The following is a 52,272-nucleotide window of genomic DNA, read 5'->3' on the forward strand; positions in this document are numbered from 1 at the left end:
CTCGGTGTTCCATCGTGTCGTCGCTCGTGTTACGGGGTGGCCGGCTTGCCCCGGCCATACAGCCAGGTCGCGAACATGGCGTCCAGGTTCTTGCCGGAGATGTGCTTGCTCAGTGCGATGAACCCGGCCGAGTCGGCGTGGCCGTACCGGTGTTCGCTCGCCCAGGCCCGGAGGATGGCGAAGAAGTCCCGGTCGCCCACGGTCTGGCGCAGCTTCTCCAACACCATCGCACCGCGCGCGTAGGGCGGCTTGCCGAAGATGTGCCCGCCGTCGCCCGGGTCACCGGCCGGGAAGGACCACAGCGCGTCGGTCTCCGGCAGTGCGTAGTCGGTGGCGAACTTCTGCGCCGTGCTCGGGCCGCCGTGCTCGGCGTCCCACAGCCATTCGGCGTAGGTGGCGAAACCCTCGTTCAGCCAGATGTCCTGCCATTTCGTCAGCGTCACCGAGTCACCGAACCACTGGTGCGCCGTCTCATGCACCAGGGTGTCCAGCCGCGGTGCCCGGTCGTAGATCGGCCGGGTCTGGGTCTCCAGGGCGTAGCCGACGTCGGGCGCGTCCTGGACGATCGAGCCCGCGGCGTCGAACGGGTATCGACCGAAGAGCCTGCTCTCGAACTCGATCACGGCGGGCAGTTGGTCGAGTACCGGCTTGGCCGCCGCGGCCTGGCTCGGGGCGACCGCGTTGTACACGGGCAGCCCGCTCCGGGTGGTGTACTGCTCGGTCTGGAACCGGCCGATGCTCGCCGTCGCCAGGTAGGCGGCCATCGGCTGCGACTCGCGCCACGCGAACGTGGTCTTGCCACCGCGGCTGCGCCGGTCGCGCAACCGGCCGTTGGACACCGCGGTCCAGCCGTCGGGGACGGTGACCTCGACGTCGTAGGTGGACTTGTCGCTCGGGTGGCTGTTGCTGGGGAACCAGGTCATCGCGCCCTGGGGTTCACCGGCCACGAAGACCGAGTCGTCGGGTTGGATGATCCAGCCGTCGGGGGAGCCGTCCGGGTCGTACACATGCGCCGGTACACCCGAGTAGGAGACGACCACGTGGAACCTGCGGCCCTTGTCCAGCGCCCGGGACGGGGTGACGGTGAGTTCGTTGCCCGCGCGGCTGAAGGCGGCCCGTCGGCCGTCGATCCGCACACTGTCCACGGTCAGTCCGGACAGGTCGAGGTTGAACGAACTGAGCTTTTGGGTGGCGGTGACCGTGAGGTCGGCGGTGGCCACGAGGTTTTTGGTGGTGGGTGTGTAGTCCAGGTCGAGGCCGTAGTGGACGACGTGGATTCCACCGTTCCCGGAGTCCGGGAAGTACGGGTCGCCCGCCCCGGGAGCACCGGGCGTGGCAGCGCCCCCTTGCGTTCCGGCACCCACCAGGAGGGCGGCGAGCACGGGAGTCGCGACGAGGGCGAGGAGGGGACGGGCGATCTTCGATGCCAAGGTGATGGCCTCCTGTGTCGTGGCTGGGTGCCGCCTCGGCTGTACAACACCGCGGCGGCGGATCCGACGTGGCGCACGATCGACGCACCGCGACGCGCGTGGAACGGTATAAACCGCCCGGCGCGCCGCGGCGGCCATCACTCTACGGTCGAACTCGCGGGCGATAAACAGGTTGCGCGTGGTCATCCGGGTGACGAACGGGCGTCATCACGTCGGCGGACCGGCCCGGGATCACCCGAGGTCACCGCGGGCCCACCACCGACCACCCGGCGTGCGGACCGGCTCACGAAGCCGGGGGCCGTGGACACGCAGAGGCACCGGGAGGCCGGCATGCCGGGAGCCTGGGAGGCCGATACACGCGGGCCGCAAGGGGCCTACCACTTCCCGTCGTTGGTCACCAGGACCTGCGCGGCCGTGTGGTTCGCCCGTCGCGACACCTCCGCCGTCGGACGCGCGGCCGCCTCCAGCGCGGCGCGGTCGACCTTGCCCTCGGCATCGATCGGGATCCGGTCCAGCGGAACGAGTGTGGGCAGCATGTACTCCGGCAACTCCAGCCGCAGCCGCTCGCCCAGCGCCGCCACGTCCAGCGCGGGCACACCCAGGGCCGCGCCGCCGCTGCCCGCGCCGATCACGGCCGGGACCGGAGCCGGGGTGACACACGCGACGATCTCGGTGCCGTTGTCCGTGGGCCGGCCGAACACCACCGTGTCGGCCACCGTCGGCTGGCGCCGTACCACCGCCTCCACCTCGCCCAGTTCCACCCGCACGCCCTTGGCCTTGACCTGGTGGTCCCGGCGCCCGAGGAACTGGAACGACCCGCAGGGCAGTTGCCGCACCCGGTCGCCGGTGCGGTACAGCCGGCGCCCGCCGCGCGGGTCGAACGGGTCCGGTACGAACGCGGCGGCGGTGGCCGCGGGGGCGTTCAGGTAGCCGTGCGCCAACCCCTCGCCGCCCACGTACAGTTCGCCCTCCTCGCCGGCCGCGACCGGGAGCCCTCTCGGGTCGAGCGCGTACGCCGTGCCGTCGCCGAACGGCCTGCCGATGGGCACCACTCCGGCCCGGAGGTTGTCCGGCGTGATGTCGTGGGTGGTGCTGAACGTGGTGTTCTCGGTGGGCCCGTACCCGTTCACCACCCTGGCCGGCGGCCGGCCGCCCGCGAACAACTTCTCCAGGCGGCGCGGATCGTGCGGCTCGCCCCCGGCCAGCAACACCCGCAGTCGGCCCAGCGCGTCGGGCGCGACGTCGATCACCTGGTTGAGCAGCGTGGTGGTGAGCCACAACACGGTGATCCGCTGCTCGGCGAGGAAGGCCCGCAGGCGGGTCGGCGAGAGCACCACGTCGGCGTCCTCGATCACCAGCGTGGCGCCGCCGGAGAGCGCGCCCCAGATCTCGAAGGTCGACGCGTCGAACGCCGGGTTGCACAGCTGCGCGACCCGGTCCTCGACGCCGATCCGCAGATACTCGGCGTGCGGGACGAGTCGGCTGATCGCCCGGTGCGGCACCATCACCGCCTTGGGCGTACCGGTGGACCCGGACGTGGACATCACGTAGGCGATGTCGTCCCCGTGCACGCGCGGCGGCGTCGACGAGGGCGCCGTCCGGGCCCCGGATCGGCGCCGCTCGGCGAGCAGTTCCAGGCACAACACCGGTACCAGGTCGACCACGAGCGCCGCGGTGGTCTCGTCGGCGACCAGGGCCGCCTGGGCGGTGGCCCGGACGATGCCGCGGGTGCGGGCGGTCGGTTGCCGTACGTCCACCGGCAGGTAGGCGCATCCCGCGTGCAGCACGCCCAGGCACGCGATGACCAGGTCGGCGCCGCGACCGATCGGGACGGCCACCACCGCGCCCCGACGCAGCCCGGCGGCCCGCAGTCCGGCGGCCACCTCGGCGGCCTGCTCGTCCAACTCGCGGTAGGTCAGCTCGCGTTCACGGTGGCGCAGCGCGATCGCGTCCGGGCGCTCCCGCGCGTGTCGGCGTACGAGTTCGTGCACCGGCACATACTCCGCGTCCTCGACGATCGGGCTCGCCATGCGTCGGGCCTCGACGAACCCGGCGGCCGGGCCGAAGGTTTCTCCACGCGGGGCCTTTCCGGCCTCGACGTCGGACCCGAGCCCGATCGCGTCCACGGCCCGCGGCGGCACCGCCTCGATCCGGGCGGCCCGCTCCCCCATCGTGCGCCGCCGTGCGGTGCGCCTCGGCAACACCGCGGTCGAAAGCGGCAGTTCCACATCCGGGTCGGCGAAGGCCGCCTCGATCGCGGTCATCATCCGGGCATGCAGGTCGGCCGCCGCCTGCTCGCTGAACAGGCCGGTCCTGTACTCCAGTTCGGCGATCGTACGCTCGCCCCGTCGGGTCAGCGCCCACAGCAGTTCGTACTTCGTGGCGCCGGTGGGCATCGACGTGCGGCCGGCCCACGAGCGGCCCAGTCGCAGTCCCCGATCCGAGGTGTCCAGGTAGCTGAACCCGACCTGGGCGAGCGGGGCGCGCGACTGCTCGCCGGGCGCCGGCGGCAGCGCCGCGACGATGCGCCGGAAGGGTACGTGCCGCCGGGCCAGCGCCTCGGCGACCACCCGGCGGACCCGTCGGGCCAGGGCGCGGGCGGTCAGGCCCGGGGTCAGGGTCAGCCGCAACGGCAGGGTGTCCACGAACGTGCCGACCTCGTCCCGCTGTCGGGGCCCGCGGGTGGACACCGGTACGGCCACCACGAGGTCGCGCTCGCCGGTCACCGCCGCGAGGCCGACGAGGTAGCCGGCCACCCAGGTCATGAACGGGCTCAGCCGCTCGCCGGCGGCCACCGCCCGCAGCGCGGCGCTCGCCGCGGCCGGGACCACCATGCGGTGCACGCCGCCCGCGACGTCGAGCGTCCCGGGCCGGGGCAGGTCGTGCGGCAGCGCGATGGCGCGCGGGCACCCGGCCAGGGTCGCCCGCCAGGAGGCGAGCGCGGCGGCCGGGTCGGCGACGAGTGGGGCCGGGGGCGGTCCGAGCGGGTTCGCCCGTGCGACCGGGTCCGGCGCTCCCGCGTACCGGCGCTGCAACTCGCCTTCGAGCAGCGCCAGCGAGGCGGTGTCGCAGACGAGGTGGTGTGCGGTGAGCAGGAGTTCGGCGCCGACCTCGCCCCGGTCCACCACCAGGGCGCGCAGCAGGGGTGGGTGGGCGAGGTCGAACGGGGTCCGGATCTCGTCGTCCAGCAGGGTGCGTACCACCGTGTCGGGCACGCCCTGGGCATCCACCCAGCGTACCGGCACCGACACCCCGGACACCTCGAACGCCCGTCCCGGCGCGGCGAATCCGCGCTGCAGCGCGGTGTACCGTCCGGCCACCTCGTCCAGCGCGGCGATCAGCCGGGGCACGTTCGGCGAGCGGGCGAACCGGTAGTGGGCGTCGACGTGGTGGACCGGCGTTCCCGGGTGCCGCTGCTCGGCCACCCACAGGTGCTCCTCGGCCGGGGTGAGTTCGCGGAACTCGTCCTGCCCCGGGGCCACGTGCCCGTCGCCTAGCGCCGCGAGAAGCCCGCCGAACTCCGGGTGGTCGTAGAGGATGTCGAGCGCCAGATCCTCGGAGCCGGTCAGCTCCCGCAGCGCGATCGCGGTCTCCACGGCCGCGACCGAGTCGCCGCCCTCGGCGAAGAAGTCCGCGTCGTCTCGAATCGGAACCCCGGCCTCCGCATCCGCGTCGGCACCACATCCGAGCCCGCCTCGCCAGACCCCGGCGACCGCCGCCCGCCAACCGGCCGCGACACCACCGTCACGACCACCGGACCCGCCCGCGGCGGACCCGATCCGCCCGTCGGCCGCACCCGCCCCGTTCATCGTCCACGACCCCTCTCGTACCCCCGCAACGCCTTGGGGAATTCCCGCCCTTGCCCGGAGTCGCGGTCCATCGTGACGCCCTTCCCATCGGTGCGATACCTCGGCGGAAGCCCCGTGGCGATGTGTTCGTCGGCAAACGTTCGCACCGTAAGGACGCGAATACGAGGGCGTCAAGGATAGGAAACGGAGAATGCACCGATAGGAAAAGGAAAGGCGGCCCGCATATCGTGCGTGTCCAGGGGGGAGCGCCCATTCGCACCGTGACGCCGTATACGCGCGTGGCGACGTGATCGGCGAGGCGGGTGGGGCGAGCCCGGTCCGGGGAGACGTTCCCGGACGGATCGGGTCCGAGGCGGCGTCCTCGGATCCACGACACGTGCGGAAGTGGGAGCGTGTCCGGGGCCGAGACCGGCTCCGGACCCGAATGCACGTGTCGAACCGGGAGCGTTCCGGGGTCACCGCGCGTCCCGAGGGGAGGGCGGGACGCGGCGAGGGTGGGGGCCGGAAGCGCACCGGCAGGGGTGGACGGCCGGACCCGTGTCGTCGTCCGGACCGGAGTACGGCGGGGCCGGCCAGGCTCGCGCGTACGACCGGACGACGGCCGGGCCCGGCCGCCCGCTCGGAACCGGGCGTGTGCCGCGAACGTTCCGCCTGCTCCGTACAAGCCACCCGCTCGGACCGCGCCGCCTACTCCGCACGCACCGTCGCGGCACCGGATCCGCCCGACGGGCAACCCTCCGCGCGCAGCGCACGCACCTGCGGGATCACCGCCCGAACCCACGCGCCGGCATCGCCCACCGACCCGGACCCGGACCCGAACGCGCCCGATTCCAGGCCGGGTTCGAGCCGATCCCCGACCAGCGCCGACGCCGCCGACCCGGCCCGCGGCCGCGGCATGTTCGCCGCGAGCGCGCGTGCGGCCACCGCGAGCACGTCCGCCTGCCGCTCCTCGCCGCGCCCGTGCCCGGTATCGGCCGGGTCGAGCAACGTGCGGATCTCCAGGGCATGTTCCCCGGGGCCGACATCGGCCGCCGCCGAGCGCGGGTGGGCCCGTGGCGCACGCGTCGACGCGTCGGGCGCCGAGGCGGCCTCGACGAACTCGTCGCCGAACCCCACCACCGCGTGTCCGGCGTCCGGGTGGGTCCGGGCCTCGGACAGGGTGACCGTGCTCATCGCGAGTCCGCGCGCGTGCTCCAGGAACCCGGCGGCGGCGGCCTGTCGGATGGCCGCCAGGATCCACGGGCGTTCCTGTGCGTACCAGGCGAGCGGATCGGCCAGCAGCCGCTCGACCAGCTCGGCGGAGAACATCCGCTGCCGCCCGCCCGCGTGCGACCCGCTCGACCCTGCCCCGCGCTGTCGCCGCCGCGCCTCGCCGAGCAGGAACAGCAGTACGCCCAGGGTGCGTTCCAGCGCCGCGCGGCGGACCCCGGGCGGCTCGTCCGCGGCCAGCCGCTCCCGGGCGAAGGTGTACACCAGCTCGGGGAATCGGTAACGGGCCACCCCGGTACCGGCGTTCACCTCGACGTCGAGGAGATAGCACTCGGCCAATTCCTCCAGCGGGTCCTGCGCCCGCAGCGGGTCGGTGCCGAGCAGCGGCGCGCCGACCCAAGAGGCGAATCCGGGGGCCTGGAGCAGGGCGAGCAGCCGAAAGAGCCGCCGGGCCTCGGGAGTCAGGCTCTCGTAGGTGGGCGTGATGCTCCCCCGTACACTCACCTCGCCGTAGCACAGCTCGTCCAGTCGCCGGGAGCCGTTGCCGAGCCGGGTGACCAGATCCGACACGCTCCAGTGCGGCCGGGCCGCCAGCCGGGTGGCCACGATCCGCAGCGCCAGCGGCAGGTGCTCGCACGCGGCGCACAGGGCGGCCGCCGCGTCCGGCTCGGCGGTGATCCGGTGCCGGCCCGCGATCCGGGCGAGCAGTTCGACCGAGCCGTCCGGGTCGAAGGCGGGCACCTCCAGCCGATCGGCGGCGGGCAGGCCGGTGAAGCGGCGCCGGGAGGTGACCAGGACTCGGCACTCCGGAGTGCCGGGCAGCAGCGGCAGGACCTGGCTCTCCGCGGTCGCGTCGTCCAGGACCACCAGCACCCGGCGGCCGGCGAGCAGGTCGCGATAGGTCTCGGCGCGCTCCTCCAGGCCGTCCGGGACGGCCGATCCACTCAGGCCCAGCGCGCGCAGGAAGCGGCCGAGCACGTCGCGGGGGTCCACCGGGCCGTCCGCCGAGGTCAGGTGCGCGAAGAGTTGGCCGTCGGGGAAGTCCGGGGCCAGCCGGTGTGCGGCGTGCACGGCCAGGGTGGTCTTGCCCACGCCGCAGCGTCCGGTGACCACGGTGATCGGTACCGCCGTGCCGGGCCCGGTGGTCTCGCGCGGCCGGGTCAACTCCCGGGCGAGGTCCACACGTCCGGTGAAGTCGGCGAAGTCGGCGGGCAGCAGGCGCGGCACCCGGGTCGGCGCGATCACGACCGGTTCGATCATCGCCCGCGCGGTGGGTCGCACCGGATCCGGGTCGCCGCTCAGGATGGCCCGGTGCAGCCGGCGCAGGTCCTCGCCCGGCTCGATGCCCAGTTCCTCGATCAGGATCTCCCGGGCCCTGCGGTACTCCTCCAGCGCCTCGGCCTGCCGGCCGGCCCGATACAACGCGGTCATCAGCAGCACCCGCAGCCGCTCGCGCAGCGGATGCGCGGCGACCAGGGCGAGCAGTTCGCCGACGGGCCCGTGCGGCGCGCCGGTGGCCAACTCCAGTTCCAGGCACTCCTCGTGCACCACCAGGCGGCGTTCGTCCAGGTGCGCGACGCCGTGCCGGACCAGTCGGCTGTCGATCCCGGCCAGCGCCGGTCCGTGCCACAGGTCGAGCGCGGCCCGGAACTCGCGGACGGCGCGTTCCGGTTGCCGCCCGGCCGCGGCGCGACGGCCGGCGGCCACCCCGGACTCGAAGGCGTGCAGGTCGAGTTGCCCGTCGGCGACGCGTAGTCGATAGCCCGGTGATCGGGTGGTGATCAGTCCGGGCAGCGCGGCGGCCGGGAGCTGTCGGCGCAGCGAGGAGATGCAGATCTGGATCTGTCCTCGGCTCGTGGTCGGCGGCGCCTTGTCCCATACGCCGTCCACGAGCCGGTCGGTGGGCACGATGTGGTTGGCCTCCAGGAGGAGCAGGGCCAGCACGGTGCGCTGCCGGGTGCCCTTGATGTCCACCGGTGCGCCGCCGTGGACCGATTCGAGCGGGCCGAGAATCCGGAATTCCATGGAACCCTCCAGTCAAGCGCGGTGGTGTCGCGACGGTCTCGGGGTGTCTCGCGGAGAATCGAGCCGTCGGTCGGACGGATGTGTCTCCACGCGCGTAGCCCCCCGCGCGCGCTCCTCCCGCTGCCGCTCGGGTCGGCCCGGGTGTGACGACCCGCCCGCCGGGCGCCCGTGGTGGGCGGACGACGCGACGGGCGAGTCGCGGGTACCTGGAGACGACATTGACACAACGGAAATTCGTCGGTCAATGACTCCGTGGCACGATTCGCTCGCCGTCCGCAATCACGGAACCACCCATATCACTTGATAATCGGCACAGTCGGTCGGCTCGTATATCAGCGCCGGGAAATCCCGAGCCCCCGACGAAGCCTCGGGGCGGCCGGCGCATCCCGGCCCGGAGCGATGCCCTCGACCACCGCGCGCACCGTGTCCGGAATTGCACGGACCATGTCGTTCCCGACACTGGCAGCGCCCCCGACGGGCGCGAAGGATGTGTATGTGCTTCCCCCGACCGGGTGTTCCGGTCGGGTCCCGATTCCGGAAAGCGAAATCATGAACGCCATCGCCACGAATACGCCGACCGCCGACGCCGCTCTCCGGGAAAGTGCGGTCGCGGTTTATGGAGCCTATGGACACACCGCGCGTTTCGTGGTCGCCGAATTGCATCGCCGGGGACGGACGGTGATTCTCTCCGGTCGGAACGAGGAAAAGCTCCGGGAACTCGACGAGCGGTATCCGGGCTCGTTGATCCGGATCGCCGACGTCACCGATCCGGCCGCGCTGGACCGGGCGTTCGCCGGCGCCGCCGCCGTGATCAACTGTGCGGGACCGTTCTCGCAGACCACCCTCCCGGTGGCCGACGCGGCGATCCGCGCGGGGGCGCACTATCTCGACGTGGCCGCCGAACAGGCGGCCACCGCCGCGCTGTTCGACACCCGGGGCGAGCGGGCCCGGGCCGCCGGGCTGGTGTTGGCGCCGTCGTTCGCCTTCTACGGCGCGCTGGGCGACCTGTTGGCCACCGTGGCGATGGGCGAACGGTCGGCGGCGGACGAGATCACCATCGCCTTCGGTCTGGACAGCTGGTTGCCCACCGAGGGCAGCCGACTCACCGGCCGGACCAACGCGGGACGGCACCTCGTGTTCACCGGCGGCCGGCTGCACCCCTTCTCGTACTCGAAGGAGCGGTCCGAGTGGCGCTTCCCCGCGCCGATGGGCACCCTGGCGGTCACCGAGTTCGCCACCGCCGACCAGGTCACCATCCCCCGTCACCTGCGCACCCCGGAGGTGCGCGCGGTGATGAACCTGGCCCCGCTGCGCGACGTCGACGACGCGAGCACGCCCAACCCTTCCCCCTCCCCCGGCGACGCCCTCGGCCGCTCCGCGCAGACCTTCCTCGTCGAGGTGGTCGTGCGCACCGGCGAGCGGGAACATCGCGCGGTGGCCGGCGGCAACGACATCTACGCGGTCACCGCGCCCCTCGTGGTCGAGGCCGCCGAACGGCTCCTGACCGGACGGCACACCACGACCGGCGTCCTGGCCGCGGGTGAGGCCTTCGACGCGGCCGACTTCCTGCGCGCGCTCACCCCGGACCACCTGAGCCGCCTCGAACTCCCGGGCGAGGGCGCCGAACAACCCACCGAGGACGCCGAACGCCCCACCACGATCGCCGCCGCCCGCTGACCCGGGCCCGGGCACCGTCGCATCGGGCCCGGGCCGCCGGACGTTCTCCGGAGGTTCATCCACGGGCCGGCTTCGTCCTCACCGCGCGTCGTCTGCCGGCGATTGACTCGGCGTGTTCGCACGATTCGTGCTCCCGCGCGGCCCCGCCCGCGTCGGGACGACAGAGGAGATGGCGTTGCGACGTATCCTTCCCGCGCTCGGTGTGGCCGGTGTGCTGCTCGCGACCGTGATCGCGGTTCCCGCCGCCGCGGCCCAGGACGACACGTCCCGTGGTTCGTCGCGGCCGTCGGCCCACCCGATCGTGATCGGGCACCGGGGGGCGAGCGGCTACCGTCCCGAGCACACCCTGGAGAGTTACCGCCTCGCGATCCGGATGGGCGCCGACTACATCGAGCCCGACCTGGTGTCCACCAAGGACGGCGTGCTGGTCGCCCGGCACGAGAACGAGATCTCCGGCACGACCGACGTGGCCGCGCACCCGGAGTTCGCCGCGCGCAAGACCACCAAGACCATCGACGGCGCGCCCGTCACCGGGTGGTTCACCGAGGACCTGACGCTGGCCGAGCTCAAGACGCTGCGCGCGAAGGAGCGGCTGCCGCAGGTCCGGCCCACGAACACCACGTTCGACGGGAAGTTCGAGGTGCCGACCTTCCAGGAGGTGCTGGACCTGGCCCGCACCGAGGGCCGCCGGCTCGACCGCACGATCGGCGTGTACCCGGAGACCAAGCACCCGAGCTACTTCCAGTCGATAGGTCTGGCGCTGGAGGAGCCGTTGGTGCGGGTCCTCAAGCAGAACCGGCTCGCCGGGCGCAAGGACAAGGTGTTCATCCAGTCCTTCGAGACCGCCAACCTGCGCAAGCTCGACCGCATGACCGACAACAAGCTGATCCAGCTGCTGGACGCGAGTGGCCGCCCGTACGACCTGGTGGTGGCGAACGACCCGCGTACGTACCAGGATCTGGCCAAGCCGGAGAACCTGAAGTGGATCCACTCCTACGCCGACGGCATCGGGGTCAACAAGAACCTGATCGTGCCCCGCGACGCGGCGGGCAAGCTGCTCGCGCCGACCTCGGTGATCCGCGACGCGCACCGCAACCAACTGCTCGTGCACGCCTGGACGTTCCGCGCGGAGAACCAGTTCCTGCCGCTGGACTTCCGGCTCGGCGCCGACCCGAACGCACGCGGTGACATCACGTCCGAGTACGAACTCTTCTACGGCCTCGGCCTGGACGGCGTCTTCGCCGACCAGCCGGACACGGCCGTCGCGGCCCGCACCGGCCTCGGCCTCTGACGTCGGGCGTGCGATCGGCCCCGTACCGCCCGCGTCACGGCGGTACGGGGCCTGCGCCGTGTGCGGCGACCCGTCGGTGCCGCCGGCCCGGGGATCAGCCGAAGACCGTCCCGGAGTTGGCCGTGTTGACGCTGCGCCGGCGGGAGAACGCGCCCAGGTCGATGCGCTCGCCGGTGTGCGGGCCGACGAAGCACACCGGATCCGTGTCGTGGTCCGCCCCGTTGTCCACCGCCTCGATCAGGGCGGCCATCATTCGGCCCACCAGCGGGGCGTTCTTGAACTGGTTGCCGCTGGTGCCCATGGCCACGTAGTAGCCGTCCAGCTCGGTCCGGTCGTAGATCGGCGTCCAGTCGTCGGCGACGTCGTACACCCCGACCACCCCGCGCGCCCGATTCGGCACGGTCAACCCGCTCAGCCGCCGGGCCGCCCGCGTCACCTGGGCCTCGAACACGGCCCGCGTCGGGTTGGGGTTCGCCTCGTCCGGGTCGTCCAGCCATTGGAGCGGGTCGCACTCCGGCTCGGTCCCGCCGACCAGCAGCCCGCCGCCGACCTCGCCGCGCAGGTACACACCCAGGTCCAGGTCGGCCACAGCGACCCCGGCCGCGCCTTCCGGGTTGTAGCCGTCGGGTGCCCGGAGGTATCCGACCTCCTGCCGCAGCGGTCGCACCCCGATGGTGAAGTCGGCGCCCACACCCGCCAGTTCGTTGATCCGCCCGGACCAGGGCCCGGCCGCGTTGACGACCGTCGCACACGCGAGCCGGGACCCGTCGTCGAGCACCACCGTGCGCACCCGACCGGCCGTCGACTCGATCGCGGTCACCGTGCGCCGAAACCGGAACTCGGCGCCGTACCGCCGCGCCGCGGCGGCCAGGTTCTGCGTGGCCAGCTGCGGATCGCTCACGTACCCCGCGTCGGGGGTGAACACCGCCCCGAGCGTGCCGGTCGCCGGCGCCCAGAACCGCTCGTCGTCCAGGCGTCTGGGCGGCCAGTGGCGACCGGTGTCCAAACCCGGGATCCTGGCCGCCAGGGTCTTCGCGTCCCACTCCTCGTACGGCACCCCGACCGCGTCGAACAGCGGCAGGTAGGCCCCGCGCGGCGCGGCGTCCACATCCAGCAGGGCCAGCCCGCAACGCTCGAAGCGCACCGGGTCGGCGACCTCGCAGCCCAGGTGCTCGGGCCAGGCCCGCCAGCAGAACAGCGCCTCCCACGACGCGGCCACGCCGGCGTATGTGGAGAAGTTGAACCGCACGATCGCACTGGACGCGCCGGTCGAGCCCAGGCCCACACCGCCGGCCTTGTCCACCACCGTCACCCGCCGCCCCGCGCGGGCGAGTTCGAGGGCGATCGAGGAACCCATCACCCCCGCGCCGATCACCACGACGTCCGTACTCATCCGGGCTTCCTCCCTGAGATGCGGTGCGACACGTCACAGTCTCACCGGCCGGCCGCCCCGGTACAGCCGATCGTCGCGGTATGTCGCGCCGCACCCACGTTGCGTCCCGGGACCGGCAGGGCCCGCGACACACCATCACCCGTCGCAAGATATCTTGATGTCGAGCAATGTTGCGGACATGGAGCGGAGCATCCTGTGACTGACCCGACCATCATCTATACGCACACCGACGAGGCCCCGGCGCTGGCGACGTATTCGTTCCTGCCGGTGATCCAGGCGTACGCGGCGACGGCCGGGGTCAAGGTGGAGACCCGTGACATCTCCCTGGCCGGGCGCATCATCGCCCACTTCCCGGAGCGGCTGACCGCCGAGCAGCGCCTCGACGACGCGCTCGCCGAGCTGGGCGACCTGGCCAAGACGCCGGAAGCCAACATCATCAAGCTGCCCAACATCTCCGCCTCGATCCCGCAGCTCAAGGCCGCCATCGCCGAGCTGCGCGAGCAGGGCTTCGCGCTCCCGGACTACCCGGACGACCCGAAGACCGACGAGGACAAGGACGTCCGGGCCCGCTACGGCAAGGTCCTGGGCAGCGCGGTCAACCCGGTCCTGCGCGAGGGCAACTCGGACCGCCGCGCCCCCGCGTCCGTGAAGAGCTACGTCCGGGCGCACCCGCACCGCATGGGCGCCTGGACCGCCGAGTCGAAGACCGACGTCGCCACCATGGGCGCCGACGACTTCCGGTCCACCGAGAAGTCGGCCGTGATCGCCGAGCCGGGCACGCTGCGCATCGAGCTGGTGGGCGACGACGGCGGCACCACCGTGCTGCGCGAGTCGGTACCGGTGCTCGCGGGCGAGGTGGTGGACGCGTCGGTGATGCGCGCCGCGCCGCTGCGCGAGTTCCTGGCCGCCCAGGTCGCCAAGGCCAAGGCCGAGGACGTGCTGCTCTCGGTGCACCTGAAGGCCACCATGATGAAGGTCTCCGACCCGATCATCTTCGGCCACGCGGTCCGCGCCTTCTTCCCGCAGACGTTCGCCGAGCACGGCGCGGCTCTCGCGGCGGCCGGCCTGAGCCCCAACGACGGCCTCGGCGCCATCCTCAAGGGCCTGGACGCGCTGCCCGACGGCGCGAAGATCCGCGAGTCCTTCGACGCCGAGCTGGCCGCCGGTCCGGCACTGGCGATGGTCGACTCGGACCGCGGCATCACCAACCTGCACGTGCCCAGCGATGTGATCGTCGACGCCTCGATGCCGGCCATGATCCGCACCTCCGGGCACATGTGGGGCCCGGACGGCAAGGAGGCGGACACCCTCGCGGTGCTGCCGGACAGCAGCTACGCGGGCGTGTACCAGGTCGTCATCGACGACTGCAAGGCCAACGGCGCTTACGACCCGGCCACCATGGGCTCGGTGCCCAACGTCGGTCTGATGGCGCAAAAGGCCGAGGAGTACGGCAGCCACGACAAGACCTTCGAGGTCCCCGCCGCCGGCACGGTGCGCGTGGTCGACGGCGCCGGCACCGTGGTGCTGTCCCAGGTCGTGTCCGCGGGCGACATCTTCCGGATGTGCCAGACCAAGGACGCGCCGATCAAGGACTGGGTCAAGCTCGCCGTCTCGCGCGCCCGGGCCACCGGCGCCCCGGCCGTGTTCTGGCTGGACGAGGGCCGCGCGCACGACGCGAACCTGATCGCCAAGGTGAAGCGGTACCTGCCCGAGCACGACACCGAGGGCCTGCGGATCGAGATCCTGTCGCCGGTCGAGGCGACCGCGTTCTCCCTGGAGCGCATCCGTCGGGGCGAGGACACCATCTCGGTCACCGGCAACGTGCTGCGCGACTACCTGACCGACCTGTTCCCGATCCTGGAGCTGGGCACCAGCGCCAAGATGCTCTCGGTGGTCCCGCTGATGGACGGCGGCGGCCTGTTCGAGACCGGCGCGGGCGGCTCCGCGCCCAAGCACGTACAGCAGCTGGTCAAGGAGAACTACCTGCGCTGGGACAGCCTGGGCGAGTTCCTGGCCCTCGCGGTCAGCTTCGAGCACCTGGCCCAGTCGGTGGGCAACACCCGTGCCCAGGTGCTGGCGGACACCCTGGACCGGGCCACCGGTACGTTCCTCGACAACGACAAGTCGCCGAGCCGGCGCCTGGGTGGCATCGACAACCGCGGCAGCCACTTCTACCTGGCCCTGTACTGGGCGCAGGAGCTGGCCGCGCAGACCGAGGACGCGGCGCTGGCCGAGGCGTTCGCCGGGCTCGCGCACACGCTGCGCGAGCAGGAGCAGACGATCGTCGACGAGCTGATCGCGGTCCAGGGCAAGCCGGCCGACATCGGCGGCTACTACCGCCCCGACCCGGCCAAGGCGTCGGCGGTCATGCGCCCGTCGGCGACCTTCAACAGCGCGCTCGCCACGCTGGCCTGACCCGTTCGCACCCGCACCGCCCCGATCGGCCCCGCGCCGGTCGGGGCGGTGTCGGTTCGGCCCACCGTCACCGGGTGGCGAACGAGCGCGTCGAAGAGATACCCCCGGGTGTGAGCGTGGCGCGGTCCGGCCGGCCGCGCCCGGCCGCGTCGGCGCTATCGGGTCGGCAGTGGCCAGGCGTCCACGTCGCGGTAGTGGATCGGTCCGGGTCCGCGACCCTGGTTGCTCGCCACCAGGTGCAACGTGCGGGCGGGCCAGGGCCGTCCGGCGAAGTCGGCGAGTTCGGCGGCGGCCGCCGCGATGCCGTCGAGGTTGTCCCGGCGGGCCCGGGCCAGGGTCAGATGGGCCCGCAACGGCCGGTTCTCCAACGGGATTCCACAGTCCGCCACCACGCCCCGGACCGCGTCGGCCAGCGTGTGCAGCGCGTCCCGATCGCCGCGTACGTCGCTCCACAACACCCGTTCGTCGAACTGCCCGGCGCCGTGCAGCGCGAGGGTGAGCGGCTCGGCCGCGACGGCCACCTCCGCGAGCGGCGGCCGCAGCGCCTCGACCACGTCGACCGCGACCTCGCCGAGGAAGGCCAGCGTGATGTGCCAGTCCTCGATGCGATTCCAGCGCAGCCGAGGATGCGCGGCACGCACCGGCCGCAGGGCGCGCGCCAGTTCGTCCTTGGCGTCGTCGGGCGGGGCGAGGGCCACGAACAGGCGTACGGTCCGCGGCGCGGTGGGGGCTTCGTCGATCACAGGGGATGTCGTACCGCATCCTGCCGACCCACCGCGCGGCGGCCCACCGATCGCCCCACGATCCACCGCTCCCGCTCGGAGGAAATGCACCCCTCCCCGCGCAAGAGACCGCACCCGTCCCGGACATCGAAGCCCGTGTCCCGCCAGGTGGCGCCCCCGTCCCGAACGTGTTCCGGACGGGATCCGGGGCCGGCCGCCCGATCGCGGAGCCCACGCACACCGTCCGGTATATCGCTTTTCTGGGGCTCGCCGCTCCGTCGAACTGCCGGCACCATGGGTCGCGCATCAGCGACGGTGAGTACGTGCCGACGTAACCGACGGGGGTCTTGTGACAGGGCGTGACGACAGAGCTCCGCAGCCGGACACGGCTACCACGGCGGCCGAATACGTGGCCTTGTTGCGTGAGTTACGCGAGTGGTCGGCGTTGACCTATCGGCAGTTGGCGGCCAAGGCCGAAGCGTCCGGCCGGGTTTTGCCGGCCAGTACGGTCGCCGCCGCACTCGGCCGCACCACGCTGCCCCGGGCGGATCTGGTCGAGGCCCTCGTCGCTGCCTGCGGCCTCGGCCCGGAGGCCACCGCCCACTGGCTCAAGGTCCGCGACGACCTGGCGGCCGGCCGCATCGCCGAACGCCCGGACGACGCCGAGCCGCCGCCCCCCGCCGACCCGCCGATCGCCCCGAAGCCCGCCCGACGCCGTTGGCGTCTCTGGGCGATCGCCGCCGTCACGACGGGCGTCGTGACGGCCGGCGCCATAGTGGTCGCGATCCGCGCCGGCGACGACGACCACCACGGTCGTCTGCCCAACGGCCACTACCTGATCAAGCCCGGCCAGATCCGGGACGGCTCGTTGTGCCTGGGCGAGGGCCGCGAACGCAACGGCCGCACGGATCGCCCCATCGCCGCCCAGATGCCGTGCGCGAACCTGGTCCCGGACACCTACCTGACCTCGCTCAACCGGGACGTGTACCAGATCGAATGGCGCCACCCGGTCAAGGGCGTCGGCTGCCTGCGCGTGGACGAGTCCATGCTGACCCCCGGCGCGCTGCTCAGCCCCGGCCCGTGCACCCGCGCCGCCAACGAACGTTTCCTGATCGAGCCCGCCCAGCCCGCCGAGCCCGGCGTCTACCGCATCAGCCCCGTACACAGCGGCCTGTGTGTGGGCATCCTCGGCGGCCCGGCCGAAACCACGGTCAAGGCCGAGGCGGAGCAGGCCGCCTGCTCCGGTGCCGCCGACCAACGTTTCCGCCTGGAACGCGTACGCTGACCTGCCGTCAGCGCGGCGGGTCCGGGTGGTCGACGCCCTCGAACACCTCGACCCGCACGATCGGCTCCCGCCCGCCCCGCTGCGGAACGGTCCGCACCACGCCCCAGGGCCGGTCCGACAGGGTCACCTCGAACGAGTACGTGTTGGCGCAACCGGTGCAGTCGTACCGGTCCTGCCACACCTCCACGTCGACCCGGCTGCCCGGCACCCGGGCCACGTGCCGGAAGGTCGCATGGCAGCGCGTACACCGTTCCCCGGGCGCACACGTCCCCCCGCAGGGGCAGGGCACATCGAACGATTCGGCCGGCTCCCAGTAGCGGGTGCGCAACGCCGCCGCGGTCCGTGCGTCGGGAGCCTTGGCCGCACGCGGCACGGCCATCTGCCGCGCCGCCACGACATACGACTCCCCGGAGGCGGCCATCCGCCCCCGAATCACACCTTTACGCACCCGATTGGTGGTCATCCGGCCCTCCGCCACTCACCCACGTCCAAGGCGGCACCCGAACCACCACCCCCCACAATATCCGGCGCCGACCCTACGGCCGCACCGTGCGGGGCCCGACCACCTCGGCCCCGAGGGCCGCTACGCGCGCCCGAAGGCCCCGATCGGCGGTCACCACGAGGCGTCGACGCCCCGGCGCGGCCGCGACGACGTCGACCACCCGATCGTCCCCGCTCCCCTGCGCCCGCACGACCCGCACACCCTCCACCCCGACGACCCCACCGGCCGCCCCCTCGACGACCAACACCACCTCGACCGGCCCCGCACAAGCCCACTCCGGCACGGACGCCCCGGCCGGCACCCCCGTCGAGGCCACCTCCACCAACGCGTCGCGCAATCGCTCGGTGGCCCCCACCCGATCCCGCCACCACCCGTCCGGCACGGCCCCCACCACATTCGCCGAATCCACGACCACGAGCGGCACCAGGTTCTCCATCCCCCCATCCTCCCGCCGAACCAACCGCCCGAACCCCACCCCCGGGCCCATGGAACGGCACCCGACCGTCGCATCGACGACGATCGGGTGCCGGTTATGGGGACGACGCGACGCCCAGGGGAAGGGAGCCGGGGAGGAGCCCGGTGGGCGCCGCGAGCCGGGTCAGAACTTCGCGGAATAGGCCGCCAGGCCGTTGCGCCACAGGGCGTCGACGCGCGAGCGCTCCTGGGCGTTCGGGTTCGGGTTGGTGCAGGACGTGCCGGGGCCGCCACCGGACATCAGTTCGCTGCACGGCCCGGAGTAATGGTCCGGCAGACCCAACACGTGGCCGGTCTCGTGGGCGGTGACCCGGGTCGAGTTGTACTGCTGGTTCTGCCGGTAGTCGAGGAAGATGTAGCCCCGACCGTGGCCGTCGGTGCTCGCGTAGGAACCACGCGAGTCGTTGCCCTCGTAGTACCGGAAGTCGGGGTTGCTGCCCTCCTGGAGCCGGACGTTGGTGACCGAGCTGTTCCAGATCTGCGCGGAACGCGCTATCTGGGTGCGGAACGTGGGTGCACTGGACGAGCTGTAGGTGACGGTGACCACGGCGGCGCCCGGCGCGGCGGCGCGCTTGGCGGCCACGGACCGCATCACCGCGTCGAGGAACGCCTGGTTCTGCGCCTGATCCTCGTTGCCGGAGTAGTTGGCGGAGTGGCGGAGGGGGGCCGCCACATCGCTGGGGCCGGCCGACGCCGCGGGGGCGGCGATCACTCCGGCCGCGAGGCCGAGGCCGAGGATGGCGGTGATCACGGTCTTACGGGAGGTGCGGGGACGCGCAGGGGACATGGCGGTGCTCCTTGGGTGCCGAAGACCAGTTCGATGCGGAAACGAGTCTCATGGGCGCCCCGTCCGGCCCGGATGATGACAACCGGCGATAGCACGGTCGTATCACCGGCCGTTCGCGCACCGTTCCCGCACCGCCCCCGCGGCACCACCCGGCGTTCCCGCACCGTTACCGGCCGTCCACGCATCGTGTTACGGCGGATTCACCGCCCGCGACCGATCTCGCGTGCACACGTGTCTGGTACGACCTCGGTGGAGCGTCCTATCCTCCGCATCATGGAGCTCGAGGTGAGGCACCTCCGCGCACTGTGTGCCATCGGCGACACCGGCAGCCTGCACGCGGCGGCCAGGTTGCTCGGCATGACCCAACCCTCGTTGACCGCCCAGCTCAGACGCATCGAAAACGCTCTGGGCGCCCCGCTGTTCGTGCGCGACCGGACCGGCAGCCGACCCACCCCCCTCGGCCTCACGATGCTGCACCGGGCCCGACCCATCATGGCCGAGATGAGCGCGCTGGTCATCGACACCCAGGCCGAGGCGGTCCGCACCGCCGGGCCGAACCTGCGCATCGGCGGCACCGCGAACCGGGTGATCGCCGACTGGTTGCGCCGACTTCGGCTGCGCCTGCCCACCACCGACACCTATCTCCGGGTGGACGTATCGGCGAGCACGCTGCTCGGGATGGTCGCCGCCGGCCAGCTCGACGTGGCGTTCGTGCACGAGGTCGAGGGCTTCCCGCTGCGCGTTCCGGACGGGATGCGCCGCCGCGTACTCGTCGAGCGGGAACCGCAGTTCATCGCCCTGTCGCCGGATCATCCGGCGGTGACCGAACCGGAGGTCAAACTCGCCGACCTGGCCGACGACCAGTGGATGGTCGATCCGAGTGTGGACGGCGAATGGGAGGGCCTGCGCGAGGTGTTGTCCGAAGCGGGCATCAACCCCCGGATCCTGCACGGGGATTACCTGACCGCGGCCTCCCTGGTCGCGATCGGCGAGGTGGTCACGCCGTGCCAGCCCACCTCGCGTCCGCGCCCCGACATGGCGGTGCGTCCGCTGGCCGGGGATCCGCTCGCGGTACGGCTGTTCCTGGCCTTCCGCACCGAGAACGGCCCCGCGCCGGCGTTGATCGACACGGTGTATCACGAGTTGGAGGCCGCCTACCGCGAGGCCGCCTGGCTGGCCGTCGCCTATCGTCAACGCCTGCTGCGCGAGGACAGCCCGATCCTGCGCTACGACGGCCAGACCCGCGGCCGTACGTAAGGGCCGGCCGGGACCCCGTGGGCTGCCGGCGAGCGTGGCCCGGACGCGTGCCGGACTTCGGGATTCGGGTTCCGAAGTCCGGGTGGGGTCGCGTCGGGCCGTGTACGTCGGGGTTCAGCCCTCGGCGATGCGGTATTCGAGGAGCCACTCGACGATCTCGACGTGGTGGCGGGCCTGGATCGGGGTCTCGCCCCAGACGTACAGCCCGTGCGAGGCGACGACGACCGCGGGGACGCCGGGGACCAGGGCGGCTTCCAGGCGGTCGCCGAGTTCGGTCATGTCCTGGCTGTTGGCGATCACCGGGATGGTGACCGTCTCGTCGTGCGCGGAACGGCCGATGCCCTTGAGCATTTCCATGTCGCGCATTTCGATCCCGGCGGGCCAGCGCCTGCCCGCGCGCACCGCGGCCAGGGTGTGTACGTGGAAGACCGCGCCCGCCCCGGTCAGCGCGACCACGCGGGCGTGCAGGCCGGCCTCGGCGGACGGCCTGCGCGGCGGGGTGCTCGCCGCCTCGGGGACCGGTTCGCCGGCGGCGTCCACCACGACCAGGTCGTCCATCGCCAGTTCGCCCTTGTCCAGGCCGGAGGCGGTGACCGCGAGCCGCAGCGGGTCGCGGGAGAGCACCACGGACAGGTTGCCGGAGGTGCCGCGCATCCAACCGAGCCCGGCGAAACGCGCGGCCTCTCGGGCGAGGATGGCCCCGGCGGCGTGGACGGGATCCGAGACCGAGGCGGGGATTCCGGCGTCGGGGGTCGTCATGGGAGGTTCCTCACTGTGTCGTTCACGAGGCTGCGATGGGTGGGCAGCGGCCCGGATCTCGGACCGGGACCGACGAGCCATCCTCGCACCCGGGGCGGGACGGCCCCGGATCGGGACGGATGTGGATGGAGCGAGCCGCGCGAAACGGATGGCCGCACCGTCGTCGACCGGCGCGGATCGACCGCCGGGGCCGGGCTCAGTACTCCCGCACCCCCGTCTCGTTCACGATCACGCTGACCAGCCGCGCCGGCGTGACGTCGAACGCCGGGTTGAACGCGCGCGATTCGGCCGGTGCGACGCGCACGCCGGCGACCTCCAACACCTCCGACTCGGGCCGCTCCTCGATGGTGATCTCGTCCCCGTGCGCCGTCGCTTCGTCGAAGGTGGTCAGCGGCGCCGCGACCACGAACGGGATCCCCGCGTCGGCGCAGGCCAGTGCCACGCCCACGGACCCGATCTTGTTCGCGGTGTCGCCGTTGGCCGCGATCCGGTCCGCCCCGATCACCGCGACGTCCACCAACCCGCGCAGGATCGTGCTCGCCGCCGCGCCGTCCGGCTGGACCAGATGCGCGATGCCCTCCTGGGCCAACTCCCAGGCGGTCAACCGGGATCCCTGAAGCAGCGGCCGGGTCTCGTCGACGTACACGACCTCCACCACGCCGCGCGCGTGCAGTTCGCGCACGATGCCCAGCGCGGTCCCCCATCCGGCGGTGGCCAGCGAGCCGGTGTTGCAGTGGGTGAGTACCCGCAGCGGTCGACGCCCGACCCGGGACAGAATCCAGTCGGCGCCGTGCCGGCCGATCGCGTGATTGGCCTCGACGTCCTCCCGGACCACCGCGTCCGCCTCGGCGAGCACCGCGTCCACGCCCTCGGCCGCGAACGGCAACACCCGGTCCACGCCGCCGGCCAGATTGACCGCGGTCGGCCTGGCGTCCCGGATCCGCCCGATCTCCGCGGCCAGTCGCGCCGCGTCCCACCCCTCCCGCTCACCCTGCCGCATCGCCACCGCGACGCCGTAGGCGCCCGCCGCGCCGAGCGCCGGCGCGCCGCGCACCGCGAGTCGGCGGATCGCGTCGATCAACGTGTCCACCTCGGTGACGTCGAGGTACACGATCCGCTGCGGCAGCGCGGTCTGGTCGAGCAGCCGCAGGCCGGTGTCGTGCCAGGCGAGCGAGCGTATCTCGGAGGCCATCGGGGGTCCTTTCCGGGCGGGTGAACAAGCGCCGCGGGCGGCGCGAACACCGGTCCGACGGCAGGCCGCGGTGCGGCGGCGGACGCGGCAACCGCACGGTCCGGCACCACGGATGCTACGTCGCCGCCCCGCGCCCGGCGGACCCGCACCCGCCGTGCGGGACGAACACGCGTACCCCCACGCCCACCCATCGGCCACATCATGGACAATCTGTCCACATCCTGAACAAGTGAGAGAAGTGCCTGGTGAGGGTGCTAACCTCCCCCCGAAACCAGTCACATGTGATCATCACATCGACCTTCGAGCGTGTCTGGTTCGATCGGAAAGGAGCCGGCTGTGGCCGAAACGTGGCGTTGCGACAACGTACGCATCGAGTGCCGCGGCCGCTCCATGGCGTGTCACCGTCCGCCCCTTTCGCTCGACGAGCGCGGCGTCCTCGACGCCGGTGCGCGCCGCACCGACCGCTGTTGTCGGCGCTGGTACTGACCGGTCGTCCCGCACCGGCAAATCCGCACCGACCGCGCCGCACCGGCCGCCGCTCCGACAGCTCCCACAGCTGCGGGACCCCGAGACCCGACTCCGGGATCGCGAGGTCTCCGTCCCCGAACCACCGACGCCACACACCGCACCGCCGGCGTCGACACTCCTCCCAAGGACGCTCATGTACCGCAACACCTTCCGCCACCGCCTCGCCGTGGCCGGTCTCCTCGTCGGCACCGCGCTGGCCGCCACCGCCTGCAACGCCTCCGCCGACAAGGACAAGGGCGACACCCCGGCCGCCGGCGGCACCGGCGGCGGCGCCGGCAAGAACGTGGTGCTGGTCACCCCGGAGCCGATCGGCGTCAACGACTTCCTGAAGCTGGCCGCCACCGGCGCGCAGAACGCGGCCAAGAAGGCCGGCGGCACCGCGACCGTCCTGGAAAGCAAGGACACCAGCGCGATCCAGCAGAACGTCGAGGCCGCGGTCCGGCAAAAGCCCGCCGTCGTGGTGGCGGTCGGCTTCGAGTTCGCCGACGTGCTGGCCCAGCAGGCCGAGGCCAACCCGAAGCAGCAGTTCCTGTTCGTGGACTCGTGCACCACCAAGCCGTACCCGAACATCACCTGCGCCACCTTCCGCGAGCACGAGGGCACCTTCCTCGCCGGCGCCGAGGCGGGCCTGCTGACCAAGAGCGGCAAGGTCGGCGCGGTGGTCGCGCTGGACAGCCCGCAGATCCGCCGCTTCTCCGACCCGTTCGGCGCGGGTGCCAAGCAGACCAACCCGGCAAGCTCCTTCACCCAGCTGTTCGTCGGCGGCCAAAAGCCCTTCAACGACCCGGCCCGCGCCGGCGAGCAGACCGCGTCGCTCAAGGCCAAGGACGTCGACCAGGTGATGGGCGCCGCCTCCGCCGCGGGCAACCTCGGCGTGTTCAACGCGGCCAAGTCGGCCGGCCTCCAGGCGTTCGGCGTGGACGTCAACCAGTGCTCGGCGGCACCCGGCACGGTCGTGGACAACGTGATCAAGCGCACCGACGTCGCGGTGGACAAGGGTGTCGAGCAGATCGTCGGCGGCAAGCCCGGCGGCGTCACCTCCTACGGCGTCAAGGAGGGCGGCATCACCCTCACCGGCCTGGAGAGCGGCGTGGAGACCTCGCAGTGCCTGATCGCCCAGCGTCCCGAGGTGATCAAGACCGTCCAGGTCCTGCGCGACCAGATCGTGGCGGGCACGATCACCGTGGCCGACCCGGCCGCGGCCAAGTAGCGAGTTCGCGAGCCGGGGTCGGGGCGCGGCACCCACCGCGCGCCGACCCCGGCCGACGCCCGTCCCACCGCCCCCTTTCCACCGGAGAGACGCCCGATGACCGATCAGCACGCCGCCGCCTCCGGTGACCTCGCCGAGGTCGAGATGCGCGGCATCGTCCGGCGCTTCCCCGGCGTACTGGCCAACGACCGGGTCGATCTGCGGGTGGAGACCGGCGAGATCCACGCCGTCATGGGCGAGAACGGCGCGGGCAAGTCGACCCTGATGTCGATCCTGTACGGCCTGCAACGCCCGGACGCGGGCCACATCCTGCTGCGCGGCGCCGAACACTCCTTCGGCTCGCCGGTCCAGGCGATCGCGGCCGGACTGGGCATGGTGCACCAGGGGTTCAAGCTCTTCCCGTCCCTGACCGTCACCGAGAACGTGGTCTACGGCAGCGAGCCGACCCGCCGCGGCCTGGTCGACCGGGCCGCCGCCCGGGCCCGGGTCGCCGAACTGGTCGAGACGCACGGCCTGCGCGTACCGCCCGACGCGCGCGTCGCGGACCTGCCGGTCGGCGTGCAGCAGCGGGTGGAGATTCTCAAGCTGCTCTACCGCGACGCGCGCGTGCTGATCCTGGACGAGCCCACCGCCGTACTCACCCCCGCCGAGGCCGATCGCCTTCTGGAGGTGATCCGCGGCCTGGCCCGCTCCGGGCGCACCGTGTTGCTCGTCACCCACAAGCTGGGCGAGGTGATGGCGGTCGCCGACCGGGTCACCGTGCTGCGCGACGGCCGGGTCACCGCCCGCCTGGCCACCGCCGAGACCACACCGGCCGAGATCGCGCTGGCCATGACGGGCCGGCGGATCGACCTGGATCGCACCCACCCGGCCGGCACCCCCGCCGCCGATGTGCTGGAGGTGCGCGGGCTCACCGTGTCGGCCGGGCGCGGCGCCAAGCCCCTGGTCGAGGACGTGTCGCTGACCGTACGAGCCGGCGAGATCGTCGGCGTGGCCGGCGTGGCGGGCAACGGGCAGAGCGAACTGGTCGAGGCGCTGGCCGGGTTGCGGCCCGCCGCCGAGGGGCGGGTGCTGGTGGCCGGTCGGGACGTGAGCGGCGCCTCGGTACAGCGGCGACGGGCGGCCGGTCTGGCCTACGTCCCCGAGGACCGGGCCACGGTCGGCGCCGCGCGCGACGCCTCGCTGGCGGACAACCTGGCGATGGGCTTCCACCGCACCGCGCCGCTCGTCACACGCGGCGGCTTCCTGCGCCGGAGCGCGATCCGCGAGCACGCGACGCGGGTGATCGAACGTTTCGGGGTCAAGGCCGCCTCCCCCGCGGTGACCATCGGCACGCTGTCCGGCGGCAACCAGCAAAAGGCCATCCTGGGTCGGGAGATCACCCACGACGCGCCGCTGCTCCTGGTCGAACAGCCCACCCGGGGTGTGGACATCGGCTCGATCGAGAACATCCACGCGCGCCTGGTGGAGTATCGCGACGCCGGTCACGGCGTACTGCTCGTCTCCGCCGAGCTGAGCGAGATCCTGGCACTGGCCGACCGGGTCCTGGTCATGTACGAGGGCCGCGTCGTCGCCGAACTCCCGCGCGCCGAGGCCGATCCGCACCGGATCGGCCTGGCCATGGCGGGCGGCACGATCGAGGCGACCGCGGACGCCGACCAGGGCCCCGATCCCGACCCCGCACCGACCTCCGCCCACCTGGCCTGACGGGTTATCAGACATGACTGCCATCAAGGCCGGTACGGCCATAGAGCACGCCCCCGGACCGGCCCGGTACGCGGCCCTGCGCCTGCGCGGCGCGGTGCTGTCCCCGGTCACCGCGTCCATCGTGGCCGCGCTGCTGCTCGGCGCGATCATCCTGGCCGGCACCGGCGCCGACCCGGTCACCGCCTATCGCGCGGTTTTCACCGGGGCGTTCGGCTCCGAGGGCATCGGCGACACGCTCGGCGAGAGCATCCCGATCGTCGGCCTGGCCCTGGCACTGGCCATCCCGCTGCGCGCGGGCCTGGTCAACCTCGGCGGCGACGGCCAACTCGTCCTGGGCGGCCTGGCCGCCGTCGCGGTCGGCCTGTACTCCCCCTTCCCCAGCGCGATCACCGTGGTCCTGGCCCTGCTCGCGGGCATGCTCGCGGGCGGCCTGTGGGCCGCGCTGGCCGCCGTCCTGGAGACGCGGTGCGGTGTTCCGCTCCTGGTCAGCAGCCTGCTGCTGAGCTACCCGGCGATGTCGTTCGTGTCCTACATGGTGCGCTTCCCGCTGCTCCAGAAGGGCTCGGGAATCCCGCAGACCGATCGGCTGCCCGAGGGCGTCAAGCTGCCCGAGTTCGCCGCCGGGTCCGGCGCGGGCACCGGGGTCAGCGTGGGCATCGTGCTGATCGGGCTGGCCGCGCTCGTCTACTTCGTGGTCGACCACCGCACCGCGGCCGGCTACGAGGTGCGGATGACCGGTCTGGGTGCGCGCTTCGCCGGCTACGCCGGGGTGGACCGGGCCCGGCTGACCCTGCGGCTGATGTTCGCCTCCGGGTCGCTGGCCGGGCTGGTCGGCGCGATCGCCGTACTCGGCTTCCCGTACCGGCTGGTCGACGGCTCGCTGACCACGCCCGGCTACACCTGGACCGGGCTGCTCGCCGCGCTACTGGCCGCCGCGTCCCCGCTGGGCACGGTCGCGGCCGGGTTCTTCTTCAGCGCGCTGACCATCGGCGGCTTCGGCATGGAGCAGGAGACCGCCGTGCCACAGCAGTTGACCTCGGTGCTCCAGGCCGTGGTGATCATCTTCCTGGCCGTGCGCGGCGGGGTGTTCCGCAAGGGTGGGTGGTTGCGCCGATTCGGGCGAGGGGCCGATCCCGGACCACTCGCGACGGTATCGCCGCCGGTATCGCCGCCTGATCCCGACCCGAACGTGCCCGCCTCCGCGCGCGGCGACGGAGGTAAGTGACCATGTCCTTCGACGCCGAACTGATTTTCTCCGCCCTGCGCGCGCTCACCCCGATCCTGTTCGCCGCCCTCGGCGGCGCGCTGTGCGAACGCGCGGGCGTGTTCAACGTGTCCCTCGAAGGCACCATGCTGATCGGCTGCTTCGCCGCCGTCACCGGCAGCTGGTTCGGCGGCAGCGTGTGGATCGGGGTGATCTCCGCGGTCCTGGCCGCGATGGTCTTCTCGCTGCTGCTCGCCATCGGCGCGGTCACTCTCGGGGCCGACGCGGTGGTGTTGTGCATCGCGCTGAACCTGCTCGCGGTCGGTCTGACCGGCTTCCTCCTGCGGACCGTCTTCGGCAAGCAGGGCACCTTCGGCGACCCGGACCTCAAGGGCCTGCAACCGGTGGACATCCCCGGCCTGGAGTCGGTGCCCTTCGTCGGTCCGGCGTTGTCCGGCCACTCGCCGCTGGTGTACCTGTCCTGGGTCGCGGTCGTGGTGATCGCGGTCCTGCTGTCCCGGCACCCGTGGGGTGTGCGGCTGCGCGGCGTCGGCGAGGCCCCGGAGGCGGCCCAGTCGCTCGGGGTGAGCGTGGCCCGCTACCGCTACGCGGCGATCCTGACCTCGGGCGCGCTGTGCGGACTCGCGGGCGCGCAGCTCGCGTTGGGCAACGTGACCCTGTTCTCGGAGAACATGACCGCCGGTCGCGGCTGGATCGCCGTGGTCGCGGTGATGCTCGGTCGGGCGCTGCCGGTCGGGGTACTGCTCGCCGGCATCCTGTTCGGGCTCGTCGAGGCGATCGGCTTCCGGCTCCAGGGCGAGGGCATGCCCCAGCAGGCCGCCGACGCCGCGCCCTACGTGATGACCCTGGTCGCGCTGTTCCTGGCCACCCGTTCGCGCGGCCGGCGCGGCGGCGCGCCGCCGGGCCGGCTCACCGGCCGCATCCCCCGTCCACGCCGCATCGCGCGCACCACCACGGAGTCGCCCTCATGACCACCACCACCCGCCCCGCCGTGTTGCCGATCACCCGGATCCCCAGCAGCGGGCTGCCCGCGCACGCACTCGTGGTCGGCGACCCGGCGCGTGCCGCGCTGGTCGCCGAACGCCTCGACGGCGCGCGGCGGATCGGCGCCAACCGGGAGTACGTCAGCTACGCGGGCACCTGGCGCGGGCTGCCCGTGGTGGTGTCCTCGCACGGCGTGGGCGGCCCCGGCGCGGTGTGCCTGTTCGGCGAGTTGGCCGAGGCGGGGGTGCGCACCTTCGTCCGGCTCGGCACGGCGGGCGCGATGGCGCGTGGGGTGCACGACGGGGACCTGGTGATAGCCACCGGCGCGGTGCGCGACGACGGGGTCACCCAGCAGTTGGTTCCCGCCGAGTTCCCGGCGTCCGCCACGCCGGAGGTGGTGCTCGCGCTCCAGGGCGCGGCCCGCGCGCACGCCGCGCCGCACCACCGGGGCACGGTGTGGACCCGCGCGGCGTTCATGCCGGGAGTGTTGGAACTGCCGATGAAGCCGTATCAGGCGGCGGGCGTGCTGGCGATCGAGATGGAGTTGTCGGCGCTGCTGGTCTGGGCCGCGCTGGGCGGGCACCGGGCCGGCGGGGTGCTGGTCGTGGACGGCATCGCGGCCGACGACCTGGTCGACGAGTCGGGCGCGTCGACCTACGACCCGCATCGCACGGTGGTGGCCGAGGGCGTCGAGCGGGGCGTGGTGGTGGCGTTGGACGCGCTGTACCGGCTGGCCGAGGACGAGGCGGCGGACGGCGCGTGATCGATCTGCTCGTCACCGGCGGCGCGGTGCTCACCGCCGACGCGGCCGATACGTACGTGCCCGACGGGGCGGTGGCGATCGCCGACCGGCGGATCGTCGCGGTGGGGCCGGCGGCCGAGGTGGGGGCGCGGTTCCCGGGTGCGCCGACCCTGGACGCGCACGGGTGCCTGGTGTTGCCGGGGCTGGTCAACGCGCACTCCCATGCGGCGATGACGCTGTTTCGGGGTACGGCCGACGACGTCGATCTCCAGGTGTTCCTGGACCGGTTGGTCGCCGCCGAGAGCGCGGTGTTGTCCGCCGAGGTGGTGCGCGCCGCGGTGCGGTTGGCGCTGGCCGAGTCGATCCGGGCGGGCGTGACCACGGCGATGGACATGTACTGGTTTCCCGAGGCCGGGTTGGAGGCCGCCGCCGACGCGGGCTTTCGGCTGGTGACGGGGCCGACGTTCATGGATGTGCCGGGGCCGCCCGACGGGCTCGACTTCGCGGCCCGGCTGCGCCTCGCACCGGAGTTGCTGGCCCGGACGGCGATCCGCTGCGTGACGCCGCACAGTACCTACACGCTCGACCCGGACCGGCTTCTCGCGGTGGCCGAACTGGCCCGCGAACACGGCGCGTTGCTGCACATCCACGCGGCGGAGAACGCGGCCGAGGCACAGACCGTACGGCGGCGTCACGGTCGGCGACCGGTGGAACTCCTGCACCATCTCGGGCTGCTGGGCCCTGGCACGCTGCTCGCGCACGCGGTGCACCTCACCGACGAGGAGATCGGGTTGATCGCCGACTCCGGCGCGGGTGTCGCGCACTGCCCGGTGTCCAACCTCAAACTGGCCTCCGGGGTGGCCAGACTGCCCGAACTGCTGGCGGCCGGCGTGCCGGTGGGGTTGGGTACGGACGGCGCGGTCAGCGCCAACGCGCTCGACCTGTTCGGCCCGATCCGCGCGGCGGCGACGCTGCACCGGGTCGGCTCCGGGGCGCCCGACCCGACCGTGGTCGGGGCGCGCACGGCGGTACGGATGGCCACCGTCGACGGCGCGCGGGCGATCGGGATCGGCGCGCTGACCGGGTCGATCGAGGTGGGCAAGGCGGCCGACCTGGTGGTGCTCGACCTGAACCGGCCACATCTGACGCCCCGGCACGACCCGTGGTCGATGCTCGCCTACGCGGCCGGGCCCGCCGACGTGCGGGACACGGTGATCGACGGCCGGATCGTGCTGCGCGACCGGCGGTTGCTTACGATCGACGAGGGCGCGGCGATCGAGGAGGTCGAGGCGCTCGCGGGGATGCTGCGGGAGCGGGCCGGCGGCCCCGGTGCCCGTCCTGGTCCAACGACGTGAGGGGAGAAAGCGACATGGGTTCCACCACGCGTGGCTTCGTCGGCCGGCACACCGCCGCCGAGCGCGATCCGCGGCTGCCTCCGGGGCAGTACGACGCGCGCCACGACTTCCCGGTGCTCTCCGCCGAGGTCACTCCCGAACTGGCGCCGGCCGACTGGTCGTTCCGGATCGACGGGCTGGTCGACCGGCCGCGCTCGTGGAGTTGGGACCAGGCCCGCGCACTGCCTCGGGAGAGGTACGACGGCCCGATCCACTGCGTCACCTCCTGGTCGAAGCTGAGCACCGACTTCACCGGCGTATCGCTGGACGTGTTCCTGGCCGCGGCCGGACCGCGCGCCGGCGCCACCCACGCGGTGGCCTTCTCGCACACCGGCTACACCACCAACCTCGCCCTCGCCGACCTGACCGGCGGCCGGGCCTGGATCGCCTTCGACTTCGAGGGCGAGCCGCTGACCCCGGCGCACGGCGGGCCGGCGCGGCTGCTGGTGCCGCACCTGTACTTCTGGAAGAGCGTCAAGTGGATCGCGGGCCTGCGCCTGCTGGACCACGACGAGCCGGGCTTTTGGGAGGTCAACGGCTACCACCATCGCGGCGACCCGTGGGCAGAGGAGCGCTACTCCGGTGACTGAGTCGACCCAGGCGGGCCCGGTGAACCTCGCGCCGATCCCCGCCTTCGCCGCCCCCGGCCGGGCCGCGCCGAGCCTGCGCGGCGCCGTGGACTGGCAGCGCGCGACCGTGGTCGAGGTACGGCGCGAGACGCCCAACGCGGTGACCGTGCGCCTGGCGCTGCCGGTGTGGAACGCGCATGTGGCGGGCCAGCACTACATGTTGCGGTTGACCGCCGCCGACGGCTACACCGCGCAGCGGCACTACTCGGTCGCCTCCGCGCCGGACGACGAGGGACACATCGAGTTCACCGTCGACCGCATGCCGGGCGGCGAGGTGTCCGGCTTCGTGCACGACGTGGCCCGGCCCGGCGACGCGTTGGAGGTACGCGGCCCACTGGGCGGGTTCTTCGCGTGGCCGGGCGATCGGCCGGTGCTCCTTGTGGCGGGCGGGTCGGGGCTGGTCCCGCTGATGGCCATGGTGCGCCACCGGCGCCGCCGCGCGCTGACCGTGCCGCTGCGCCTGGTCGCGTGCGCCCGCACGCCGCAAGACCTCTTGTACGCGGCGGAGTTGGCGCCGCTGCCGGGCGAGGAGCACACCGTCCTGTACAGCCGCGCGGCGCCGCCCGGGTATCCGCATCCGGTGGGCCGGCTCGCCCCGGCCACGCTCGCCCCACACGCGGCGGCGGCCGTCGCGGACGAGCGCTACGAGGTCTTCGTCTGCGGTTCGACCGGATTCGCCGAACACGCGGGCCGACTGCTCACCGCAGCCGGCGTACCGACCACCCGGATCCGGGTGGAGCGCTTCGGCTGAGTCCTGTTTTCGCCGAAGGGCGGCCGGTGGCACGGGAGTTCGTGCCGCCGACCGCCCTTCTCCCGCTTATTGTTCAGGGCTCGCGCAGGATCGGCCGATCCCCCGTCAGGTCCAGCCGGGCGAAGGTGGCCGTCTCCGGGTGATCGCCCACGCCCCGGTCGTAGTACGGCTCGTCGGCGTCCGGCCGGCGTACGCCGATGGTCCACCACCCGGCCTCGCGCGCCGCGTCCAACTCCTCGACCACGTCGGACAGGAAGACCAGGCGCTCCGGCCGCTCGCCGATCCGCGCCGCGATCGTGCGGTACGAGTCGGCGATCCGCTTCGGGCCGGCGTTCTCCGTGTCGAAGTGCCCCGAGAACAGCGGCAGCAGCGACCCCTCGGGCGAACTGCCGAACCACGCACGCTGCGCGGCCACCGAGCCCGAGGAGAAGATGTACAGCCGATGCCCGGCCGCGTGCCACGCGCGCAGCGCCGGGATCGCGTCCGGGTAGAAGTGCGAGGTGAGTTCGCCGGACGCGAAGCCCTCGGCCCAGATCAGGCCCTGGAGCGCCTTGAGCGGCGTGACCTTCTCGTCCCGGTCGAGCCAGCCGTTCAGCGCCTCGACGATCCGCCGGTTGTCCGCGTCCGGTTCGCCGATCAGCTCACGCACGGCCTCGACGGCACGCACCACGTCGGGGTGGTCGCCGTGCTCGTCCAGCCAACGGGCGAAGTGCACGCGGGAGTACGGATACAACTGCTCGGTGATGAAGCCGGTGGCGCTGGTGGTTCCCTCGATGTCGACGACCACCGTCAGCGGCGCGTCGACCGGGTTCGTGCCTGAACTCACGCGGCGTACCCGGCCCAGATCTCGTCGAAGTCCGGGAAGCGCGAGGCGATCGGGTCACCGGTGAAGTCGCCGACCCAGCCGTCCTCGTCGTGGAAGAACCGGATCGCGGCGACCGACGGCTCCACGCCCATGTCGAACCAGTGCGTGATGCCCTTGGGCACCGAGAGCAGATCGCCCGCCTCGCACAACACCGCGTGCACCCGGCCGGCGATGTGGAGGTAGAAGATGCCGGCGCCCTCGACGAAGAAGCGCACCTCGTCATCCTCATGCGTGTGCTCGGTCAAAAACTTCGCCCGCGCCCCGGCGGCCTTGGCCGGCCACTCCGGATCATCCGACGGCTGCAGCCGAATCACGTCCACGAGGATGTACCCCTCGGCCGCGGAAATACGATCCACCTCGGTCTTGTAGGCCGCGATCACCTGGTCCTGCGTAGCCCCGTCCGGCAACGCCACATCGGCCGTCCACCGTTCGAACCGAACCCCGATCGGCTCCAACTCCCGAGCGATCTCCTCCGGCTCCGAAGTCCGCACGACCACCTCGGTGGCATCGTCCTCAGGCCACACGGTCAACAAGGACATGGCGTCCCTCCACGAGTACTCGATCGGGGCAAACTCCCCGAGCACCAAATCCGCTACACACCAAACACCAAAGGCCCCCCGGACCATCCCCAAAACTACCGTCTCCCCCGATTCCCCCCACCACCGCTTCGGGTCTCGCACCACCCTCACCCTTGCTCACGCACCGTATGCACAAGCACACTGAGAGCATTCGACCCTCGCCACGGAGAGGACCACATGTAAGGACGCGACCGGCAAACCGCGGCCTCGGCGCTCGGAGTACCGAACAATCAGCCCGTCCGGCGCTTGAGGACAAACAAGGTCACACCGACACACGACCGCAACCCACGCACGGGACCCGACCAAACCAGCCCGTCCGGCGTTCGAGGACGGCCGGGACGAGACGCCGGCCTCCGTCGGGTGAGGGCCCGATCGCACCGGGCAATCGCCCCCGGCAGCCCGCAAGGGCTACGGCAACAGCCCCGCCGCGCGCGCGGCGACGACCGCCTCCACCCGGTTGTGCGCCCCGAGCTTTCGCATCGCGGACCGCAGGTAGCTCTTCACCGTCTCCGCCCCCACCCCCAACGCCTGCGCCACCTCCGCGTTGGTCCGCCCCACCCCCACCAGGGCCAACACATCCATCTCCCGCACCGTCAGCCGCGGCCCCGCCACCCGCGCGACACTCCCACCGTCCCCGACGGCGGCAGCCGTGGCCGCGGCCGTCCGCGCCAACCGCCCACACACCGCCCGCAGCCGCTCCCCCAGCACCGGATCGTCGACCGCGGCCGACCCCGCCAGCGCCAGCAAATCCGCATGGGCCAGCCGGATCTCCAACGCCGCCCACCCCGGCAACTCCGCCGCCCGCGCCATCCGTTGCTCGACCTCACGCGCCACGGCGATCTCGTGCCCCGCCTCCCGCGCCGCGTCACAGGCCGTGGTCAAAATCCCGTCCCCGAAATCCGACGGCCGCCGCAACGCCCCGTACAGCACCGCCGCCACCACCCCCCGCCCACCGCCGGGCCCCGGCACGGGAACCGGCACCGCGAACACCGCCCGCACCCCCTCCGTCGTGACCGCCCGGTCGTACTCGTGGCTGATCGCCGACGCCGCGACGTAGTCCACCACCCGCACCGGCCGCCGCGTCGTGATCGCCTTGCCGCCGACCCCGCTCCCCGCGACCACCGTCAACCCGGCCAACACTCGCGTCGAGGTGCCGCTCAGGTACGAGATCACCAGCCGGTCCGCCGTACTCGGACACGGCCCGGCGAATGCCACGTCCACCCCGGTCCGCGCCCGAAAGCGCTCGACGGCCCGCGCCAACGGATCCTCGATCGCGCCCGCCGGTCCGCCCATGGCCCCTCCCCGCACTCCACACTCAGGCTCGCGTCGTACCCGTCCAGGGCACACCCACACCGCGCCCGGGCACCGTACTGCCGCGCCCCGCCCGGCATCACCCCCATTCGGGGGTACTCCGCTCGCCGCCGCCACCCACCCCCACCTACCGTCGCGTCCACACAGACACGCCACACCGAAAACCCGGCCCCGCCACCCACCCCGTCCAGGCAGGTGACCCGCGATGACCACCCCCGTGCCCGCCCCGCCACAGGCCGAAATCCCCCCGTCCTCCCGCCAGGGAGAGCGCACCCCGCCCCTCCCCCACGAGACCATCGGCGCCAACCTGGCCCGGATCGCCGCCGCGTACCCGGACCACGACGCGCTCGTCGAATGCGCGAGCGACCGGCGCTGGACGTACGCGGAGTTCGACACCGCCGTCGACAACCTCGCCCGCGCCCTGATCGGCGTCGGCATCGAGGCGGGCGACCGCGTCGGCATCTGGTCGCCCAACTGCGCCGAATGGACCCTCGTCCAGTACGCCGCCGCCCGCGTCGGCGCGATCCTGGTCAACCTCAACCCGGCCTACCGGGTGCACGAGATCGAATACGCGCTCGCCCAATCCGGCACCAGGCTCCTGATCGCCGCCTCGCGCGTGAAGACCAGCGACTACCCCGCGATGGTCGCCGAGGTCCGCGCGACCTGCCCCGACCTGGAACGTGTCGTGCACATCGACACCCCGGACTGGCCGGCCCTGCTCGCCGAGGGCGCCGACGTCTCGCTCGACCGGTTGCGCGCCCGCGAGGCCACGCTGCGGCCCGAGGATCCGATCAACATCCAATACACCTCCGGCACCACCGGCTTCCCGAAGGGCGCCACCCTCTCCCACCGCAACATCCTCGGCAACGGCTTCCTGGTCGCCGAGATCCAGGGCTGGACCGCCGACGACCGGGTGTGCCTGCCGGTGCCCTTCTACCACTGCTTCGGCATGGTGATGGGCAATCTCGGCGCGACCAGCCACGGCGCGTGCATGGTGATCCCGGCCGCGCTGTTCGACCCGGCCGCCACGCTGCGCGCCGTGCACGAGGAGCGCTGCACGGTCCTGTACGGCGTGCCGACCATGTTCATCGCCGAACTCGCCCTGCCCGACTTCGAGGCGGGCAAGTACGACCTGTCCTCGCTGCGCACCGGCGTGATGGCCGGTTCACCGTGTCCGGTGGAGGTGATGAAGCGGGTGATCGACCGGATGGGCATGAGCGAGGTGACCATCTGCTACGGGATGACCGAGACCTCGCCGGTGTCCACCCAGACCCGCCGCGACGACTCGCTGGAGCGCCGGGTGGGTACGGTCGGCCGGGTCCACCCGCACCTGGAGATCAAGGTGGTCGACCCGACCACCGGCGCGACCGTCCCCGAGGGCTCGCCCGGCGAATTCTGCACGCGCGGCTACTCGGTGATGCTCGGCTACTGGCGCGACCCCGAGCGCACCGCCGAGGTGATCGACGCCGACGGTTGGATGCACACCGGCGACCTGGCGACGATGGACGCGGACGGCTACGTCTCCATCGTCGGCCGGATCAAGGACATGGTGATCCGCGGCGGCGAGAACGTATACCCGCGCGAGATCGAGGAGTTCCTGTACGCGCACCCGGACATCGAGGACGTCCAGGTCGTCGGCGTTCCGGACGCCCGCTACGGCGAGGAGCTGATGGCCTGGATCAAACTCCGCCCCGGCGCCCCGGAGTTGACCGCCGACGCCCTCCGCGAGTTCTGCACCGGCCGACTGGCCCACTACAAGATCCCGCGCTACGTCCACCTGGTCGACGCGTTCCCCATGACGGTGACCGGCAAGATCCGCAAAATCGAAATGCGCGAACGCTCCCTCGAACTCCTCACCCGGACCGGTCGTGCCGATGGCTCGCCGGAAACCGGCTCAGGGTGATCGTGGGCCGGCTCGAAGGGCTTCACCCGGTCCGGGGCGAGTGAATCCCCGGTGAACGGGCGACCCCCGTGGCTGGGGTCGAACGTCATGAACGTGGCCCCACCCCTTCGTCGTCGACCCGGTGCGCGCGGAGCGGTCCGCACCTCGAACACGATCGACCTCAGCCCCGGTCCGCCGAGGCCCCGGTCGTTCGGTCGAGGAGTTCGGCACCGGCTCGCACCGCCGACCAGTCGGTGTCGGGTGTGCGCTCCAGGGCTCGGTGCAACCAGGTGGCGCGGTCGCGCTGTTCGTGGCGGAGATGGATCGTGTCGAGTTCGACGCCGGGGGGCGGCCCGGATGCCTCCAGGGCCGCGACCCGCTCCTCCATCGCGGCGAACAGCTCGCGGTCGAAGGCCGTCACGGCGGCGATGAAGTCCTCGGTGGGCACGGTGACCCGACCGGTCGCCGGCGCGGTGAAGCGGATCGGGTCGTCGTCGTCCGGGTCGGGCGCGTGGGCCCAGGTGATCGTCATCGTGTCGCCCCCGCCCGACACCGCGCGCCGGAACCGGATGTCCGGCGCCGCCCGCAGGTGGCCCATGTGCAACACGTGCCCCTCGGCCCAGGAGATCGCCGCCTCGACATCGGGCACGGCCGACCCCTCGGCCCGGAGCCGTCGATCCGGCACGAAGTCGGCCAGGTCCGGTGGCACGGGCTCCATGATCCGGGGCATCAGGTCGACCAGATCCTCCCATGGCCGCACCACGTGATAGTCGGCGTACGGTGGTTCGCGCATCGCGTCCGGATCGGCGAACGCCTCGGCCCCCGCCGGGTCCGCGTAACGCAGCAGCTCGTGGCCGCCCACCTCGATCCAGTACCAGCCGTCCGTCAGGATGAACCAGCCCAACCGGGGCGCCTCGTCCCCCCATGGCCGCACCGCCGCCACCGCCCGCAGCAGGAACCCGAATCGCACCGTCACGCCGGTGACTCGTTCGGAACGTCCGCCGTGCCGTGATACGTCATGTGGTCCATGCGAACCATCATGGTCGCAATCGTTCGCACGAGCACGACCGCCGCGGTGTCGGCGTGTTCGCCGTGCCACCGCCGCCACTCTCATCCACTCTTCATGCGCGTCTCACCCACCGCACAGGGCCGCCCGCCACCGTGTGGGGCATGAGCCCCGCTCGCGAGCGCGTCCGCCGCCCGATCGGCGGCGGCCGGGCCGTCGTCGCGCCCTTCGTGATCGTCCTGGTCTGTGCAACCCTGCTGTGGTCGGCCGTCTCCCGTAACCGCGCCGAGCCGACCTCGTTCGCCGCCGAGCCGACCACGAGCGCGAGCGCCGGCGCGGCTCCGGCGACACCTCCCGAGCACACGGAGCCCACCTTGGCACCATCGGACGTCCCCACCGCCGCCCCCACCGACGTGGCCCGCGGCGCCGACCCGCAACCGCCCGTCGGCCCGGTCGCCGCCGACGTCCTCGCCGCCGCGATGCCCGCGACCACCGGAAACCTGTCGGTCGCCATCCTCGACCCGGCCGACGGCACGATCGCCGGCTATCGGGAGGACCGCGCCTACGTCACCGCGAGCATCGTCAAGGTCGACATCCTCGCCGCGCTGCTCCTCCGGGCCCAGCACGACGACCGCGCGCTGACCGCCGCCGAACGGGCCACGGCCGAGGTCATGATCGAGAACAGCGACAACGACGCCGCCGACGCCCTGTGGTCCGCCGTCGGTGGTGCCGCCGGCCTGCGCGCCGCCAACGCCGTCCTGGGCCTGACCGAGACCGAACCGACCGGCGCCTCCTGGGGGTTGACCACGACGACCGCCGCCGACCAGGTCCGCTTGCTCGCCGCGATCACCGCCGCCGACTCGCCCCTCGGCGCCGACTCCAGGGCCTACATCGCCGACCTGATGGCCTCCGTCGAGGACGACCAGACGTGGGGCGTATCCGTCACCGCCGACCCCGCCACCACCCCGGCGGTCAAGAACGGCTGGCTCCCCCGCGATGCCACCGGCCTGTGGGTGATCAACAGCATCGGCCACATCACCCACGCCGGCCGGCCGCTGCTGATCGCCATCCTCTCCGACGACCAACCGACCATGGACGAGGGCGTGTCCCAGGTCGAAGCCGTCGCCCGAGCCGCCGTCCCGGCGGTGACAACGGCCCTGGGCTGACGACCCCGCCGTCATCGGGGTGACCCCGTCCGACGTCGACCACGCGACCGGGGTGGCGGCGAGTCCGGGTGCGGGTGTGGGGACGGTCGGGGGATCATCGGGGGATGAACACGACAGTGCACCTCGCCCAGCAGGACGAGGCCGACGAGTTGTTGGGACGCAGTGCGTTGGCGGCGCTGACCGGCATGTTGCTGGACCAGCAGATCCCGATGGAGTGGGCCTTCACCGGCCCCTACACGATCACCCGACGCCTGGGCGCCACCGACCTGGACGCGCACGAGATCGCCGCCTACGACCCGGACGCCTTCACCGCGCTCTTCGTCGAAAAGCCCGCCGTACACCGCTACCCCGGCTCGATGGCCCACCGCGTCCAGCAGTTGTGTCGATATCTGGTCGAGCACTACGACGGCGACGCGAGCGCGGTCTGGGCCGACGTCAAGACCGGCGCCGAACTATTGAAGCGGCTCCAGGAGCTGCCCGGTTTCGGAAAGCAGAAGGCACAGATCTTCCTGGCCCTGCTCGGCAAACAGTACGGCGTAACCCCCAGGGGCTGGCGCGAAGCCGCCGGCGCGTACGGGGAGGTCGGCTCCTACCGCTCGGTGGCCGACATCACCGGCCCCGACTCCCTGGCCAAGGTCCGCGCCCACAAACAGGAGGCCAAACGCGCCGCCAAGGCCGCCAAGGCGACAAAGGAAACCTGACCACGACAGACGAGAACCCGACGGGGACACAAGCCCCACCCCGGGCGCGAGCCCCGATGGGCGGGCGACGTGCGATCGGAGCGGGCCCACCCGGCCGGGAGTCCCGCCCCCGCGCCCGGCGCGCCCGCTCCCCGCCCTCCCCCGCTCGTCAGTTCACCGTCGTCGAAGCCGCCGAGGCCGCCGCCGCTCCCGAGCCCCGTTCGGCCGCCACTCCCGCCGCCGCCCCCGCGCCGCGCGCCGCCCTCGGCAGGAACAGGGCGGCGATCGCGGTGAGCAGCGTCGCGCCGCCGAGGATGTACCAGGCCCGGTCGTAGCCGTCGAGTGTGGCCTCGGTGCCGACCGCCGCGACGAACACCGCGACCCCGAGCGCCGCACCGACCTGCCGCAGCATCGTGATCACCCCCGAGCCGGTGGCGAAACGATCCGGGGTCAGCGCACCGGTCGCGGTGGCGATCAGGGTCGGCAGGACCAGTCCCACGCCGATGCCGCTCAGGATCGAACCGGGCAGGAAGTCGCTCGCGTAGTGCGCGTGCGGTTCGAGTCGCAGGATCCACCAACCCAACCCCGCACTGAACGAGATCCCGCCCAGCACGACCAGCGGCCCCGGTCCGACCCGGGTCGCGTACCGTCCGGCCAGCGTCGTCACGAACGGCACGCACAGCGGCCCGGGAACGGTCCCGAGGCCGGTCCGCAGCGCACTCCAACCCCACACGGTCTGCATCCACATCGTGGCGGAGATCAGCATCCCGGCGAACGCGACGCCGAACAGGACGTTGGCCACCCCCGAGACCGCGTAGACCCGATTCCGCACCAGCGCGCCCTCGACCACCGGACGCGGATGCCGCCCGTTGCGCACCAGGAATCCGGCCACAAGGACCAGGGTGGCCACCCACACGCCGACCGTACGGCCGGACCACCAGCCCCAGTCCGGCGCCCGCACCACGCCCAGCGACAACGCGCCGATCGCGGCGGTCAGCAGCACGGCTCCCACCAGGTCCGGCAACGGCCCACGATCGGTCGGCGCGGGGTCGGGCAGTCGGCGCGCGCCGAATACCAGCGTCAGCACCCCGATCGGCAGGTTGACCACGAAGACCCAGCGCCAACCGGGTTCGAGCAGCAGGCCACCCAGAACCGGGCCCACCGCGGCGGCGATTCCACCGATCGCGGCCCAGGCGCGGATCACCGTACCGCGACGCTCGGGCGGGTACGACGTGAGCAACAACCCCAGCGACGCGGGCATCAACAACGCGGCGCCGACCGCCTGGCCGAGTCGGGCGATCACCAGGACCGCCAATTCCGGCGCGGCGGCGCACAGCGCGGAGGCCACGGTGAAGACCGCTACGCCGGCCAGGAACGCACGCCGGTGCCCGATCCGATCGGACAACCGCCCGGCCGGTACGAGGAGGGCGGCGAAGACGACCGTGTAGGCGTTCAGAACCCACGACAGGTCGGCGAGCGAGGAGCCCGACCACGTCTCGGCCAGCGAGGGCATCGCGACGTTGACGATGAACAGGTCCAGGTTGACGAGCACCACGCCCGCACAGACCAACACCGCCGCGAACGCACGCGGCGGTCGATCCGAACCACTATCGGCCATGACGAGAGCCCTCCCGGGTCACCGAGCAAGTAAGTCCTATGAAGCAACTCGGCCAACCTAGAACGAGTAAGTTCTATAAAGCAACTTACTAAGTACAATCATGCAACCCACCCATTACACTGACGCCATGCGCCGCAAGAGCTTCCAGGAGATGCACTGCTCGGTCGCCCAGTTCCTCGAGGTGGGCGGCGAGTGGTGGACGATGCTGATCGTGCGGGACGCCTTCTTCGGCGTGACCCGCTTCGACGAGTTCCACGACCGGCTCGGCATCTCGCGCAACGTGCTCACCCAGCGCCTGGAGCACCTGATCGAGCACGGCATCCTCGAACGCGCGGCCTACCAGGACAAGCCGGTCCGCTACGACTACCGCCTGACCGACAAGGGCCGCTCCCTGTGGCCGGTACTCAACGCCATGCGTCAGTGGGGCGACCAGTGGGCCGCCCCCGACGGCCCCCCGGTGATCGTCACCCACACCCCATGCGGCCACCCCACAACCGCGATCCACATCTGCTCCGCCTGCCGGGAACCCCTGACCCCCGAAACCCTCGAGGCGACCCCGGGCCCGGGCGCGAGGGACGGCCTCCTGGCAAACCTCCCCCCGAAAGCCACCCCCACGGCCTGACCACAAGTCCCATTCCGGCCCAACCCGACCAACCTCCACCCAAGACGCAAGCCCCCCAGCCAAACCAACACTCGAGTCCACCCGACCCGACCGACCGCCTGAGGCCACCCCCGCCCCCACCCACGCGGCGCGCCCACCGACCCCGCCCCCGCCAACCCGGGGTGATATGTCACACCGCGTCCCGTGCCACCCGTCCCCCGCCCAATCCCACCCCCACCGCACGCCAAAAGCGGAATGCCTCGTTCCATCGGAGACAACTCGCACTCCCGTCTGTCACCCTGCTCCGGGCAGTGACCAACCGTCGACCATCCGGAGTTACCTCGGGGAGGACGAACGTGAACAGGCTCCCGAACGCACCCGTCACCACACAGGTCGCGTCCACACCTCTAAAGGTCGCGTCCACACCGTTGTGGGCGGAGTTCGGCCGCACGCTGCGGACCCGGCGCCGCCTCGCCGGAATGACCCAGCAGCAACTCGGGCTGCGCGTCGGCTATCACCACAGCCTGATCAGCAAGCTGGAGGCGGGCCTGCGCGAGCCGCCGGCCGGTCTGCCGCGCCGGCTCGACGACCTCCTCGACACCGGCGGCGACCTGTCCGCCCTCCTGACCAGCCGCGCCATCCCGCCGCCGGCGCTGCACCGCACGCACTTCTCGGTGATACCCGGCGGCGAGGCGCCGGCCGGACTCGCCCCCCTGGCCGACCGGTTCTGGCCGGAGCGGCTGCCCTATCACGGCCTGCCCTGCCCGCTGCACGGCAAGGACGGCTGCCACGAGTGCGAGGTCCCGCCGTACGCCGACGCGCTCACCATCCTCGCCGGCATCGACGGCAACAACCCGACCGGCGTCGACCCCGACGTGGTCCACGTGCTCACCGCCCTGCTCGGCGGCTACACCCAGGCCGGCCTGCACGGCGGCACCACCACCGGCCTGGTCGGCTCCGTCGAGTACGTGCTGCGCCGCATCGTCGGCTGGGCCGAATCCCTGAACGCGCAAGGCCGTTCGCCGCACGCGCAGCTGCGCCTGGCCGCCGACTACGCCCAACTCGCCGGGCGTTTTCGGATGCAGCAGGGCCAGAGCGTGATCGGCATGGCGTGGTACGACCGCGGCCTCAACTGGGCGGACGTCTGCGAGAGTCCGGGCGCCCGCGCCTCGCTGCTCGGCGACGTGTGCTCGCTGGCCCGCCTCGACGGCGACGCGACGGCCGCACTGGCCTACGCCCGCGCACTGGAGGCGGTGGACACCGGCCGGGCCTGGATCACCACGCTCGCCAAGCTCTACCAGGCCCGCGGCCACGCGCTCGGCGGCGACATCGGCGAGTGTCGCCAGGAGATCGCCACCGCGCATCGGCAGATCAACCGGTTCGACGAACGCGACCGCGCCGAGGCACCGTGGCTGACCGGACTGGCCGGCCGACTCCGCATGGAGGCCACCATCGGCGGCGCGCTGCGCGATCTGGCCGCGCGTACCGGCGATCTCGCCTCGGCCCGGTCGGCGGTCCAGTCGGTGGAGGCCGCGTTGGACCTGCTGCCCGTTCCACTGCGCCCCGCCCGGGTGTTGCTGACCGTACGGCTGGCCGACGCACTCGCCTGCGCCGGCCGACCCGACGCGGCGGTGGTCACCGCGGCTCCCGTCATCCACGAGGCCGCCGGTCTGGGCACCGCGACCACAAATCGGGAACTACTGGGCCTGCGCCGACGTCTGACCCAACATTGGAGCGATCTGCCGGAGGTGCGCGACCTCTTGGAGCAGATGCCGGGTCACTGAACGGTCGTCGGCGAACTCGTCGGGGCACCGCACCGCCGCCCGACCGGGCGACCAGGCACTCCCGCGACTCCCGGGGTCTGCTTGGCGTTTGCCGGAATTTGCCGGCCGTTGCCGATCACTTCACCAAGTCCCCACACCCGTGTGAGTGTTTCGCTCGCTCGGGCACGAACCCGGCCTGCACGGTCGCCCGCGTCGCTCACGAGGCGTACGCGGCGCAAGCCGGCGACGTGGTCGAGGCATGTCCCCTCCCAAGGAGCCTCGATGAATCGCAGAACGACCACGGCCGGGACCGTCCTGGCCATGCTCGCCGGCTTGGCGATCGGCGCGGCCGGAACACCGGCCGTCGCCGACCCGTCCCCTCCCCCCGCAAACCCGCAGGCACTCGCGGTATCCGCCGCCGACCGGGCGGCCGCAAGCGGCCTGGACGCCCTCGCCAAGGGTCCCGACGAGCAGTACGAACGCCAGGTCGTCACGCCGTGGATCAACGACCTGTACTCGGTCGCGTACCAGCGCACCTACCGCGGCCTGCCGGTCGTCGGCGGCGACGCGGTGGTCATGGCCGACGGCAAGGGCCGAGTCCACGCGACCCAGGCATCGACCGACGCGCGCATCTCCGTGACCACCCAACCGACGGTGGCGGCCAGTGCCGCCGAGGCCACGTCCCGGGCCCAACTCCCCGTCGTGGACAAGGTCGAATCGCACCGTCTCGTCGTCCGGGTCAAGGACGACAAGAGCGCGCTGGCCTGGGAGACGGTGGTGGCGGGTCGTACCGCGACCGCGCCCAGCCGGCTGCACGTGTTCGTCGACGCGACCACCGGCGCGGTGCTGGGCACGACCGACGAGGTCAAGGCCGGCAGTGCGAACAGCCAGTGGAACGGCCCGAGTCCGCTGACCATCGACACCACCAACTCCGGTGGTACCTACTCCCTGCGCGACCCGAACCGCCCCGGTCTGACCTGTTCCGACTACAGTTCCGGCCAGGTCTTCTCGAAGTCCACCGACTCGTGGGGCAACGGCCAGGCGTCGAGCAAGGAAACCGGCTGCGCCGACGTCTTCTGGGCGGCGCAGAAGGAATGGAACATGCTCCGCGACTGGCTCGGTCGCAACGGGCACAACGGCAACGGCGGCAGCTGGCCGGTCAAGGTCGGTCTGAACGACGTCAACGCCTACTGGGACGGCTCCTCCATCTCCATCGGCCACAACCAGAGCAACCAGTGGATCGGCTCGATGGACGTCGTGGGCCACGAATTCGGCCACGGCATCGACCAGTTCACCCCGGGCAGCACCAGCGGCGAGGCCGGACTCGGCGAGGCCACCGGTGACATCATGGGTGCGCTGACCGAGGCGTACGCGAACGAGCCCTCGCCGTACGACGCTCCCGACTACACGGTCGGCGAGAGCGTGAACCTGGTGGGTCAGGGCCCGATCCGCTACATGTACAAGCCGTCCACCAACGGCGACCCGGACTGCTACAGCGCCTCCATCCCGAACACGGAGGAGCACGCGGCGGCCGGACCGCTCAACCACTGGTTCTACCTCCTCGCCGAGGGCACCAACCCGGGCGGCGGCAAGCCGACCAGCCCGACCTGCAACAACACCACCCTCACCGGCGTGGGCATCCAGAAGGCCGGCAAGGTCTTCTACGGCGGCATGCTGCTCAAGACCAGCGGCATGACCTACAAGCGCTACCGGACCGCGACGCTCACCGCGGCCAAGACCATCGACCCCACGTGTGACCTGTTCAAGAAGACCAAGGCGGCGTGGGACGCGATCAGCGTGCCGGCCCAGACCGGCGACCCGGTCTGCAACGTCGACCCGGGTCCGGACTTCAGCCTCGCGGTCAGCCCGACCAGCGGCAGTGTGACGCCCGGTGGCACCACGACCACCACCGTGACCGCCACGCTGGTCTCGGGTTCGGCGCAGAACGTCACCCTGACCACCGGCCCCCTTCCGGCCGGCGTCACCGGTTCGTTCAACCCGGCGACCATCGGCACGGGCCAGTCCTCCGTGCTGACCCTGTCGGCGAGCGCGTCGGCGGGCGCGGGCACCAGCTCGGTCACCATCACGGGCACGGGTTCGTCCACCTCGCACACCGCGCAGTACTCGTTGACCGTCGGCAGCGGGCCGGGCAACCCGAGCGACCCGCCGGACATCAACGTCGCGAACGTGCAGTCGCACCTGACGCAGCTCAACCAGATCGCGAACCAGAACGGCGGCAACCGCCGTGCGGGCAGCGCCGGTTACACCGCGTCGGTGGCGTACGTGAAGGGTAAGCTCCAGGCGGCCGGCTTCCAGGTCAGCGAGCAGACCTGCACCTCGTGCACCTACCGCTCCAACAACCTGATCGCCGACTGGCCCGGCGGCCCCGCCGACTCGGTCGTCATGTTCGGCGCCCACCTGGACAGCGTCAGTGCCGGTCCCGGCATCAACGACAACGGCTCGGGTTCCGCCACCCTCCTGGAGAACGCGCTCGCGCTCGCCCAGGCCAACCCCAGCCTGACCAAGCACGTGCGCTTCGGTTGGTGGGCCGGCGAGGAACAGGGCCTCCAGGGCTCGCAGTTCTACGTCAGCCAGCTCGGCTCCACGCAGCGCGCCGCGATCAAGGGCTACTACAACTTCGACATGGTCGGCTCGCCCAACGGCGGCTACTTCATCAACAACATCAACTCCGCCGCCGCGGCCCCGATGAAGGCCTACTGGGACTCGCTGAACCTGCGCCCGGAGGAGAACGTCGAGGGCCAGGGACGCTCCGACGACTACTCCTTCCAGCAGGCCGGCATCCCCACCTCCGGCTACGCGGCCGGTGCCGACGCGCGCAAGACCTCGGCACAGGCGACCAAGTGGGGCGGGCAGGCCAACCAGTCCTACGACTCCTGCTACCACTCCTCGTGTGACACCACCTCCAACATCAGCGCCACGGTGCTCAACCGCAGCGCGGACGGTGTCGCGTACACGATCTGGAAGACCGCGGTCGGCGGCACCACGCCCACCAACGACTTCACCATCTCCGCCGTTCCGTCCTCCGGCAACGCGCTGCCCGGTGCCTCCGTCTCCACGACGGTGAACACCACCACCTCGAGTGGTACGGCGCAGACGGTGACGCTCAGCGCGAACGCACCGTCGGGCATCGGCGTGAGCTTCAGCCCGCCCTCGGTCCAGAGCGGCACCTCCTCGACCGCGACGATCACCGTCGCGGCGGGCACCGCGGCCGGTACGTACCCGATCACCATCACGGGCACGGGCTCGGTCGTGCACTCGACCACGTACACGCTGACGGTCGGCGACGGCGGCCCGGGCAACTGCTCCGCGCCCGCATGGGACGCCGGCACCGTCTACGTGGGCGGCAACGTGGTCTCGTACCAGGGGCACACCTACCGCGCCAAGTGGTGGACCCAGGGCGAAACCCCCGGAACCACCGGCCAGTGGGGGGTGTGGCTCGACCTCGGACCGTGCTGAGGACGCACACCGAGAGCACGTAGCACGTAGGTAGTCCGTACGACCGCTGTCCCGATTGTGATGCCCGGTGGCCCGAGGTTTGGGTCACCGGGCATCACACCGTCCGGGGTCGGCGTCCGGGGTGTCGGGGCGCGCCGGCAGTCGAACGTCAGGGGGCGTCGCCGCACGCGGCCCGGAGGCGGTGCAGCGTCGTGCGCATGCCCTCGCGGTTGCGCTCGGCGCGCCGCGCGGCCGGGGTGCCGGTGAAGACCAGTCCGAGCACCTCGGCGACCCGGCGGCGCCATCCGTCGCGGCGGTGGTCGATCCAGTACTCGGTGACCAGCGTCGCCGTCCCCTCCTGCGCCGGGGCGAGCCGATAGCCCCAACGGGCGATGGGCAGGCCGAACGAGGTGACGTCGAACGCGAACTCCCGTCCCGGGTCGGCGGTCACGATCCGGCAGACGGTGAACCACACCCACGGGCCCCGCCGGTTGAAGCCGACGAAGCCGCGCCCGCGGGGCCGAACGGCGAAGACCTCCGGGCTCCAGTCCTTCATCCGCCGGACGTCGGCGAGGATCGGGTACACGGCCTCCGGCGCGAGCGGCACGGTCAGCGATTCCTCGATCTCCCAGACGCGCGCGGTCGACGCCGCCGGTTCGGGAGCGGATGCGGGCGTGGGTTCGGGGTGATGCTTCCCAGGCTTCATGGGCGTCACGCTAGCAGCTAAACGCAACGCAACGTAGCGTTGTATTCGAGCTGTTAGTCTCCCCGCATGAACGACGAACAACGCCCGACGGAACAACCCACCGACGGCGGCGGCAGCGGCACCGGCGGTACCGCCACGGGCTCCGGCTCCGGTGGCCCGCGCAAGGCCCAGGCGATCTTCGACGCCACCCTCGACCTCCTCGCCGACAAGGGCTACGAGGGCCTGACCATCGAAGGGGTCGCCGAGCGGTCCGGGGTGAACAAGACCACGATCTACCGCTGGTGGCCGTCGAAGGGGGCCCTCCTCGGCGCCGCGCTCACCGGCGCCCGGCGCCTGGAGTTCCCCATGCCCGACACCGGCAGCCTCCGAGGCGACCTGGAGGCGCTGCTGGACGGCATGGTGTCCCTGCTCACCACCCCGCCGACGGCCGACATCGCCGTCGCCGCCCTGGGCGCGGTCACCCACAGCGCCGAACTCGCCGAACACGCCGGCGCCTTCTTCGCCGGCCGCCTGGCGCGCGAACGTCCCGTCTTCGAGCGCGCCGTCGCCCGGGGCGAACTCGCCGCCGACGCGGACCCGATGTTGCTGATGGACCTGCTGGCCGGCGCCGCCTGGCTCCGGGTGGTCTTCCGTCAGCTTCCGGTCGAGCCGGACTTCACCCGGCGTACCGTGGCGGTGATCCTGGACGGAGCCGCCTCGCACGCCGACGGTTGAGCCCGCGATCGGACCCGGGCGGGCGGACCGAATTGCCCTTCATGTCCTCCCGGGCGTTCGGCCCCGCGCGTGCGATGATCCGACCGTGATGGACGAGAGCGAGTTCTGGGAACTCATTGACGCCTCGCGCGAGGCGGCCGAGGGCGACCCCGAGGAGCAGGCCGACCTGCTGGTGGAGCGCCTGACACAGCTCGATCCCGACTCCGTCTGCGACTTCGCCAAACACTTCGAGGCGCGCTACACCCGCGCGTACCGCTGGGACCTGTGGGGCGCGGCGGCGGTCCTGCTCGAAGGCGCGAGCGACGACGTCTTCGACGCGTTCCGCTGCTGGCTGATCGGCCAGGGCCGGGACGTTTTCGAGGGCGCCCTCCGCGACCCCGACGACCTGGCCGACCTTCTCGACACCTTCGACCCGGACATCGACGGCGACGGCGAGGACCTGGGCTACGCCGCCGACGAGGCGTACGAACAGATGACCGGCGCCCCCATGCCCCCGGTGGGCCTCCCACCCCAACCGGTGGACCCGGTCGGCACGGCGATCAACCTTGAATTCGACGATGCCCTGGCCACCCGATACCCCAACCTGTGGACCCGCTACCGCACGTAGCCGAGCACGCGACGCCGCCGCCGACGAGAGCCCCGATTCCTGTGCAACCGCGGGGCGGGGGGCGATCGGTTCGTTCGCGATCCCGGGGACATCTCGGACCCGGCGACCGGGGGGAACGGCCCGACTCCGAGGCCGGGCCGTTCGGTGGGTCAGGCGGTCGCGTAGACCCAGCCCTCGCCGCCTACGCGGGCACCGCCCTCCCGGGTCTGTCGGGCGACGCTGAATCGAACCGCGCGACCTTCGGCGAAGTCGAAGTCGTACCACTGGGTCGACGCGTTGCCCCAGAGGTTCGCACTCTGGTCGCGCCACTGTCCGTTGTAGTAGTACTGCAAGTGCACGACAGGAACACTTGGTTCGTTGGGGCGCAGGTCACGAATGCGCAGCTTGTCACCGTTGCTGTAGAACGTGGCGTCGGCGGTGACGGCGCCCCCGCCGTACACGTGCGTTCGCGCGGTGATCTTGGCCTTGCCCGCCGCGCCGGCGGGAGTGGCCACAACGGCGAAAGCGCTGAACGTGACCACGGCGGAAGCCGTGATCGTCGCTGCTCGCTTGGTGATCTTGCGCAAGAACTTGTCCTTTGCTCGACTCGGAGCGGCCTGTTCGAGGAGTATCGGCCGTTTGGCTTCTCGGCAATAGCCGTCGTGCGCAAAGCTGTTCACGCAGAGCCGGCCTTCGCGAGCATCGCCGGTGGGGCTGCGGATCGGGGCGCCGGCCACGCGGACGCCACTCGTGGCCGGCGTCGAGCGAATCCCCGGGTTCAGTTTTTCCAGCGGCGCCGGGTACGGGTGGTAGCCCTATTCGTACGACTTCGTCGCGGTGGACGGTGGCGCGATGACCGGGTCGGCGCGGCTGCGTGTCCGCTCCGGAGCGTGATCGTCGCGGAGCTAGCATGCCCCCATGTCGGACGAAGAGGTTTTCCAGCCGCAGCAGTTCATCGGGCGTACCGATCCCGCCGCGCTTGCCGACCTTCGGGCGCGGTTGCGGGCCACGCGGTGGCCGGATGCGCCGGAGGAGGTCGGGTGGGGGCTCGGGGTCGATCTCGGGTATCTCCGGGAGTTGGTGGGCTATTGGGCCGACGGGTTCGACTGGGGCGCGCAGGAGGCCGCGCTCAATCGGCTGCCCCGGTTTCGGGCGACGGTCGGTGGGCTCGGGATCCACTACGTGCATGCCCGGGCCGTCGCGCCGACCGGGCCCGTGTTGCCGTTGGTGCTCGGGCACGGGTGGCCGGATTCGTTCTGGCGCTACACCAAGGTGATTTCGCTGCTGACCGATCCCGGCGCGCACGGCGGTGATCCGGCCGACGCGTTCGACGTCGTCGTGCCGGACATGCCGGGCTACGGGTATTCGGATCGCCCGACCGGTCCGCCCCTCGACTCCATCGCCGTCGCCGGTCTGTGGGCCGAGTTGATGGACGGGCTCGGCTACGCCCGATTCGGCGCCGCGGGTGGGGACATCGGCAGCCACGTCAGCCGCTACCTCGCCCTCGACCACCCCGACCGGGTGGTGGCCGTACATCGCACCGACGCCGGTGTACCCGTCGTCTCCGGCGACCTCGCCGAGTTCACGCCCGAGGAGCGCGAGTGGTTCCGGGAGGTCGCCGCCTGGGGCGCGGCCGAGGGCGGCTACGCCGCGATGCATCGGACGAAGCCGCAGACCGCCGCCGTCGGCCTCACCGACTCGCCGGCCGGCCTCGCCGCCTGGATCGTCGAGAAGTTGCGCGCGTGGAGCGACTGCGACGGCGACATCGAGCGCGGCTTCACCAAGGACGAGATCCTGACCAATGTCACCATCTACTGGCTCACCGAGACGATCGGCTCGTCGATGCGGATGTATCGCGCCAACGGCTCGATCCCGCCCGCGCAACTCGCCCGCCGAGTCGAAGTCCCGTCCGGCTTTACGCTGTTCCCCGGCGACCTGGTCCGCCCACCGCGCGCCTGGATGGAGCGCACCACGAACGTCGTGCGCGTGACCGAGGCCGAACGCGGCGGCCACTTCGCGGCGTTCGAGGAACCCGAGCTGTACGCCGAGGAACTGCGCACATTCTTCCGCCCGTTCCGCACGACAGCCCCGAACCCGAGCTGACGGCCGGCACCCGGCAACGATCGCCCCGTTCGGTTCGGTCGGGCGCCCGACCGGGGTCGTCCCCATGGCTTCGGGTCAGGTCCGCTTGCGGCTCGCGATCCCGTCGGAGCGCCACTGCACGTGGGCGGGGTCCGCGTCCCGGGCAAGGCAGACGTAGTGGTCCATGACGGCCGGCCGATCCGACGGAACCCGACCCGGCTGCCGCCAATTATTGCGGCAAAAATGCCATGTTTATGGTTATCGCCACGCGGCAACTCGATGTTTGGATATTTCGTCGCTGCCGAGGCAGCCGCTGGAAGGACCGAATGATGAAGTATGTGCCACCCGGGGCTCTCCTCGGCGCGACGCTACTCGTTGTCGTCGCATCATCCGCGCCCGCCGCCGGAGCCGGCATCGAGAACGGCACTTTCCAGGTCCCTGCCGTCGAAGCCGGCAATCTCCGACGCATCGGTCCCGGGGATTCCCCGCAGCCGACACCCTGGAGGGTGACGGACGGGAATGTGGACCTGTATGGCACGGAGGCGGCGAACAATCTCCATCAGGCCGTCGATCTCAACGGGGACAAACCCGGAGCCATCGCGCAGGTTTTCTCGCCCACCATCGGGAAGAAGGTGACGATCACCTGGAAGGAGGCACGTAATACCACGAAGTGGTGCGGTACCAACTCCACGATCGTGCAGAAGTACAGCGTAACGGTGCTCGGGAAGACGACGGTGACCTCCGACCCCAGCGGACTGCAACCGGGCGTGTGGAGGAATTCCCCACAGGAACTGACCTTCGTCGCGAGCGACCACCTGCACACACTCACGTTCGTGTCGCAGACCCCGAACGACTGCGGCCCCATGATCACCGACGTCGTGGCCGACGAGGGCTAAGGCTCCCGCCGAAGGTCTCCGACATGACGTACGACATCGAGAACGCGAGTTTCGACGAGCCCGGAATCACGCCCCCGGAAATGATCCGGTCATTCGATCGAGACGACCCCGACGAGCCCGTAGCGATCCCCGGATGGACGATCGAGCAGAACGGTGTCGAACTGCGCGCGTTGCGACCGCAGGAACGGCCGCACGGTTCGAGAGCCACTCAGGCGCTGCGCCTGAAGAATCTCCAAAACGAGTTGGGGATCATCTGCCAGACCGTCGACACGGTTCCCGAACAGCCGGTTCACCTTGCCTGGATGGATTCCCCGGATTTCGCCCCTCACGAGGCGGGATACGGAGATCAACAGCAATACGCCATCACCGTCGAACCGGTTTACGACCCGGACCAGGGGAAGCAGTCGGTCGTGGAGTCCCCGAACTATGGTTCGACCCAGGGTCCAGCGGCCGAGGGGCCGAACTGGACGAAAAAGCGCATCGAGTTCATCCCCACGACATCCCGGACGGAGGTGCGATTCCGGTCCCGGGTGGAGGGGCCTCTCTGTGCGTACATCACCGATATCCGGTTCGAGTCCTCGAGGACACCGGTCATCACCAGAGTCTATCCTCCGGATGTGGAGAATGGTGGACCGGTTATGTTCGACGGTTCCGATCTCGGCCTGGTTCACTGGGCGATCTTCAGGGACCGCGACGGAAAAAGGGTGGTCGTCGCCGCTCGAGGAGAAAATGAAGGAAGGACGGCGCGGGTCGAACAGCTTCCCGGCGGTCTTGCGAGGGGCCCGGGGCACGTTTCCCTGTCTACCGCGAGAAGCAGGGAAGAGATTTCGCCGGAAAACACGAGCAATGAGCTGGACATGGAGTTCGTACTCCCCTGAGGGTCTTCCAAGTCCCGCTCACCCTGCCTCGGATCCCATATCCGAGGCAGGGCGAATTTTAATCGTCGAGACGTGGCACCGGCGGCT

41 protein-coding genes are annotated in these 52,272 nt (G+C 71.8%); 24 read left to right on the top strand and 17 right to left on the bottom strand.

The features are described from left to right. Positions 1–29: 29 nt before the first annotated feature. The 3 genes from ACFRCG_RS38815 to ACFRCG_RS38825 all read right to left on the bottom strand — a co-directional run bounded on the left by ACFRCG_RS38815 (position 30) and on the right by ACFRCG_RS38825 (position 8,473). Positions 30–1,430 carry a M1 family metallopeptidase gene (locus tag ACFRCG_RS38815; RefSeq protein WP_380040391.1) on the bottom strand — a complete coding sequence of 467 codons (1,401 nt, stop codon included), beginning with the start codon at positions 1,428–1,430 and terminating at the stop codon, positions 30–32. 374 nt (positions 1,431–1,804) lie between these two features. Next, on the bottom strand, positions 1,805–5,239 hold the full coding sequence (locus ACFRCG_RS38820) for an amino acid adenylation domain-containing protein (RefSeq protein WP_380040393.1): 3,435 nt from the start codon (positions 5,237–5,239) through the stop codon (positions 1,805–1,807). Between the two features lie 687 nt (positions 5,240–5,926). Then, positions 5,927–8,473: a BTAD domain-containing putative transcriptional regulator gene (locus ACFRCG_RS38825; RefSeq protein ID WP_380040395.1), complete on the bottom strand. Its 2,547-nt coding sequence runs from the start codon at positions 8,471–8,473 to the stop codon at positions 5,927–5,929. Between the two features lie 549 nt (positions 8,474–9,022). Between ACFRCG_RS38825 and ACFRCG_RS38830 the strand changes: the two genes are divergently transcribed. After that, positions 9,023–10,150 carry a saccharopine dehydrogenase family protein gene (locus ACFRCG_RS38830; protein WP_380040397.1) on the top strand — a complete coding sequence of 376 codons (1,128 nt, stop codon included), beginning with the start codon at positions 9,023–9,025 and terminating at the stop codon, positions 10,148–10,150. A 169-nt stretch (positions 10,151–10,319) separates the two neighbouring features. Further along, the gene (locus tag ACFRCG_RS38835; RefSeq protein WP_380040399.1) at positions 10,320–11,441 is read left to right on the top strand and encodes a glycerophosphodiester phosphodiesterase; all 1,122 of its coding nucleotides are present in this window, start codon (positions 10,320–10,322) and stop codon (positions 11,439–11,441) included. 94 nt (positions 11,442–11,535) lie between these two features. Here ACFRCG_RS38835 and ACFRCG_RS38840 read toward each other — a convergent pair whose 3' ends face one another. Beyond that, the gene (locus tag ACFRCG_RS38840; protein ID WP_380040401.1) at positions 11,536–12,834 is read right to left on the bottom strand and encodes an NAD(P)/FAD-dependent oxidoreductase; all 1,299 of its coding nucleotides are present in this window, start codon (positions 12,832–12,834) and stop codon (positions 11,536–11,538) included. 195 nt (positions 12,835–13,029) lie between these two features. Between ACFRCG_RS38840 and ACFRCG_RS38845 the strand changes: the two genes are divergently transcribed. Continuing rightward, positions 13,030–15,249, top strand: coding sequence for an NADP-dependent isocitrate dehydrogenase (locus ACFRCG_RS38845; RefSeq protein WP_380040403.1), 2,220 nt, complete (start codon positions 13,030–13,032; stop codon positions 15,247–15,249). 155 nt (positions 15,250–15,404) lie between these two features. Here the strand turns inward: ACFRCG_RS38845 and thpR are convergent, their stop codons facing one another. After that, a complete protein-coding gene (gene thpR / locus ACFRCG_RS38850; protein ID WP_380040406.1) occupies positions 15,405–15,992 on the bottom strand; it encodes an RNA 2',3'-cyclic phosphodiesterase in 588 nt (195 codons plus the stop codon). Between the two features lie 388 nt (positions 15,993–16,380). Here thpR and ACFRCG_RS38855 point away from each other — a divergent pair, with 388 nt between their 5' ends. Then, positions 16,381–17,256: a helix-turn-helix domain-containing protein gene (locus ACFRCG_RS38855; RefSeq protein WP_380040408.1), complete on the top strand. Its 876-nt coding sequence runs from the start codon at positions 16,381–16,383 to the stop codon at positions 17,254–17,256. 7 nt (positions 17,257–17,263) lie between these two features. Here ACFRCG_RS38855 and ACFRCG_RS38860 read toward each other — a convergent pair whose 3' ends face one another. The 3 genes from ACFRCG_RS38860 to snpA all read right to left on the bottom strand — a co-directional run bounded on the left by ACFRCG_RS38860 (position 17,264) and on the right by snpA (position 19,019). Further along, complete coding sequence (locus tag ACFRCG_RS38860) at positions 17,264–17,719, bottom strand: hypothetical protein (RefSeq protein ID WP_380040410.1); 456 nt, start codon at positions 17,717–17,719, stop codon at positions 17,264–17,266. 73 nt (positions 17,720–17,792) lie between these two features. Further along, positions 17,793–18,194 (bottom strand): NTP pyrophosphohydrolase, encoded by a 402-nt coding sequence (locus ACFRCG_RS38865; protein ID WP_380040412.1) that lies wholly within the window; start codon positions 18,192–18,194, stop codon positions 17,793–17,795. 162 nt (positions 18,195–18,356) lie between these two features. Next, the gene (gene snpA / locus ACFRCG_RS38870; protein ID WP_380040414.1) at positions 18,357–19,019 is read right to left on the bottom strand and encodes a snapalysin; all 663 of its coding nucleotides are present in this window, start codon (positions 19,017–19,019) and stop codon (positions 18,357–18,359) included. Between the two features lie 273 nt (positions 19,020–19,292). Between snpA and ACFRCG_RS38875 the strand changes: the two genes are divergently transcribed. Next, complete coding sequence (locus ACFRCG_RS38875) at positions 19,293–20,276, top strand: LysR family transcriptional regulator (protein WP_380040416.1); 984 nt, start codon at positions 19,293–19,295, stop codon at positions 20,274–20,276. Positions 20,277–20,390: 114 nt separating this feature from the next. Here the strand turns inward: ACFRCG_RS38875 and mtnB are convergent, their stop codons facing one another. Both mtnB and mtnA read right to left on the bottom strand, forming a co-directional pair. Further along, on the bottom strand, positions 20,391–21,035 hold the full coding sequence (gene mtnB / locus ACFRCG_RS38880; RefSeq protein WP_380040418.1) for a methylthioribulose 1-phosphate dehydratase: 645 nt from the start codon (positions 21,033–21,035) through the stop codon (positions 20,391–20,393). A gap of 196 nt (positions 21,036–21,231) precedes the next feature. Then, positions 21,232–22,227, bottom strand: a complete 996-nt coding sequence (gene mtnA, locus ACFRCG_RS38885) for an S-methyl-5-thioribose-1-phosphate isomerase (protein ID WP_380040420.1) — start codon at positions 22,225–22,227, stop codon at positions 21,232–21,234. Positions 22,228–22,888: 661 nt separating this feature from the next. Here mtnA and ACFRCG_RS38890 point away from each other — a divergent pair. The 8 genes from ACFRCG_RS38890 to ACFRCG_RS38925 all read left to right on the top strand — a co-directional run bounded on the left by ACFRCG_RS38890 (position 22,889) and on the right by ACFRCG_RS38925 (position 31,397). Then, the gene (locus ACFRCG_RS38890; protein ID WP_380040423.1) at positions 22,889–23,965 is read left to right on the top strand and encodes a BMP family ABC transporter substrate-binding protein; all 1,077 of its coding nucleotides are present in this window, start codon (positions 22,889–22,891) and stop codon (positions 23,963–23,965) included. Between the two features lie 96 nt (positions 23,966–24,061). Next, the gene (locus ACFRCG_RS38895; RefSeq protein ID WP_380040425.1) at positions 24,062–25,672 is read left to right on the top strand and encodes an ABC transporter ATP-binding protein; all 1,611 of its coding nucleotides are present in this window, start codon (positions 24,062–24,064) and stop codon (positions 25,670–25,672) included. Between the two features lie 13 nt (positions 25,673–25,685). Next, positions 25,686–26,897 carry an ABC transporter permease gene (locus ACFRCG_RS38900; RefSeq protein ID WP_380040427.1) on the top strand — a complete coding sequence of 404 codons (1,212 nt, stop codon included), beginning with the start codon at positions 25,686–25,688 and terminating at the stop codon, positions 26,895–26,897. 2 nt (positions 26,898–26,899) lie between these two features. Beyond that, a complete protein-coding gene (locus ACFRCG_RS38905; RefSeq protein ID WP_379998671.1) occupies positions 26,900–27,868 on the top strand; it encodes an ABC transporter permease in 969 nt (322 codons plus the stop codon). Then, a complete protein-coding gene (locus ACFRCG_RS38910; RefSeq protein ID WP_380040429.1) occupies positions 27,865–28,644 on the top strand; it encodes a nucleoside phosphorylase in 780 nt (259 codons plus the stop codon). Before ACFRCG_RS38905 ends, ACFRCG_RS38910 begins: the two co-directional genes overlap by 4 nt. Then, positions 28,641–29,978 (top strand): amidohydrolase family protein, encoded by a 1,338-nt coding sequence (locus ACFRCG_RS38915; protein ID WP_380040431.1) that lies wholly within the window; start codon positions 28,641–28,643, stop codon positions 29,976–29,978. Before ACFRCG_RS38910 ends, ACFRCG_RS38915 begins: the two co-directional genes overlap by 4 nt. A 14-nt stretch (positions 29,979–29,992) precedes the next feature. After that, positions 29,993–30,607, top strand: coding sequence for a sulfite oxidase-like oxidoreductase (locus ACFRCG_RS38920; protein WP_380040433.1), 615 nt, complete (start codon positions 29,993–29,995; stop codon positions 30,605–30,607). Beyond that, complete coding sequence (locus tag ACFRCG_RS38925) at positions 30,600–31,397, top strand: ferredoxin reductase (protein WP_380040435.1); 798 nt, start codon at positions 30,600–30,602, stop codon at positions 31,395–31,397. The genes ACFRCG_RS38920 and ACFRCG_RS38925 overlap by 8 nt, the downstream gene beginning before the upstream one ends. A gap of 73 nt (positions 31,398–31,470) precedes the next feature. On the opposite strand, the gene mtnC is transcribed toward ACFRCG_RS38925, so the two are convergent. From mtnC to ACFRCG_RS38940, 3 genes are all read right to left on the bottom strand, one after another. Next, positions 31,471–32,223 carry an acireductone synthase gene (gene mtnC / locus ACFRCG_RS38930; protein ID WP_380040437.1) on the bottom strand — a complete coding sequence of 251 codons (753 nt, stop codon included), beginning with the start codon at positions 32,221–32,223 and terminating at the stop codon, positions 31,471–31,473. Continuing rightward, a complete protein-coding gene (locus tag ACFRCG_RS38935) occupies positions 32,220–32,801 on the bottom strand; it encodes an acireductone dioxygenase (protein ID WP_379997842.1) in 582 nt (193 codons plus the stop codon). Before ACFRCG_RS38935 ends, mtnC begins: the two co-directional genes overlap by 4 nt. Before the next feature lie 447 nt (positions 32,802–33,248). Further along, entirely contained in the window at positions 33,249–34,133 is an 885-nt protein-coding gene (locus tag ACFRCG_RS38940) for a LuxR C-terminal-related transcriptional regulator (RefSeq protein WP_380040439.1), read from the bottom strand. Between the two features lie 223 nt (positions 34,134–34,356). Here ACFRCG_RS38940 and ACFRCG_RS38945 point away from each other — a divergent pair, with 223 nt between their 5' ends. Further along, positions 34,357–36,054 carry an AMP-binding protein gene (locus ACFRCG_RS38945; protein ID WP_380040441.1) on the top strand — a complete coding sequence of 566 codons (1,698 nt, stop codon included), beginning with the start codon at positions 34,357–34,359 and terminating at the stop codon, positions 36,052–36,054. A gap of 160 nt (positions 36,055–36,214) precedes the next feature. On the opposite strand, the gene ACFRCG_RS38950 is transcribed toward ACFRCG_RS38945, so the two are convergent. After that, on the bottom strand, positions 36,215–37,009 hold the full coding sequence (locus ACFRCG_RS38950) for a DUF5984 family protein (RefSeq protein ID WP_380040443.1): 795 nt from the start codon (positions 37,007–37,009) through the stop codon (positions 36,215–36,217). Positions 37,010–37,203: 194 nt separating this feature from the next. Here ACFRCG_RS38950 and ACFRCG_RS38955 point away from each other — a divergent pair, with 194 nt between their 5' ends. Continuing rightward, positions 37,204–38,205, top strand: coding sequence for a serine hydrolase (locus tag ACFRCG_RS38955; RefSeq protein ID WP_380040445.1), 1,002 nt, complete (start codon positions 37,204–37,206; stop codon positions 38,203–38,205). Positions 38,206–38,309: 104 nt separating this feature from the next. Further along, entirely contained in the window at positions 38,310–38,906 is a 597-nt protein-coding gene (locus tag ACFRCG_RS38960; RefSeq protein WP_380040447.1) for an HhH-GPD-type base excision DNA repair protein, read from the top strand. A gap of 148 nt (positions 38,907–39,054) precedes the next feature. Here the strand turns inward: ACFRCG_RS38960 and ACFRCG_RS38965 are convergent, their stop codons facing one another. Continuing rightward, a complete protein-coding gene (locus tag ACFRCG_RS38965; protein ID WP_380040449.1) occupies positions 39,055–40,503 on the bottom strand; it encodes a DHA2 family efflux MFS transporter permease subunit in 1,449 nt (482 codons plus the stop codon). Between the two features lie 127 nt (positions 40,504–40,630). On the opposite strand from ACFRCG_RS38965, the gene ACFRCG_RS38970 reads away from it, so the two are divergent. The 3 genes from ACFRCG_RS38970 (at position 40,631) to ACFRCG_RS38980 (ending at position 46,344) form a co-directional block, all read left to right on the top strand. Continuing rightward, positions 40,631–41,125, top strand: a complete 495-nt coding sequence (locus ACFRCG_RS38970; protein ID WP_380040451.1) for a winged helix-turn-helix transcriptional regulator — start codon at positions 40,631–40,633, stop codon at positions 41,123–41,125. 335 nt (positions 41,126–41,460) lie between these two features. After that, positions 41,461–42,888: a helix-turn-helix domain-containing protein gene (locus ACFRCG_RS38975; protein ID WP_380040453.1), complete on the top strand. Its 1,428-nt coding sequence runs from the start codon at positions 41,461–41,463 to the stop codon at positions 42,886–42,888. A gap of 261 nt (positions 42,889–43,149) precedes the next feature. After that, on the top strand, positions 43,150–46,344 hold the full coding sequence (locus ACFRCG_RS38980) for a M28 family peptidase (protein ID WP_380040455.1): 3,195 nt from the start codon (positions 43,150–43,152) through the stop codon (positions 46,342–46,344). 148 nt (positions 46,345–46,492) lie between these two features. Here ACFRCG_RS38980 and ACFRCG_RS38985 read toward each other — a convergent pair whose 3' ends face one another. Beyond that, complete coding sequence (locus ACFRCG_RS38985; RefSeq protein WP_380040457.1) at positions 46,493–47,029, bottom strand: SRPBCC family protein; 537 nt, start codon at positions 47,027–47,029, stop codon at positions 46,493–46,495. Positions 47,030–47,095: 66 nt separating this feature from the next. On the opposite strand from ACFRCG_RS38985, the gene ACFRCG_RS38990 reads away from it, so the two are divergent. Both ACFRCG_RS38990 and ACFRCG_RS38995 read left to right on the top strand, forming a co-directional pair. Further along, entirely contained in the window at positions 47,096–47,743 is a 648-nt protein-coding gene (locus ACFRCG_RS38990; protein ID WP_380040459.1) for a TetR/AcrR family transcriptional regulator, read from the top strand. Positions 47,744–47,831: 88 nt separating this feature from the next. Then, positions 47,832–48,350 carry a DUF4240 domain-containing protein gene (locus ACFRCG_RS38995; protein WP_380040469.1) on the top strand — a complete coding sequence of 173 codons (519 nt, stop codon included), beginning with the start codon at positions 47,832–47,834 and terminating at the stop codon, positions 48,348–48,350. Between the two features lie 149 nt (positions 48,351–48,499). On the opposite strand, the gene ACFRCG_RS39000 is transcribed toward ACFRCG_RS38995, so the two are convergent. Next, positions 48,500–49,066: a hypothetical protein gene (locus ACFRCG_RS39000; RefSeq protein ID WP_380040461.1), complete on the bottom strand. Its 567-nt coding sequence runs from the start codon at positions 49,064–49,066 to the stop codon at positions 48,500–48,502. 181 nt (positions 49,067–49,247) lie between these two features. Here ACFRCG_RS39000 and ACFRCG_RS39005 point away from each other — a divergent pair, with 181 nt between their 5' ends. The 3 genes from ACFRCG_RS39005 (at position 49,248) to ACFRCG_RS39015 (ending at position 52,185) form a co-directional block, all read left to right on the top strand. Then, on the top strand, positions 49,248–50,432 hold the full coding sequence (locus tag ACFRCG_RS39005) for an epoxide hydrolase family protein (RefSeq protein WP_380040463.1): 1,185 nt from the start codon (positions 49,248–49,250) through the stop codon (positions 50,430–50,432). A 305-nt stretch (positions 50,433–50,737) separates the two neighbouring features. Beyond that, on the top strand, positions 50,738–51,307 hold the full coding sequence (locus tag ACFRCG_RS39010; protein WP_380040465.1) for a DUF642 domain-containing protein: 570 nt from the start codon (positions 50,738–50,740) through the stop codon (positions 51,305–51,307). A gap of 23 nt (positions 51,308–51,330) precedes the next feature. Then, entirely contained in the window at positions 51,331–52,185 is an 855-nt protein-coding gene (locus ACFRCG_RS39015; RefSeq protein ID WP_380040467.1) for a hypothetical protein, read from the top strand. Positions 52,186–52,272 lie beyond the last annotated feature (87 nt).

It is taken from the genome of Embleya sp. NPDC056575 (assembly GCF_042793325.1).
In the GTDB taxonomy this organism is placed as follows: domain Bacteria; phylum Actinomycetota; class Actinomycetes; order Streptomycetales; family Streptomycetaceae; genus Embleya.

Excerpts from the sequence above, each read along its gene's own strand:
- ACFRCG_RS38820 (WP_380040393.1), bottom strand. The coding sequence starts at position 5,239 with ATGAACGGGGCGGGTGCGGCCGACGGGCGGATCGGGTCCGCCGCGGGC.
- ACFRCG_RS38825 (WP_380040395.1), bottom strand. The coding sequence starts at position 8,473 with ATGGAATTCCGGATTCTCGGCCCGCTCGAATCGGTCCACGGCGGCGCA.
- ACFRCG_RS38830 (WP_380040397.1), top strand. The coding sequence starts at position 9,023 with ATGAACGCCATCGCCACGAATACGCCGACCGCCGACGCCGCTCTCCGG.
- ACFRCG_RS38835 (WP_380040399.1), top strand. The coding sequence starts at position 10,320 with ATGGCGTTGCGACGTATCCTTCCCGCGCTCGGTGTGGCCGGTGTGCTG.
- ACFRCG_RS38840 (WP_380040401.1), bottom strand. The coding sequence starts at position 12,834 with ATGAGTACGGACGTCGTGGTGATCGGCGCGGGGGTGATGGGTTCCTCG.
- ACFRCG_RS38860 (WP_380040410.1), bottom strand. The coding sequence starts at position 17,719 with ATGACCACCAATCGGGTGCGTAAAGGTGTGATTCGGGGGCGGATGGCC.
- ACFRCG_RS38865 (WP_380040412.1), bottom strand. The coding sequence starts at position 18,194 with ATGGAGAACCTGGTGCCGCTCGTGGTCGTGGATTCGGCGAATGTGGTG.
- snpA (WP_380040414.1), bottom strand. The coding sequence starts at position 19,019 with ATGTCCCCTGCGCGTCCCCGCACCTCCCGTAAGACCGTGATCACCGCC.
- ACFRCG_RS38875 (WP_380040416.1), top strand. The coding sequence starts at position 19,293 with ATGGAGCTCGAGGTGAGGCACCTCCGCGCACTGTGTGCCATCGGCGAC.
- mtnB (WP_380040418.1), bottom strand. The coding sequence starts at position 21,035 with ATGACGACCCCCGACGCCGGAATCCCCGCCTCGGTCTCGGATCCCGTC.
- mtnA (WP_380040420.1), bottom strand. The coding sequence starts at position 22,227 with ATGGCCTCCGAGATACGCTCGCTCGCCTGGCACGACACCGGCCTGCGG.
- ACFRCG_RS38890 (WP_380040423.1), top strand. The coding sequence starts at position 22,889 with ATGTACCGCAACACCTTCCGCCACCGCCTCGCCGTGGCCGGTCTCCTC.
- ACFRCG_RS38895 (WP_380040425.1), top strand. The coding sequence starts at position 24,062 with ATGACCGATCAGCACGCCGCCGCCTCCGGTGACCTCGCCGAGGTCGAG.
- ACFRCG_RS38900 (WP_380040427.1), top strand. The coding sequence starts at position 25,686 with ATGACTGCCATCAAGGCCGGTACGGCCATAGAGCACGCCCCCGGACCG.
- ACFRCG_RS38905 (WP_379998671.1), top strand. The coding sequence starts at position 26,900 with ATGTCCTTCGACGCCGAACTGATTTTCTCCGCCCTGCGCGCGCTCACC.
- ACFRCG_RS38910 (WP_380040429.1), top strand. The coding sequence starts at position 27,865 with ATGACCACCACCACCCGCCCCGCCGTGTTGCCGATCACCCGGATCCCC.
- ACFRCG_RS38920 (WP_380040433.1), top strand. The coding sequence starts at position 29,993 with ATGGGTTCCACCACGCGTGGCTTCGTCGGCCGGCACACCGCCGCCGAG.
- ACFRCG_RS38935 (WP_379997842.1), bottom strand. The coding sequence starts at position 32,801 with ATGTCCTTGTTGACCGTGTGGCCTGAGGACGATGCCACCGAGGTGGTC.
- ACFRCG_RS38940 (WP_380040439.1), bottom strand. The coding sequence starts at position 34,133 with ATGGGCGGACCGGCGGGCGCGATCGAGGATCCGTTGGCGCGGGCCGTC.
- ACFRCG_RS38945 (WP_380040441.1), top strand. The coding sequence starts at position 34,357 with ATGACCACCCCCGTGCCCGCCCCGCCACAGGCCGAAATCCCCCCGTCC.
- ACFRCG_RS38955 (WP_380040445.1), top strand. The coding sequence starts at position 37,204 with ATGAGCCCCGCTCGCGAGCGCGTCCGCCGCCCGATCGGCGGCGGCCGG.
- ACFRCG_RS38960 (WP_380040447.1), top strand. The coding sequence starts at position 38,310 with ATGAACACGACAGTGCACCTCGCCCAGCAGGACGAGGCCGACGAGTTG.
- ACFRCG_RS38965 (WP_380040449.1), bottom strand. The coding sequence starts at position 40,503 with ATGGCCGATAGTGGTTCGGATCGACCGCCGCGTGCGTTCGCGGCGGTG.
- ACFRCG_RS38970 (WP_380040451.1), top strand. The coding sequence starts at position 40,631 with ATGCGCCGCAAGAGCTTCCAGGAGATGCACTGCTCGGTCGCCCAGTTC.
- ACFRCG_RS38980 (WP_380040455.1), top strand. The coding sequence starts at position 43,150 with ATGAATCGCAGAACGACCACGGCCGGGACCGTCCTGGCCATGCTCGCC.
- ACFRCG_RS38985 (WP_380040457.1), bottom strand. The coding sequence starts at position 47,029 with ATGAAGCCTGGGAAGCATCACCCCGAACCCACGCCCGCATCCGCTCCC.
- ACFRCG_RS38990 (WP_380040459.1), top strand. The coding sequence starts at position 47,096 with ATGAACGACGAACAACGCCCGACGGAACAACCCACCGACGGCGGCGGC.
- ACFRCG_RS38995 (WP_380040469.1), top strand. The coding sequence starts at position 47,832 with ATGGACGAGAGCGAGTTCTGGGAACTCATTGACGCCTCGCGCGAGGCG.
- ACFRCG_RS39005 (WP_380040463.1), top strand. The coding sequence starts at position 49,248 with ATGTCGGACGAAGAGGTTTTCCAGCCGCAGCAGTTCATCGGGCGTACC.
- ACFRCG_RS39010 (WP_380040465.1), top strand. The coding sequence starts at position 50,738 with ATGATGAAGTATGTGCCACCCGGGGCTCTCCTCGGCGCGACGCTACTC.
- ACFRCG_RS39015 (WP_380040467.1), top strand. The coding sequence starts at position 51,331 with ATGACGTACGACATCGAGAACGCGAGTTTCGACGAGCCCGGAATCACG.